Origin of the sequence: Pseudobutyrivibrio sp. YE44, from assembly GCF_900104335.1 — a bacterium.
In the GTDB taxonomy this organism is placed as follows: Bacteria; Bacillota; Clostridia; order Lachnospirales; family Lachnospiraceae; genus Pseudobutyrivibrio.
The window spans coordinates 115,344-173,014 of the sequence record NZ_FMXT01000003.1 but is presented as its reverse complement, the minus strand read 5'-3'; the positions used below and the strand labels follow the sequence as shown (position 1 = coordinate 173,014).

Annotated in this window: 48 protein-coding genes (2 of these 48 cut by a window edge); 4 read left to right on the top strand and 44 right to left on the bottom strand. The window is 40.3% G+C overall.

The window, feature by feature from the left end:
* From BLR54_RS07330 to metK, 24 genes are all read right to left on the bottom strand, one after another.
* Positions 1 to 47, bottom strand: partial view of a glycosyltransferase family 39 protein gene (locus BLR54_RS07330; RefSeq protein WP_176761890.1) — the 5' end (the start) only. The gene continues 1,576 nt to the left of window position 1, outside the view; the window shows 47 of its 1,623 coding nt (coding positions 1-47); the start codon lies at positions 45 to 47; the stop codon falls past the left edge of the window.
* A gap of 69 nt (positions 48 to 116) precedes the next feature.
* On the bottom strand, positions 117 to 593 hold the full coding sequence (locus BLR54_RS07325; RefSeq protein WP_090418895.1) for a J domain-containing protein: 477 nt from the start codon (positions 591 to 593) through the stop codon (positions 117 to 119).
* A 216-nt stretch (positions 594 to 809) separates the two neighbouring features.
* Entirely contained in the window at positions 810 to 1,262 is a 453-nt protein-coding gene (locus tag BLR54_RS07320) for a J domain-containing protein (RefSeq protein ID WP_090418893.1), read from the bottom strand.
* 23 nt (positions 1,263 to 1,285) lie between these two features.
* Positions 1,286 to 3,319 (bottom strand): glycoside hydrolase family 13 protein, encoded by a 2,034-nt coding sequence (locus BLR54_RS07315; RefSeq protein ID WP_090418890.1) that lies wholly within the window; start codon positions 3,317 to 3,319, stop codon positions 1,286 to 1,288.
* Between the two features lie 254 nt (positions 3,320 to 3,573).
* Positions 3,574 to 5,373 (bottom strand): ATP-dependent zinc metalloprotease FtsH, encoded by a 1,800-nt coding sequence (gene ftsH / locus BLR54_RS07310; protein ID WP_090419173.1) that lies wholly within the window; start codon positions 5,371 to 5,373, stop codon positions 3,574 to 3,576.
* 33 nt (positions 5,374 to 5,406) lie between these two features.
* The gene (gene hpt / locus BLR54_RS07305) at positions 5,407 to 5,931 is read right to left on the bottom strand and encodes a hypoxanthine phosphoribosyltransferase (protein ID WP_090418887.1); all 525 of its coding nucleotides are present in this window, start codon (positions 5,929 to 5,931) and stop codon (positions 5,407 to 5,409) included.
* A complete protein-coding gene (tilS, locus tag BLR54_RS07300; RefSeq protein ID WP_090418884.1) occupies positions 5,924 to 7,294 on the bottom strand; it encodes a tRNA lysidine(34) synthetase TilS in 1,371 nt (456 codons plus the stop codon). Before tilS ends, hpt begins: the two co-directional genes overlap by 8 nt.
* A complete protein-coding gene (locus BLR54_RS07295) occupies positions 7,257 to 7,574 on the bottom strand; it encodes a septum formation initiator family protein (RefSeq protein ID WP_090418882.1) in 318 nt (105 codons plus the stop codon). Before BLR54_RS07295 ends, tilS begins: the two co-directional genes overlap by 38 nt.
* Positions 7,575 to 7,576: 2 nt before the next feature.
* Positions 7,577 to 7,816, bottom strand: a complete 240-nt coding sequence (locus tag BLR54_RS07290; RefSeq protein ID WP_090418878.1) for an RNA-binding S4 domain-containing protein — start codon at positions 7,814 to 7,816, stop codon at positions 7,577 to 7,579.
* Positions 7,817 to 8,060: 244 nt separating this feature from the next.
* Positions 8,061 to 8,333: an HU family DNA-binding protein gene (locus BLR54_RS07285; RefSeq protein ID WP_028234604.1), complete on the bottom strand. Its 273-nt coding sequence runs from the start codon at positions 8,331 to 8,333 to the stop codon at positions 8,061 to 8,063.
* Positions 8,334 to 8,562: 229 nt separating this feature from the next.
* Positions 8,563 to 9,846, bottom strand: a complete 1,284-nt coding sequence (locus BLR54_RS07280) for a hypothetical protein (RefSeq protein ID WP_143008410.1) — start codon at positions 9,844 to 9,846, stop codon at positions 8,563 to 8,565.
* A gap of 19 nt (positions 9,847 to 9,865) precedes the next feature.
* Complete coding sequence (locus BLR54_RS07275) at positions 9,866 to 10,063, bottom strand: hypothetical protein (protein ID WP_090418873.1); 198 nt, start codon at positions 10,061 to 10,063, stop codon at positions 9,866 to 9,868.
* A gap of 29 nt (positions 10,064 to 10,092) precedes the next feature.
* Complete coding sequence (locus BLR54_RS07270) at positions 10,093 to 10,413, bottom strand: RHS repeat domain-containing protein (protein ID WP_090418870.1); 321 nt, start codon at positions 10,411 to 10,413, stop codon at positions 10,093 to 10,095.
* A gap of 14 nt (positions 10,414 to 10,427) precedes the next feature.
* Positions 10,428 to 10,955, bottom strand: coding sequence for a hypothetical protein (locus BLR54_RS07265; RefSeq protein ID WP_090418866.1), 528 nt, complete (start codon positions 10,953 to 10,955; stop codon positions 10,428 to 10,430).
* Positions 10,948 to 11,943, bottom strand: a complete 996-nt coding sequence (locus BLR54_RS07260; protein WP_090418864.1) for an RHS repeat-associated core domain-containing protein — start codon at positions 11,941 to 11,943, stop codon at positions 10,948 to 10,950. The genes BLR54_RS07265 and BLR54_RS07260 overlap by 8 nt, the downstream gene beginning before the upstream one ends.
* A gap of 68 nt (positions 11,944 to 12,011) precedes the next feature.
* Entirely contained in the window at positions 12,012 to 12,773 is a 762-nt protein-coding gene (locus BLR54_RS07255) for a hypothetical protein (RefSeq protein WP_090418861.1), read from the bottom strand.
* Between the two features lie 46 nt (positions 12,774 to 12,819).
* Positions 12,820 to 17,676: a DUF6531 domain-containing protein gene (locus BLR54_RS07250; RefSeq protein ID WP_090418858.1), complete on the bottom strand. Its 4,857-nt coding sequence runs from the start codon at positions 17,674 to 17,676 to the stop codon at positions 12,820 to 12,822.
* 55 nt (positions 17,677 to 17,731) lie between these two features.
* On the bottom strand, positions 17,732 to 19,063 hold the full coding sequence (locus tag BLR54_RS07245) for a CCA tRNA nucleotidyltransferase (protein ID WP_090418855.1): 1,332 nt from the start codon (positions 19,061 to 19,063) through the stop codon (positions 17,732 to 17,734).
* A complete protein-coding gene (gene proS / locus BLR54_RS07240; protein WP_090418852.1) occupies positions 19,059 to 20,498 on the bottom strand; it encodes a proline--tRNA ligase in 1,440 nt (479 codons plus the stop codon). The genes BLR54_RS07245 and proS overlap by 5 nt, the downstream gene beginning before the upstream one ends.
* A 118-nt stretch (positions 20,499 to 20,616) precedes the next feature.
* Complete coding sequence (locus BLR54_RS07235) at positions 20,617 to 22,899, bottom strand: GGDEF domain-containing protein (RefSeq protein ID WP_090418849.1); 2,283 nt, start codon at positions 22,897 to 22,899, stop codon at positions 20,617 to 20,619.
* A 20-nt stretch (positions 22,900 to 22,919) separates the two neighbouring features.
* A complete protein-coding gene (locus tag BLR54_RS07230; protein WP_090418846.1) occupies positions 22,920 to 23,579 on the bottom strand; it encodes an RluA family pseudouridine synthase in 660 nt (219 codons plus the stop codon).
* A gap of 110 nt (positions 23,580 to 23,689) precedes the next feature.
* On the bottom strand, positions 23,690 to 24,379 hold the full coding sequence (locus tag BLR54_RS07225) for a response regulator transcription factor (RefSeq protein ID WP_090418842.1): 690 nt from the start codon (positions 24,377 to 24,379) through the stop codon (positions 23,690 to 23,692).
* Positions 24,372 to 25,514 (bottom strand): sensor histidine kinase, encoded by a 1,143-nt coding sequence (locus BLR54_RS07220; protein ID WP_090418839.1) that lies wholly within the window; start codon positions 25,512 to 25,514, stop codon positions 24,372 to 24,374. Before BLR54_RS07220 ends, BLR54_RS07225 begins: the two co-directional genes overlap by 8 nt.
* A 65-nt stretch (positions 25,515 to 25,579) precedes the next feature.
* Positions 25,580 to 26,761, bottom strand: a complete 1,182-nt coding sequence (gene metK, locus BLR54_RS07215; protein ID WP_090418836.1) for a methionine adenosyltransferase — start codon at positions 26,759 to 26,761, stop codon at positions 25,580 to 25,582.
* A gap of 187 nt (positions 26,762 to 26,948) precedes the next feature.
* Here metK and BLR54_RS07210 point away from each other — a divergent pair, with 187 nt between their 5' ends.
* Positions 26,949 to 28,058, top strand: a complete 1,110-nt coding sequence (locus tag BLR54_RS07210) for an HD-GYP domain-containing protein (RefSeq protein WP_090418833.1) — start codon at positions 26,949 to 26,951, stop codon at positions 28,056 to 28,058.
* On the opposite strand, the gene recD2 is transcribed toward BLR54_RS07210, so the two are convergent.
* The 9 genes from recD2 to BLR54_RS07165 form a co-directional block, all read right to left on the bottom strand.
* Positions 28,042 to 30,279 carry an SF1B family DNA helicase RecD2 gene (gene recD2, locus BLR54_RS07205; RefSeq protein ID WP_176761889.1) on the bottom strand — a complete coding sequence of 746 codons (2,238 nt, stop codon included), beginning with the start codon at positions 30,277 to 30,279 and terminating at the stop codon, positions 28,042 to 28,044. The two genes, BLR54_RS07210 and recD2, sit on opposite strands and share 17 nt — an antisense overlap.
* Positions 30,280 to 30,406: 127 nt before the next feature.
* Positions 30,407 to 30,865 carry a hypothetical protein gene (locus tag BLR54_RS07200; RefSeq protein WP_090418830.1) on the bottom strand — a complete coding sequence of 153 codons (459 nt, stop codon included), beginning with the start codon at positions 30,863 to 30,865 and terminating at the stop codon, positions 30,407 to 30,409.
* Between the two features lie 236 nt (positions 30,866 to 31,101).
* Positions 31,102 to 31,920 (bottom strand): flagellar hook-basal body protein, encoded by an 819-nt coding sequence (locus BLR54_RS07195; RefSeq protein WP_090418828.1) that lies wholly within the window; start codon positions 31,918 to 31,920, stop codon positions 31,102 to 31,104.
* 22 nt (positions 31,921 to 31,942) lie between these two features.
* Entirely contained in the window at positions 31,943 to 32,746 is an 804-nt protein-coding gene (locus tag BLR54_RS07190; protein WP_090418825.1) for a flagellar hook-basal body protein, read from the bottom strand.
* A 259-nt stretch (positions 32,747 to 33,005) separates the two neighbouring features.
* Positions 33,006 to 33,986 (bottom strand): rod shape-determining protein, encoded by a 981-nt coding sequence (locus BLR54_RS07185; RefSeq protein ID WP_090418822.1) that lies wholly within the window; start codon positions 33,984 to 33,986, stop codon positions 33,006 to 33,008.
* Between the two features lie 149 nt (positions 33,987 to 34,135).
* Positions 34,136 to 36,958, bottom strand: coding sequence for an excinuclease ABC subunit UvrA (gene uvrA / locus BLR54_RS07180; RefSeq protein ID WP_090418819.1), 2,823 nt, complete (start codon positions 36,956 to 36,958; stop codon positions 34,136 to 34,138).
* A 54-nt stretch (positions 36,959 to 37,012) separates the two neighbouring features.
* Positions 37,013 to 38,992 carry an excinuclease ABC subunit UvrB gene (gene uvrB / locus BLR54_RS07175; RefSeq protein ID WP_090418813.1) on the bottom strand — a complete coding sequence of 660 codons (1,980 nt, stop codon included), beginning with the start codon at positions 38,990 to 38,992 and terminating at the stop codon, positions 37,013 to 37,015.
* A 74-nt stretch (positions 38,993 to 39,066) separates the two neighbouring features.
* Positions 39,067 to 39,813: an alpha/beta fold hydrolase gene (locus BLR54_RS07170; RefSeq protein ID WP_176761888.1), complete on the bottom strand. Its 747-nt coding sequence runs from the start codon at positions 39,811 to 39,813 to the stop codon at positions 39,067 to 39,069.
* A 104-nt stretch (positions 39,814 to 39,917) separates the two neighbouring features.
* Positions 39,918 to 40,178: a DUF1292 domain-containing protein gene (locus BLR54_RS07165; RefSeq protein WP_090418808.1), complete on the bottom strand. Its 261-nt coding sequence runs from the start codon at positions 40,176 to 40,178 to the stop codon at positions 39,918 to 39,920.
* Positions 40,179 to 40,469: 291 nt separating this feature from the next.
* On the opposite strand from BLR54_RS07165, the gene BLR54_RS07160 reads away from it, so the two are divergent.
* A complete protein-coding gene (locus BLR54_RS07160) occupies positions 40,470 to 41,969 on the top strand; it encodes a glycosyltransferase family 39 protein (protein ID WP_090418803.1) in 1,500 nt (499 codons plus the stop codon).
* On the opposite strand, the gene BLR54_RS07155 is transcribed toward BLR54_RS07160, so the two are convergent.
* The 9 genes from BLR54_RS07155 to BLR54_RS07115 form a co-directional block, all read right to left on the bottom strand.
* On the bottom strand, positions 41,940 to 43,562 hold the full coding sequence (locus BLR54_RS07155) for a glycoside hydrolase family 13 protein (protein WP_090418799.1): 1,623 nt from the start codon (positions 43,560 to 43,562) through the stop codon (positions 41,940 to 41,942). The two genes, BLR54_RS07160 and BLR54_RS07155, sit on opposite strands and share 30 nt — an antisense overlap.
* Positions 43,562 to 44,404 carry a sugar ABC transporter permease gene (locus BLR54_RS07150; protein WP_176761887.1) on the bottom strand — a complete coding sequence of 281 codons (843 nt, stop codon included), beginning with the start codon at positions 44,402 to 44,404 and terminating at the stop codon, positions 43,562 to 43,564. Before BLR54_RS07150 ends, BLR54_RS07155 begins: the two co-directional genes overlap by 1 nt.
* Positions 44,404 to 45,828 carry a carbohydrate ABC transporter permease gene (locus BLR54_RS07145; RefSeq protein ID WP_090418793.1) on the bottom strand — a complete coding sequence of 475 codons (1,425 nt, stop codon included), beginning with the start codon at positions 45,826 to 45,828 and terminating at the stop codon, positions 44,404 to 44,406. The genes BLR54_RS07150 and BLR54_RS07145 overlap by 1 nt, the downstream gene beginning before the upstream one ends.
* Before the next feature lie 99 nt (positions 45,829 to 45,927).
* The gene (locus BLR54_RS07140; protein ID WP_090418790.1) at positions 45,928 to 47,214 is read right to left on the bottom strand and encodes an extracellular solute-binding protein; all 1,287 of its coding nucleotides are present in this window, start codon (positions 47,212 to 47,214) and stop codon (positions 45,928 to 45,930) included.
* Positions 47,215 to 47,369: 155 nt separating this feature from the next.
* Entirely contained in the window at positions 47,370 to 48,374 is a 1,005-nt protein-coding gene (locus BLR54_RS07135) for a LacI family DNA-binding transcriptional regulator (RefSeq protein WP_090418787.1), read from the bottom strand.
* A gap of 146 nt (positions 48,375 to 48,520) precedes the next feature.
* A complete protein-coding gene (locus tag BLR54_RS07130) occupies positions 48,521 to 50,011 on the bottom strand; it encodes a methyl-accepting chemotaxis protein (protein ID WP_176761885.1) in 1,491 nt (496 codons plus the stop codon).
* A 79-nt stretch (positions 50,012 to 50,090) separates the two neighbouring features.
* Positions 50,091 to 50,783 carry a class I SAM-dependent methyltransferase gene (locus BLR54_RS07125; RefSeq protein ID WP_255396686.1) on the bottom strand — a complete coding sequence of 231 codons (693 nt, stop codon included), beginning with the start codon at positions 50,781 to 50,783 and terminating at the stop codon, positions 50,091 to 50,093.
* A gap of 2 nt (positions 50,784 to 50,785) precedes the next feature.
* On the bottom strand, positions 50,786 to 52,288 hold the full coding sequence (locus tag BLR54_RS07120; protein WP_090418779.1) for a nicotinate phosphoribosyltransferase: 1,503 nt from the start codon (positions 52,286 to 52,288) through the stop codon (positions 50,786 to 50,788).
* A gap of 55 nt (positions 52,289 to 52,343) precedes the next feature.
* Complete coding sequence (locus BLR54_RS07115; RefSeq protein ID WP_090418777.1) at positions 52,344 to 53,483, bottom strand: cation diffusion facilitator family transporter; 1,140 nt, start codon at positions 53,481 to 53,483, stop codon at positions 52,344 to 52,346.
* 281 nt (positions 53,484 to 53,764) lie between these two features.
* Here BLR54_RS07115 and BLR54_RS07110 point away from each other — a divergent pair, with 281 nt between their 5' ends.
* Together BLR54_RS07110 and BLR54_RS07105 are read left to right on the top strand one after the other, a co-directional pair.
* Entirely contained in the window at positions 53,765 to 54,475 is a 711-nt protein-coding gene (locus BLR54_RS07110; RefSeq protein ID WP_090418774.1) for a response regulator transcription factor, read from the top strand.
* On the top strand, positions 54,472 to 55,833 hold the full coding sequence (locus BLR54_RS07105) for a HAMP domain-containing sensor histidine kinase (protein WP_090418771.1): 1,362 nt from the start codon (positions 54,472 to 54,474) through the stop codon (positions 55,831 to 55,833). Before BLR54_RS07110 ends, BLR54_RS07105 begins: the two co-directional genes overlap by 4 nt.
* Positions 55,834 to 55,945: 112 nt before the next feature.
* Here BLR54_RS07105 and BLR54_RS15250 read toward each other — a convergent pair whose 3' ends face one another.
* Together BLR54_RS15250 and BLR54_RS07095 are read right to left on the bottom strand one after the other, a co-directional pair.
* On the bottom strand, positions 55,946 to 56,206 hold the full coding sequence (locus BLR54_RS15250) for a cysteine-rich small domain-containing protein (RefSeq protein WP_090418769.1): 261 nt from the start codon (positions 56,204 to 56,206) through the stop codon (positions 55,946 to 55,948).
* Between the two features lie 18 nt (positions 56,207 to 56,224).
* Positions 56,225 to 57,671, bottom strand: the 3' portion of a protein-coding gene (locus tag BLR54_RS07095; RefSeq protein ID WP_090418766.1) for a J domain-containing protein. Its footprint extends 95 nt past the window's final position; the window shows 1,447 of its 1,542 coding nt (coding positions 96-1,542); the start codon falls outside the window, past its right edge; the stop codon is at positions 56,225 to 56,227.

Below are 57,671 nucleotides of genomic sequence, written 5' to 3'. Positions count from 1 at the left end.
AGAATCTTTGGCAAGATTTCTTTCGTATTCAAATTATTCATACTCATTCCCCGGGAAATCCCATTAAATAAAAACACACCAGCATCCCCTATGGAAATGCTGGATAGTAACCTAAATTAATACATCTGTGCTTTAAGATTCTCATACTCACGATTAATCTCAGCAACTGTTTCAGTGTCGCCTGCTGCCCCATCTGGATGATAAATCTTAATAAGATCTCTATAACGCTTTCTAAGCTCGCTTCTGGTGGTAACACCTGAGAAAAACATTTCCCCACGAACTATTTTTTTCTCTTTAACTTCTTGTTCGTAGGTGTCTTCGTATTTTGAATCGTAAGCGTTTGAATTAACATATTCATAAAACTTTTTCTTACGCTCAAACTTGTTTTTGTCAACAGCAAGCTGTCTAGTTTCGCGAACCAGCATATCCCATTTCATGGCAAATACTGTTTCTTCCTTTTCAAGATAATATCTGCGCGCTTCAACATCGCGCTTTTCCATCAACAAATCATTCCATGCTTTTTCTAAGTCTCTCTGTCTCTGGTTGAATGTCCGCATGTCTGATGTTTCCTGACATGTGTAGTTGAATGACATTATTATTCTCCCTCTAATACTTCAATTCAATTCTATGATTGCATTAAATCACAACTTTAATGATTATACAACAGGCTTTCTAATTTTGTAAATTAGAAGAATATAGTATAAATACACATCTCTTTTGTGAACTATGCTTTTTAATACACAGTTTTAGTCGCAAAAAGCTCCAGCATGTAGCTGGAGCCTAAAACAATATTCTATTTTCATTATCCATTAGCTCATATTAGCCTTCAGATCCTCGTACTCGCGGTTAATCTCCGCAATGGTAGCTGTATCGCCAGATTCACTGTCAGGATGATAAATCTTAATCAAATCCTTGTAGCGCTTCTTGAGAGCCTTTTGAGTAGAAACTCCAGAGAAGAACAGCTCGCCAGCAGCAGGTTTTTCCTCTTCGCGATATGTTTCAATTGAGCAGAATTCAACCTGCTCATAGAATTTCTTCTTACGCTCAAACTGCTTTTTTTCATCTGCAAGCTTCTGAGTTTCACGAATCAGCATATCCCACTTCATGCTGAAGGTTTTTTCCTGCTGTTCAAGAGTATGTGCTCTAGCCTCTACTTCTCTTTTTTCTTTTAACAAATCGTTCCATGCCTTTTCCAACTCTTTGTGTCGGTTTTCTAATTCCTGCATGTCGATTTCAGTATGCTTCTTTAAATCCTTCGCCATAATATCTCTCCCCATACATAACCCTAGATTCTTTTGTATACTATGCCCGAATATGAGGTGAGGGCAACATGTAAATTTCCACCCTCAATAGTTATATCGGTCGGCATGATTGAATACCCAACCTCATTACTCAAAATCAATCTCTCAAGTTGACAATTTAAAGGTACACCAGCAATCCAAACAGGCACATCAGCCTCAATATCATGGCTGTTGGAGTTGATAACGACGATAATTTGCTCATTATTTGTGAAGCGACCATAGCTTATGAACCCCTGTCCGCAATTCAGAAATCTAAAGGAGCCTTCCTTAATAGCATGGCTCTGCTTGTGAATCATAATCATATCTCTAGTGTAGTCTATCAAATCATAATTAGCCTTACCCCAAGGATAAGTACGTCGGCTGTCAGGATCTGTAAAACCGCAGACTCCAGCCTCATCACCATAATACAAGGTAGGTGCGCCAGGCCAGGTAAGCTGAATCATTTCAGCAAGCTTCATTACAGGAATAGATACACCTTCCTCTGCAGCGCTAGCACCCTTTGTAGCTATTCTTCCTACCGTATGGTTAGTTCTGGTAAGGAATCGTGAATGGTCGTGATTTGACAGCTGATTCATGGCACAATACAGGGATGGGGTTTTTAGTCTTGCCATAAAGTGAAGCATTGTATTCTTGAAACGATCTCCATCACCTAAAGCGCTTGGCTGGAACTCATCTGAATGCTTTTCCATACCAGTCAAGAAGTATGTCAAAGGCTCCATGAAAGCATCATAATTCATGACAGTATCCCATTGGTCACCCTGAAGCCATGCTGTCGGATTCCCATAATGCTCCGCCAAAATAATTGCATGAGGATTAGCAGACTTTACAGCATCTCTAAAGTCGTGCCAAAACTTATGGTTAAACTCCTCTGAATGACCTAAATCTGCAGCCACATCCAGACGCCAACCATCACAATTATATGGCTCGCTAACCCATTTCTTACCAATATTAAGGATATATTCACAAAGCTCTGGTGAATCCTCGTAATTCAGCTTTGGAAGGGTGTCATGGCTCCACCAGCCGTCATAGCTCTTGTTGTCTGGCCAAGTGTCCTCATAAAACTTAAAGAAGCTATTATAAGGACTATCCTTGCTTTCATAAGCACCAGGAGCATAGCCTTCCTCTTTTGAATATATCTTTTCTCTATTAAGCCATTTGTTGAAGGAGCCACAGTGATTAAATACTCCATCAATAATGACTCTTATACCCTTTTGATGAGCCTCATTAACAAAATCCGCAAAGAACTTGTTGCTAGCCTCAAGATTTGCCTTGTTGGTAACCCTGAGCTTGTACTTTGTGGCATGAGAGTTGTCATAATCTCCTGGATCAAGACAGTCTCCACCATCCTTCTTAATGACTGTGAAATGAGGATCTATATAATCATAGTCTGATGTATCGTACTTATGATTTGAAGGCGACACGAACAACGGATTGAAATAGATTACCTCTACTCCAAGGCTCTTTAGGTAATGCAGTCTTTGTCTGACGCCCTCTAAATCGCCACCATAAAATCTACCTATATCGAGATTTGCAGGCTTAGACTCCCAGTCAGTAACCTGTTGAACAGGCGCACCTACATAGTGATATTCATTTGTTAAAACATCGTTGGATGAATCGCCATTACAGAATCTATCCACAAGGATTTGGTACATAACCGCACCCTTAGCCCATGCTGGTGTGGAAAAACCTGGCATAATAGAAAACTCGTAATGCTCGCGATAATCACGCCACAAACCAACCCTGTCATAATAATAATGATCAAGGCCTGATACGAGCTCAAAATAATATCGAAATTCAGTTTCATGCAATTGAACTGCGCAGGAATAGAAATCAAATTCGCCGCGGGTTCTATCTAAGTGCATTTTTACACTAAGATTATCCGTTTTTGACATCAGAAATACTTCTATATCCTCCTGATGATAGGTTCTGATGCTAATTGTAACCAGAGAGTTCTCCTCTGGTTCCACCGGATATCTATATTCAGCTGTTCCGTCCGAGTAAATAGCGTGAATGTTCATGTTAATTCCCCTTACGTAACCTAATGTAAATAATAAATAAATTTACATAGTAAAAAAGACAGCAACGAACGCTGTCTTTTTAGGAGAAGGTATTTTTACTATGGGGTTAGTAAAAATTATATAATGTATTGGGGGGTTTTTACGATGTTTATTATATGGCCCCGCAACACTCAAGTGTGCACAAACATAACAAAACCCCTACTCATTTTTTGTGCATATTGCACTAACTCCCCATTAGTAACCTTCGGCAGCGCTTATTCTTCGCATGTTTCGAATAGTTCCTCGAATTCTGTCCTGTTAATCTTTTCTTTCTCTATTAATAGATTAGCACATTTATGTAGTATTGTTTCATTCTGTCGCAGAATATTCACAGCTTTTTCATAACATTCATCAATAATCTGCTTAACTTCGTCATCTATAGCCTTAGCTGTAGAGTCTGAATAGCCCTTTGTATGGGCAAGATCACGTCCAATAAAGACTTCCTCTTCCTCGTCACCATAGTGAATCATACCAATGGTCTTTGAGAAGCCATATTTTGTAACCATATTTCTAGCCATCTGAGTAGCCTGCTTAATATCGTTTGATGCACCAGTGGTAACATCGTCAAAAATAAGCTCTTCTGCCACTCGTCCACCTAAAGACACGATAATATCCTGTGTCATCTTGCCTTTGGTGTTGAACATATCGTCATTTTCATTAAGAGGCATGGTGTAACCAGCTGCGCTGGCGCCTGTAGGAATGATAGACACCGAATATACAGGGCCCACATCTGGAAGAACATGGAACAGAATTGCATGTCCAGCCTCATGATAAGCTGTAATCTTCTTTTCCTTCTCTGACACAACTTTACTATGCTTCTCTTTACCGATTCCTACCTTTACAAAGGATTTTTTTATATCGTCTAAAATGATAAACTTGCGATTCTCGCCTGCCGCAAGAATAGCTGCTTCGTTTAGAAGATTCTCAAGGTCTGCACCTGTAAAGCCAACTGTAGTCTGGGCGATTTGATGTAAGTCTACATCCTCCCCAAGAGCTTTATTTGTAGCATGTACTCTAAGAATTTCCTCACGCCCCTTAACATCAGGCTTGCCAACGTAAACCTTTCTGTCGAAACGGCCAGGTCTCATAATAGCCTGATCCAAAATATCTACACGGTTTGTGGCAGCCATAACGATAATGCCTTCGTTTACGCCAAAACCGTCCATCTCAACAAGTAGCTGGTTTAGGGTCTGCTCACGCTCGTCGTGGCCGCCGCCCATACCAGTGCCTCGTCTACGGGCAACGGCATCAATCTCGTCGATGAAAACGATACATGGTGAATTCTGCTTTGCCTCTGCAAAAAGGTCTCGAACACGAGAAGCACCAACACCAACAAACATCTCTACAAAGTCTGAACCTGAGATAGAGAAGAATGGCACCCCAGCCTCACCTGCGATTGCCTTTGCAAGAAGGGTCTTTCCTGTACCAGGAGGGCCCACAAGAATAACACCCTTAGGAATACGAGCACCAAGCTCAGTATATTTCTTAGGATCCTTAAGGAAATCAACAAGCTCTTCAACCTCTTCCTTTTCCTCTTGAAGACCTGCAACATCCTTAAAGCGAGTGTTTATATCCTCTTTATTGGTCATCTTGGCGCGGCTCTTGCCGAAATTCATCATTTTGGCATTAGCGCCTCCGCCACCTGCGCCTTGTGCGTTCATCATTATCATGAAAAGGATGAACACTGCTCCAAGAACAATAAGCATTGGAAGAAGCTCTGAAATCCAGCTATCTCTTGGCACATCATTAAGTGTGTACACTATATTGTTTTCATCCAATATATCCTGAAGATTGTTTACATCTGAAACATATAGAGTGGCAGAATCCTTGCCTTTAAGGGTGATTGTAGCGCTACCTGTTGGCACCTGCTCATTCTGATTGATAGTAACTGATGTAACCTCTTCCTTAGCAATTGCTTTTTTGAATTGTTTCATGGAATAGGTTGTTGTTCTGTTGCCCATGCTTGTGTAAAGAATTGCAAGAACTACCATCACAAACAGAGCATAAATAATCATTCCCGAAGCTCTATTTTTCTTCAACTCGACCTCCTAGTCTAGCTCAACTACACCGATGTATGGAAGATTGCGATATTTCTGATCATAGTCCAAACCGTAACCAACTACGAACTGATCTGGAATTGTAAAGCCTGTATAATCAACATGTACGTCAACCTCACGACGGTCTGGCTTATCTAACATTGTGACCATACGCACTGATTTTGCACCACGTTCCTTGAAAAGCTGTCCAAGGAAATTAAGAGTATTTCCGCTGTCGATGATATCCTCGACGATGATAACATTCTGTCCTGTTGGATCTAAATCAAGGTCCTTTTTAATCTTTACCACACCTGATGAAACTGTTCCTCCGTCGTAGCTGGATGTGGCCATAAAATCGATAATAACTGGCACTGTAATACGCTTAGCAAGCTCACAAGCAAAGAAGGATGCTCCCTTAAGAATACATACCAAAAATACTGTCTCACCCTCGTAATCTTTGCTAATTTGCTCTCCCAACTCCGCAATACGGGCAGCTAACTCATCCTCTGGTAAAAGGACTCTGATGTTCTCACTCATGTTCTGTTCCTCCGTAAGTTATCTCTAATACTCGAGTGGTATTATTAGAAATTTTATAATATTCGCTGATTCTGTATCCGACCACCCACATGACGTGGTTTCCGTCACATACAAGAGGAATTTCATCCCTCAGGTGACGAGGTATTTTTTCATCTACAAAATAGTCCTGAATGGACTTGTGATTACCTGCAGAATCTATAGTCAGATAGTCCCCCTCAGCGCGGGTTCTTATTACAACATTATCCGTTATTCTATCACAATCAAACCATTTCGTATAGGTTTCTACGGGGTATTTCATACCTTGTTCATAGTTGAATTCCCGGTAAGAAAAGTCACTAAATGGTTCACTCTTTTCAGAGGATTTTTCATCCTCATCTATTACATATAATTTCTCGTAGGAAATAATTAAAGTCTTCTTATATGGAAGATGCACCTGACGCTCTCCATCCTCATTTAATAGACCAAGGATAGCCTCGATATGAGATGCGCTAACATCCTTCTGTTCAGGCATAAAACGGCTTAAATATTCCTTTAAGGCCTGTGTAGCTATAACTCTTGGAGCTGTCATTAAAGCTCGTTTTCTAAGAGCATCCCCCTCTTCCTTGGCAATCTCAAGCAGACCTCGAGCCTCCAGGGATATATACTCTGCCACCTCTGTTAATCTAGCAGTCATATCAGAGATATGCTCCAAAGTCTTTGGATTTATTTGTTCTAGCTCTGGAAGGATATTATGTCTGATTCTGTTTCGATCGTATTCCACCTGGGAATTGGTCTCGTCCACACAGTAGGCCAGCTGATTATCATTGATAAAGTCCATAATCTCAGCCTTTGGAACCTGAAGAAGGGGACGGATGATTCGCCCACGCTTAGCGGCTATACCGCACATACCATCAAGGCCTGTGCCCCTTGCCATGTGAAAGAGCACTGTCTCTGCATTGTCATCTGCGTTATGAGCAATGGCAATCTTAGCGGTATGACCTTCTGTATCAAGCTCTGCTGCATATTCTTCGAAGGCCGCATATCTTGCCATACGAGCCTCTTCCTCAAGACCTCTGCCGGATTCCTTTGATAAGGCAGGAATATCCACCTTCACCACCTTAAGAGGAACCTCGTATTCCTTGCATAGACTCTCCACATATTCCTGATCTTCATCAGCATCCTTACCTCGGATGCAATGATTCACATGAAGAGCGTGAACTTCCAATTCATATTCCTGTGCCAATGCCAGCAAAACAAAAAAAAGGCAGACAGAATCAGGTCCTCCGGATAAACCTAAGACCACCCTGTCGCCTTTAAGTATCATATTATTTTTTTCAAGGAACTCGTTAATCTTGTTTTTCTTTAAAAATGATCCAATTGTCATGCGTCAACCCAAGCTTCTGTGAAGCCTCATTTTCTATATATTCGTCGGTACCGACGTAGTCTTCTTGTTCTTTAAGCTGCTGACTCTTTTCATTCGCCTCATCAAGCTCTGTGGTAAGGCTTTCTTCCTTTTTCTTAAGCTCCTCATTCTTGTCGTAGAGGCGCACAATCTGCACTGTCATTACGCCAATCATGAAAAGCATAATAACCGCAACGTATATTCTACCTGTAGAGGTTTTCTTTCGTCTTCTAACTGGTTTTCTTCTTTTGTATCTTGCCATAACTAAATATACTTAAAGAGCTCTGCCGCTGCATCCTTTTTGGTAGTTTCCTGAATATCAAGAACCTCAACCTTCACATTTTTGTTTCCAAATGCTATCTCTATTATATCACCAATCTTTACATCGGTGGAAGCTTTCGCAATTTTTCCATTAATTTGCACACGCCCGCTGTCACAAGCCTCATTTGCCACAGTCCTGCGTTTTATCAAACGCGATACTTTTAAGTATTTATCTAATCTCATTTTTCAACCTCATTATTTCTCAGTCTAAGCTGGTAGGAATCAATTAATATGCCCTATTTTTATAAGTATAGCGAAACTGTGACATTAAAAGCTGACTAAAAGGAAGCTTGTTAATGTCAGGAGGCTATGCCGACGATAAGCGATACTCAAAATAGTATATAGAAATTGTGAGTGTAACCAGCGTCGGTCTTAGAATAATTAAAGGGGTTCGGAAAATCCGAACCCCAGATGATTCTAAAAGTTATTAGTTGATAGAATCCTTAAGAGCCTTACCAGCCTTAAACTTAGGAGCCTTAGATGCAGGAATCTTCATCTCTGCGCCTGTCTGTGGATTTCTACCTGTACGAGCTGCTCTCTCAGATACTTCGAATGTACCGAAACCAACGAGCTGGATCTTCTCCCCCTTCTTAAGCTCTTCAGCTACAACCTCTGTGAAAGCCTTTACAGAAGCCTCAGCGTCCTTCTTAGAAATGTTAGCCTTGCTAGCGATAGCTGCTACTAATTCTGTCTTGTTCATTACTTATTCCTCCTCGAGAATTTAATTTATTATTATTGGACCGAAATCCTTAATAACTACAATATCCTTTATAATTGTTTTAATTTACAGTGTCAACACATTATCCCCAAAAAAGCCCGATTTTATAAGGTTTTTATGGATTATTACAAATTTTTGACACAAAATTTAAACATAATTACCATTTACAAACCCTTGATTTTCTAGGAGGTTCACCATTTTTTCACACATTTTAGTCCATTAAGTTACTTATAAGGTCAGAAATGGTTGATAAATAGTCAACTTCATAGTCGTAATCATTCTTAATTGCGCTGCCTGCTGTCTCCTCCTCAGGGCCATTTGTCGTTGTGTCAGAGTTATTTTCTCCACCTTCGGTTGCAGCTGCTGACTCTTCATTTTCTTCCGAAGATGACTCATTTGACGCACTTGCATTATCAATATCCGATTCCATAGCCAAAGTGATTTCAGCAGAAGATGAATTTACAATTAAAGTTTTATTCCATGGCTTGTAGCCGCTGCACCTAACCACCAGCTTGTGAGCTCCATACTGCACATTCTGAGGTTCGTTTGTATCAATTATCTTTCCATCTATATATACGTAGGTTTCTGGAACTGTCACAAGGAAGGTAATCAAACAGTAGGATGGTCCATCTCCTTTCATCTCATCCAGATTCACCATTACATTCTCATCTCTATTGACGGTAATATCCTGAGAACCACCCCAGCCATTATTAGCCACAGTCACTTTATAGGTTCCCTCAGGCACCTCAATAGTCTCATTGCCGTTCACCATAGAAACAATCTTGTTGCCGATGAAAATCATACTGCCATCAAATACGGAAGTGTTTACAAGACTAATATAGCCATGGCCTGTGTTTACAGATATAGAGATTACTTCCTTATCACGTCCAACAACAGTAATCTTATCCTTCTTACTTATATTAGAAACAAGAATCTTTTCCGAATCTGAATATACCTTGGTCTTATCCGTCAGCTTATAGTTTCTGCCATCAATCTTTATAAGGCCATGCTCTTCATCAATCTTGTATTTAGTTATGTCTTCAAAATACCAGACATCCTTGGATTTCTGCACTTGACTAAGTGCGCCAGAAGATGGCAGCAGTTCCCCTATTGTCACAACTGTGCCTGTTGGAAACTCAGCCCAGGTGCTGTTGCCGCCGTATTTATCTATGAATTTGGTAGTCATGTTGTAGTTGTAGCGAAGCTGCTGGTCTGCTTCCACAGAATAAAGCGCAATGGTCTCCTCTGTCATATCAAGAGCTTCTACAATAAAAAGCTTCTCGCTTTCGGAAACCTCTTCACTGGTGACAGTCTCATCAATACCCTGCTCACTTCCTTCTTCCCCAGCGTCTTTTCCTGCGCCAGAGATAGCAGAACCTGTATAATTCACAACAGTAGCATTATTAGGATGGGTGCCACACCCTATCAGCAAAGCCGCCACAGCAGAATAAACCGCTATTAACTTCCCCCATTTTTTAACCCCATTTTTTTCCATATGAATATTTTAACATATTTTATCGTATAGAAATACACATTCCATCATATAGCCCCATCTCTTCAACAGTTTTATTACAATTAGAAGTAACATCAATGCTATTAGCGTACACCTTATAAGAATTAGCAATCTCTTCACTAATACCTAAGCCTAGGCCTTCGTTCAGCGCATGCTCTAATTCATATCCAGTTATATACATAGGCACTTCAATGTCCATGCTATTATTGTCCCACCTAAACTCAATAACTATGACTTTACTATAGCCTGGCTGTTATTTAATTCTTTTACTTCTACAAGTCTATCAAGGACATCATACTTGTAAGAAGTCTTTACCTCTTTTTCTAAGAGACTTGTTCTGTTTCCAAAGGCATCATATTCATAAGCTGCCTTTTTCTGTCCGTTAAGACTAGATTCTGTGAGTCGACCAATAGCATCATAGTTATATTTATACTGTCCCGATACTGCATCAAGGCCTCTTCTATTTCTATTAATTCCATTGATAAGTCCAGCATTATCATATGAATAGAAATACTTATCAAGCTGACCATTGGTGTCATAGCTTGTCATTTAAACATAATATTTTAAACAATATCTCCATCAACTATTTCAAGAATATGATCAATTGCTTTTTTTGCAGTAGAATAATAAGATTTTTGTATAATGATATATATAACTAACCCAACAAAAAATCTAACTGGATCTCTATATATAATTCCTATCATTTCTATCAATATTGGAAATATCCATAGTAGTGGGTGAAGCGGAGATGCACTCATCTTTAAATATAATATATACGTTGAATTATGTTTTTTTAACGAACCATATATATGAGGCGTTAAAATATTGCCAGATATATTATCAAGGTTACTATAATCATTCAAAATATTTCGATACTCTACTCTATGCATTGGATATAAATCAAACTTATAATTTGCAAAAGTGCCCCAAAAAAATTTTGTACTATTTTTTCTTTTTCGCATAATACCAATATCTTTACGATCACAAACACAGTCTAAAAATTTAGTAACGATATCATTTAAATCACTCTTACACCTTATTTTCAAAGACAACCATGGGATGAAAAACATTCTTATATGTATATTATTCATTATTACAATTTCCCCCTTTGTTAAATCCTTTTTCATCAAACTGCCATATATTCATCAGATACGATTCCCCAACATGGGCTTCAATTCCTTCACCTAAACCTATCGAAAAAGTTATTCCCATAAAATCATCATCACAGAATAGAAAATCAGCACCAAATAAATAGCCAAAGCCAATCGATCCTCCAATACTATAGCCAAATTTTTCTGTATCATGAATATCTTTAATTCCAGGAAAGAATGAAGCTGTAGCAACTAGTCCAGCTTTTTCTCCAGTTCCTATATTAAATCCACCACCTGCTTGTATCTCGTGAACCCCATTTCCATAACCATACTGTACACTTCCTACTCCAAAGTAATTTGCTCCAAGAGTAGCTGAGGCACCCACCGCAAAAGAGGAATTTGTAATATCAGCAACAGTTCTTGTAGCGATATAAGAAAACGCCATCGGACACACCGAAATAGCTTCAAGACATGCAACACTATATACTGTATTGCATATTACATCTTTGTTATCATTAATAGTCTTTTTAATTATTGTAGTATTTTCAGCAGCGCTTTTTTTTATTTCATTTATCCCATTTTGTACAGTACTTATTATTTTATTAGTACCTTTAACGCCAATATCTAGCGCTTTTTCTCCATAATTTAGTATTTTACTTTCTTTAGATGAAATACTAGGGATAGATGGAACAGTTGGAAATTTTCCATTCATATCATAATAAGAAAATGGCGAATTCCAACAGTATTCATAACTGTTTTGTGTTTCAGGTGTTTCAATAAATCCCCTAACCTGATCTTCGCCTACAAATCTTCCGTTCTCAGCACTATAAAATCTTGCCTGTGCAAACTTAAGGCCAGAGACCTCATCCTCCTGGTAGCCTGTGAAGGCAAATGGCTGGATGATGTTGCCATCTGTTCCTGTAAGGTACATACCAGTACCAAGCTCATCAAGCATATAGAAATAATCATTTCCTGCTTTTGACCACATATGTGCCTCTTTACGAGTTTATTACATTCTAATTTTTTCGTAATGGGCTCTGGCTCTAAAATTCTTTATTAATCTAGATTGTCATCGCTTACATATTCTATATTTAATAATTCTATTAATTTACGATATGTACATTTACCATTAATTTCACTTAATTTTTCACGAATATCGGGTCCATCATATATCCACATATAATACACTTTCCCATCATCATATGAAATATCAATTATATCAGTGAATGGAACGTTATCTATTGTCGTTGACTCGAGTTCTTTCCCATTCGACCAGAAGCCTATGTATACGATATTCCCCTCTGTATTAATGAATGGAATAGATAAATTATTATATAACATTAATGATTGAATAACTGAATCAGCACAATCATACTTATATCCATCCTGCTCATACATATTAACAACCTTACTATCAAAATTTACAATTTGAGAATACATATTATCTTTCTTTAAATAATCCATAGTAATTATTCTGTATCCCTCTTTTGGCTTTTTGGGCACAGAATAAAATTTTCTTACCATAGAGCTGTTCTCCAAAGAGTAAAAAAGATTTAATTCATCAAAATTATCAATACCATAAAAATCATGTATTATACTTTTGTCCTTTTGGGCTTCATCTAACGTCTTATACCAATTGTAATTTCCATTATTTGTGTATTTTTCATTACCACTAGTCTCATATGTATAATTAAATGAAAACTCAACGTCCTTAATGCTTATATCTTCGGTAATAATCGACACTGTAAGCATTGTGAAAAAAAGAACTATAAGTATCCCAAATACAACTAGTACTGTTATTAATATTTTTTTCTGCATATAAGGTTCTCCTAAAGATGTACTAATTTAGTAGTTACTTTTTTAATTAGTATGTACAAGTTCCAAACAACACATTGTAACAATTTTCCATATATTTTAATGCTGCAGCAGCAAGACCATCGTCAAGCGCTCCTATGCCCGTTGAGTCATCTAAACATAAAAATATAAAAGCAACTAAACTAGCAACCAATCCAACCGTTGCTTCCGCTTTTTTTAATTTCTTTGAGCTAACAATATTTTGACTGTAAATAATCTTATGCGCATAAGTAAACTCCGGAAATAGTGTTAATCCAGATTTTTCTAATTCATCTATCGTTGCCTCTCCTCCCAGTTCAGATTTATAATCTGTTCCCTTACTTTGACTCAGTTCAAGTGAATTTTTCCATGTTCCTGAAACACCTTGATTTTCGAATTCAATCGTAGAATATAGTTCGGCAGATACCTCGCTACCCAAATTTATATCTATTCCAGCTGTAAAACCAAATGCACTTATTTTAAAATCAAGGTCATATGAAGTTGTTGCACCTGTTTTGATATCAATATTTCTTACAATAATATCTCCACCACCATGTCCTTCAACAACGTATGAGCCATTATTTGGAAGTGTTTCTTCTCTATAATATGTTTTTCCATATATATGATTTACCACACCATTCCATACATCTTTTATACTATTTGCATTTTCCATCCAATCCGGCCAATTACCATCATTATCAACCAGTCCAACCGGATTGCCCCAACAGTAGCCATAATGATTCAATGTAAATGGGCTATCTACAAATCCCTTTACATTATCCTCACTCTGAAATCTACCTGTATTAGCATCATAGAATCTCGCCTGTGCAAACTTAAGGTCTGATACCTCATCCTCCTGGTAGCCTGTGAAGGCAAATGGCTGGATGATGTTGCCTTCTGTTGTGTAGGCGTGCTTGTGGCTTGTCTCTTTGATTTTACCTGTGAATGGGTCGATGTTGCGACCGAAATCATCAAAGGCATATGAGGATACAGTTACACCGTCAGTACCTGTCATGTACATAGGAGAACCAAGTTCATCCTGAAGGTAATAGTAGTTATTACCTAACTTGCTCATGCTGACTACGATGTTGTCATAGATAAAGCTTTCTGTCTCGCCATTTACTGTGCGCTCAAGAAGGTTATAGTAATCCCTTGAAAGGTCACATAAATATTCAATTTTCTCTTCTGGTCTTGTTGAAGCTACACGGAAGCCTAAACCATTGTATTGGTTCTCAACTTCACCTTTACTTGAGTCTACCACTTTTGCAAGCATGTTTGTTGCATCAAAAGTAAAGGTCTTTTGTAAGAGACCATCCACAAATTCTTTTGTCTGGTTACCACGCTTATCATAGTCGTATGTTTTAACAATAGCCTGGCTGTTGTTTAATTCCTTAGCTTCTACGAGTCTATCAAGGACATCATAGGTGTATGCTGTTCTTGTTTCGTTTTCAGCAAGTAATGTTCTGTTACCAAAAGCGTCATACTCATAGGCTGATTTAACCATGCCATCATGAGTAGTCTGGGTTAATCGTCCTATTGCATCATAGCTATATTTATACTGTCCTGATACTGCATCAAAGTCTCTTCGATTTCTATTGATTCCGCTGATAAGGCCAGTATTATCGTAGGAATAGAAATACTTATCAAGTTGACCATTGGTGTCAAAGCTAGTCATACTCTCAAGATTTCCGCCTGGAAGGTATGAGTATTCTGTAGATACACCATTTGGAAGAAGCTTAAGTGCAAGTCTTCCAAGCTCGTCATAAGAGTAAGTAGTCTCTTCGCCATTTCCTGTAATGCCAGAGAGTCTGCCTTCCTCGTCGTAACTATAAAGTGCTTCTCTTCCATCAGGGTAAACAAGCTTAGTCTTCTCACCAAGTGAGTTATACTCATAGCCTACAGTCCTATTCTGGTAGTCAGTTACCTTTGTAAGTCTGCCTAAGATATCATTTTCAAGAGTAGTTTTACCAAGCCAGTCATTTATCTGATTAAGCTGATTTAATTCGTTATAAGCGAACTCAACACTTCTGCCATCACCATAGCCAACTCTAGTGACTGCACCAAGATTGTTGTAATCATAGCTTGTTACATAGTTATCCCTATCAGTCTTTGTTACAAGGCGTCCATACTGGTCATAAGAATAGTGCTCTTCCTGACCAAGGGCATCTGTTATCTTTGTAAGCTGCCCTGAAAGGTTGTAAGAATAGATTGTTACGTGACCATCTTCTCCTATTGTAGGGAAATAGTCATTCTCTGAATCTAAACTTTCAATTCTTCCTTCTGCTCTATGAACACTCTGAAGGTTATCAAGAGTATCATAGGTGTACGCAGTCTCATTTCCAAGAGCATCTACAACACTCTTAAGTCGTCCTGTTGCAGTGTAATTATAAAGTGTTGTACTTCTGCCATCCTCTACCTTTGTGGCTCTGCCCATGGCATCATACTCGTATGAAACTGTACGACCATCTGAGCCTTCCACCTTTGATACACGACTAAGAGCATCATAGCTATAAGAAATCTTATAACCGTCTGCGAATCTTCTTTCAGATACACGGCCCACATTGTCATAAGACATTTCCTGCTCTAATCTGCCGCAGAAATAAACCGCTTTAAGCTTTCCAGCATTTGTATATTCGTATTTACGAACTCTTCCTGCTGGGTCTGTAATAGTTTCAACTGCTCCAAGCTTTGTGTAGGTGTAGCTTGTTGCATTTCCAAGTGGGTCTGTTTCACTTACTACTCTGCCAAGAAGGTCATACTCTCTTGTATATTTATTTCCTAAGGTATCTGTAACCTCAATTACATTTCCATTTTCGTCATACTCATACGTCTTTTCATAATCAAGAGCATCAATCTCTTTTGTAATACGATTCAGCTTATCATATTCAAGACTACGAACTTTGATATCACCAAGATATTCTGCAGTTACATTTCCATTAGAGTCATACTCATACCCTGAGGTTCTTCCTTCCGGGTCTGTAACCTTTGTAAGTCTCATAAGTGGGTCGTACTCATAAAGAATGATACCACCATTAGGCAAGCAAACTTTTTCTTGCTTACCCATAACATTGTATGTTATCTCAGTAACTCGACCTGCTTCATCAATAACCTTTGAAACACGGCCCATTACATTCATTTCAAAATTCTTTACAGTACCATCTGCTTCCTTTACAGAGGTAACCTTTCCCATAGCATCATAGGTATACTCTCTAGTGTTACCTAATGCATCTATGGTCTTTTTTATTCTATCAGCAGAGTCGTACTCGTAAGTAGTTTTTGTACCATCTGCTGTGACAGTAGCTGTTATTCTATTAAGGGCATCATATTCGTAAGAAACCTTTACACCATCAGGGTCAGTTACTGTATTCACATTCCCCTTAGAATCATGAGTGTATAAAGTCTCTGCACCAAGAGCATTTCTAGTTCTATAAAGGTTACCATCTTTGTAATAGAACCTATCATGCTCCCCAAGAGGATTCTTAAGTTCAAATAATCTTCCCTCAAGGTCATAAGAATATTTATATTCCTCGCCCTTTGGTCCCTTTACGGCCAATGGCTTTCCATCAGCTCTATATGTGATGGAAGTCTTGTTTCCTAAAGCATCAATAATCTTTGTAAGATGACCTCTGTTATCATAAGCAAAACGAGTGATACTTCCCTTTTTGTCTATAAAGCTGGTCTTTTGATGACGAGCATTATATGTATATCGTTCTGTTCCGTCATAATATTTTGTAGCTATATGACGCTGTAAGTCATCATGTGTATAGACAACCTTATTTCCATTTTGCTCTGTAGATGTGGTGGTCTTTCTGACATCATCATACTCATATGTCATGACAGAATCATCTGGGAATGATTGCTTGATAGTTCTTCCCTGATTGTCATACTCATTTGTGATGGCTGTGATTCCCTTAGGATTGATTACATCCTGTATCTTTCCATCAGCTGTGTATGTGAAACGACGTATAGCTCCGTCTAATTCTTTTATTTCTACAAGACGTCTATTTTCATAAGCATAGCAAACAGACCTACCTGCCTGGTCGGTTATACTCTTTATAAGATTCTTGTTTTCTTCGTCTTCAAAGTAAGTAAATTCAAGAGTATTCTCACTCTTAGTAATTACCTTTTTGATTCTCTTAGTGGCTCTATCTTCGAGACGTTCATACCATACAGATGTATGCCCGCCATCAACATCTCCAAGTTCTACAAGGCAACCTTCATCATCAAACTTTTCATAGGAACCATTATCCTGAGAAATCTGGTATCCGCCATTTTCAAGTTTGGTAAGAATTCCAGGCTCACCATGTTCCTCAACATAATAATCCTTCTCTTTATTGAAGATTCCTTCGCTACCATCTCCATAAAGAATCTTAATTCTTCCAGATTCCCTGTCTTCAAAAATATGTGTTTCAAGGCTATGTGTCCAACCAAGACCAAGTGTGCCATATATGTTTGAAATAGCATTATAGAATCTCTTAAATTCAATAGGATATCTTCCGCCTAAGGTAACATCCACATGCTCATTAATGTAGTTACCATTACACATATTTACAGGGTCATATCTATAGACCTCGCAGCGTTCCTTCTTTCCCATAAGGTACGCATGCATGTCATTTATATACTGTAAATATTTCTCAAGAGCTTCACCTGTAAGTACATCCCTTGGGTCTTTCCAGCCTATATCATTTTTGCTTCCATCATAGGTTGTGATGTCATAATATCTTCCATCACCAATACCATTAATAAAAGCATTTATGTTAGACATGATAGTCTCATAGAGAGTCTGATAAGAGCTTAGGCTAACATCATTAGCATGCTCATCATCAAAGTCCATTAGCTTTTGCTTGGTCTTTAAAACTACGCCCTTATCACTATCAGTTCCAACCAAATCATCAATGGAAGAAAGATACGGATTGTTATCAGGTCTACGATAGCTTCCAACCTCATAGCATTCTCTGTTTTGCTCTGCTTAATAAGTATTCCCTCTCATTCAGCTGTGGATTCTCCACCACCTCATCGAAGAGAGTCTTAAGGATTTCGCCGATTTTCTGGCCCTGAGGCACGCCCATAGCAAGCAAATCCTTGCCGTTAATTTTCAAATCTTTAATCTTAAGGCAATCACCTGCTGCAACAACTTCGTTGAAAACACGCTCAAGGTCTGCGATATAGGAAAGCTTTTCCTCGCGGTGATACATGCTTTGTGCCAGGCAGTCTGCTCGTTTTACAGCCAATAAATCCTGGAAATTTTCCTGTTTCACACGGATAATCATGCGGCGCACATTGCGCTCATTTATCTCCGGTCTGTCGTCATGATTTCTCACAAGATTGCACACCTTGTCAGTGGTGTCATTATCAAACTTCAGACGACGCAAGACAGCTCTGGCCATCTTCTCACCCTCTACAGGATGCATCTTGAAATGATTCTGGCCCTTATCATCAGTGGTTTTACACACTGGCTTTGCAATATCATGAAGCATCATGGCCAAGCGTATAACCTTGTCCGCAGGGGCAAGACCCATGGAAACTATGGTGTGCTCGCCTACAGTATACATATGATGCTTGTTCACCTGGTCGCATTCCATCATGGCATCAAACTCTGGGAAAAATATCTTTGTAAGCCCGGTCTCGTACACATCTCTGATTCGCTCTGGATGGTCTGAGGTTACAAGCTTTACCATCTCCACCTGGATTCGCTCTGCGCTGATTTTCTCAAGGGTAGGTGCTAAGTCGCAGATAGCCTGATAGGTGGCAGCTTCGATTTCAAAACCAAGCTGGGCTGAAAAACGAAGAGCACGCAACATACGAAGGGCATCTTCTGTAAAGCGTTCTGTAGGATTTCCAACGGCACGAATTATTCCTGCCTCCAAGTCCTCTTTGCCACCAAACAAATCCACAAGGCCTTTGCTGTCGTTATAAGCCATGGCGTTTATGGTGAAATCACGGCGCTTCAAATCTTCCTCCAAAGAAGCTGTAAAAGTAACCTCCTTTGGATGACGGCCATCTTCATACTTTCCATCCACACGGTAGGTGGTGACCTCATAGCCAATGCCACTCATAAGAACTGTGACGGTACCATGCTCAATTCCAGTGTCAAAAGTGCGCTGAAAAAGAGCCTTGACCTGTTCAGGCAAAGCTGAGGTGGTAATGTCCCAATCGTGAGGAACTTTCCCTAGAATGCAGTCACGGACACAGCCGCCTACTGCATAGGCTTCGTGTCCGTTAGATTCTAATACATTTATAATGTTTTGAACGTCTGCTGGTAAATTCATATTAATAAGCTTTACCCCAATATACTAACTTCTTAGCTGGCTTGCCACAGCATGCGCATACATCAGAAATCTGCTCTTGATCGTTGAATGGCATACAACGTGAAGTAACAGCTAAATCTTCTTTTATCTTGTTCTCACAAGCCTCGTCCTCGCACCACATAGCACGAATGAAGCCTGGCTTGTTGTTTGCAATCTCTGTAAACTCAGCATAGTTGTGAGCATCCCAGATGTGGCTGTCTCTGTGAGCCTTTGCACGCTCGAACATATCCTTCTGGATAACCTCGAGAAGCTCTGCAACCTTTGCCTCTACCTGATCAAGTGGGCACTCAATCTTTTCACGTGTATCACGACGAACGAGAACGCACTTGCCAGCCTCGATATCCTTTGGTCCAAGCTCTACACGAACAGGGATACCGCGCATCTCTGCCTCGTTGAACTTCCAACCTGGGCTCTTATCAGAATCGTCAAGCTTAGCACGCACCAACTTGCCAAGACGCTCTGTGACCTCTGCTGCCTTTTCAAGGACGCCTTCCTTCTTCTGCTGAATAGGAATAACGATAACCTGTGTAGGTGCGATACGTGGTGGAAGTACAAGACCTGAGTCATCACCATGTACCATAATGATAGCACCGATAAGACGAGTTGTCATACCCCATGATGTCTGGTGAACATACTGAAGCTGATTGTTCTTATCTGAGTACTGAATATTGAAAGGCTTTGAGAAGTTCTGGCCAAAGTTGTGTGATGTACCAGACTGTAAAGCCTTACCGTCGTGCATAAGTGCCTCGATAGTGTAAGTAGCCTCTGCTCCTGCGAACTTTTCCTTTTCAGTCTTCTGTCCGCGAACTACAGGCATTGCAAGAACTTCCTCACAGAAGTCTGCATAAAGGTTAAGCATCTGTACTGTACGTTCCTCTGCTTCCTCTGCTGTAGCGTGAGCTGTGTGGCCCTCCTGCCATAAGAACTCTCTAGAACGAAGGAATGGACGTGTCTCCTTTTCCCAACGAACTACTGAGCACCACTGATTGTAAACCTTTGGTAAATCTCTGTGAGAGTGGATAATATCCTTATAGAAATCACAGAAAAGAGTCTCAGATGTAGGACGAACGCAAAGACGTTCCTGAAGCGGGTTAAGACCACCATGTGTAACCCAAGCTACCTCTGGTGCAAAGCCCTCGACATGATCCTTCTCTACCTGAAGAAGACTCTCAGGGATGAACATCGGCATGTACACATTCTGTACTCCTGTCTCTTTGAATCTTCTGTCTAACTCGTGCTGGATGTTTTCCCAAATAGCATACCCATCGGGCTTGATAATCATGCATCCTTTTACTGATGAATATGCAATCAAATCAGCCTTAACAACAACATCGGTATACCATTGTGCGAAATCCTCTGACATGGAGGTAATCGCTTCTACCAGCTTTTTTTCCTGTGCCATTTTTTTCTCCTTTGTATTATTTATTAAATATTTATAAGCTTTCCCATTTTATACCAAAAACCAAAACAAGTCCACCCCTGACAAGAGGTGGACTTGGCAATTCTTCTATTATTTTAAATTATAAGTAAATCTCTTCGAACTTTCTCACAGGAAGTGGCTTGTTAAAGTAGTAGCCCTGAAGATAGTCAGCACCAGTTCCCTTTAGGTAATTGAGCTGGTCTTCCGTCTCCACGCCCTCAATGATAACCATCATTCCAAGAGCCTTGGCTAAGGTGATGATTGTGTTTACAATCTTGCGGCCCCTAGGTGCATTCTTATCCATTGTAAGGAAGGCCATATCCATCTTCAGGATATCTGCTGGCACCTCTTTCAACATGTTAAGAGATGAGTATCCGCTTCCGAAATCGTCGATTTCAACCAAGAAACCATATTCCTTCAGAGAGCTGATAATATCAATCTGACGCTCCTTCTCAGTCATAAACACTGTCTCTGTGATTTCCAGCTTCAGTCTGTCAGGCTCGATATTGTATTTCTCTACTAGAGATACCAAGGTTTCGTAAATATCCATGTAATAGAAATCTTTCACTGAGATATTTACGGAAATGGATAATTCATCATGCCCTAAAGAACTCCAGTAAGCCAAACGCTTTGCAGCCTGTTCCCACATATACAAATCAAGCTTGTAGATATATCCTGTTCGTTCCAAAAGTGGAATGAAGGATGCTGGGGCAATAATGCCTCGCTCTGGATGAATCCAGCGAACTAACGCCTCACAGATGGTCATTCTTCCATCTGTTGTAACTACTGGCTGAAGGAACATTGCAAACTGTCCCATCTGAAGGGCATCCTCAAACTCGCCGATAATCTTTTGCTCGCTCATGTATTCATGACGAAGCATATCGCCATAGTAAGCTATGGTGTTTTTGAAACTATCCTTTATAGAATCTATGGCAAGGAAGGCTCCATCACACATTGAAACCACCGGTGCGTGTCTATCATAGATATCATATACACCCAGCAAAATAACCATTCTGTACTGAGCATTGTTCAGGAAATTACTAACCTGATTCATACCGGTCATGAAAAGCTCTTCACTGTAATGATTCTTTGGCATCAGCACAGCAAATCGGTCTGCCTCAAGCCTTGCAAAGGCTGCGGATGGTGTAAGCTTTTCTCTGATAAGATCTGCCGCTCTAATAAGAAGCCTATCAGCTTCCTCAACACCGAACATGTCGTTAATAAGCTTGAAGCCCTTGATGTTGCTACAAACCATCACATATTCAATTTCGGAATTCTCTTCCAACAAGCGCTGAACCTCTTCATAGAAACTTTCCCTATTTAAGGCTCCAGTGAGACTATCATGACTACTTCGATATTTCTCCTCCTCATAGGCGATAAAATCGCCAGTAACATCATAGAAGGATAAATAGCAACCACAGTAATAGCCCTTTTTATCGTATATCTTGTTGAAATGAACATCGAAGCGATATTCATCTCCATTGAGATTGTAAACATCATTCCAGCTGGTGTTGGAAATAGAATTAGTTTCCTTTCCAGCTCGCCACATTTTAAAGCGCTGCTCTAAAAGCTTTTTGTCTCCACTTGGGCAAAACATTCGATTTGCCAGCTGATTTGAATAAATACAAAAATCATTTTCATCGAAGGATATTAGCGCACACTCCATACGCTCGGTGATGGTACTGAGCATATACTCAACAAAGGTTTTTGGATTATACAAAAGTGTGTAATATCCAACAAAAATAGACGCAATCGCGTATAAACAAATTGAAACATCCACAGGATAATCAAAGAACACATAAAGGATGTTCAATAGAATAATGCCTGTAAACATAATCAAAATCGAAAGATATCGATTTCGATGAAAACCACTGGTCGCAACGGTTTTCTTTGTAAGTATCAGCAGAATCAAAATAACAAGGATGTAGCAGAAAACTAAATGAACCACATAATAATCGTGGATTTTGAAATCGTAAAACCACTCATCCCCCAAATATCTTTTTTCAAGATAATAGGCGTGATGCCATTTGTAATTGAAGAATAAGCTGATATTGTCTAAGACTGCAATACTTGTAGTTATAAGGGGTGCAGCATAGTTTTCAAGCCAAACTCTAGTATACTGCCTAGCATAGAATAAAAAGGTAATCAATATCCAATCTATTCCAGCAAAATACAGGGCATATCCCCATTCTGCTGCCAACTCATTAGGCACAGAAATAGCGTGAGAATAGGCCAAACAAGTAATAATACCTACTGACAGCAATTGTATTATCGAAATATTCAGCTTGTTTTGTCTAATAGCATGCTTGGTGGATATATATACTGTGCAAACCAGCATAATAAACGCCGTAAGCATAAATGTTAATACATAAAACTTTATCAAGCTTAACCCCCTATCTTCTGTTATTTAAAAATAACCTTGCTGTCTTTAAAATCTTCCCCCTTAGGTGTGCAATTAAAGGTCACTGCCTCTCCTGTTGTAGGATGTGTAAAGCTTATAACCCATGAACACAATGCAAGATTTCGACCAGTTGATACTCCGCCATATTTAACATCTCCAAGTATTGGAGCTGTTCTGCTGGCAAGTTGAATTCTAATTTGATGATGTCTTCCTGTGAAAAGCTCGATATCGAGGAGCTTTCTATCATCCCAGGCATCCACTGTATGATACTTAAGCTCTGCCTTTTTTGCTCTTGGGTCTGTTTCCTTTACCACCTTTGAAAGATTGGTTCGGTTATCCTTTACAAGGTAATCCACCAAATGTCCCTCTTCTGGAAAGGATTCTCTGGTGATGATTGCATAATAATGCTTTTTAAAAGTGTGGTCTGTCAGCTGCTTGGTAAGGTTTGTGGCTGCTTCCTTTGTCTTGGCAAACACCATAACACCTTCTACCGGCTGATCCAATCTGTGAACCACGTGTATTTCTGGACTTTCGCCCTTATCCTTTAGATAGTTGGAAAGCTCGCTTTCCATGTCCTTTTCGCCAATCTTTTTAGTCTGTGTTGCAAGCCCCGCTGGCTTGTAGCAAACTACAATACTGGCATCCTCATAAATTATCTCCATAGCATATTCCCCCAATTGTTGTGATATGTATATTTTATCACTTTATAGCCACTCTTTGCTAGACTTAAACCTTAAAGGAATACCTCAACACTATATGTGATGTTTTCACTTTAAACTTTAAATCTGTATCCAACGCCCCAAATAGTCTCAATGTACTGAGGTTTTGAGGTGTTAAGCTCGATTTTCTCTCGAATCTTGTTTACATGTACAGTAACTGTGGAAATATCGCCAATGGATTCCTCTCCCCAAAGAGTCTCGAAAAGTTGCTCCTTAGAGTAGATTACATTAGGATTCTCAGCCAAGAAGGTTAACAAATCAAACTCTTTTGCTGTGAAAACCTTTTCCTCGCCGTTTATCCAAACACGTCTGCTGGCCTTGTCGATTCTAAGGCCACGAATACTGATTTCATTTTTCTTTATAGCAGGAGACTGAACCAATCTCTCGTATCTGGCAAGATGAGCCTTTACTCTGGCCACAAGCTCACTTGGAGAAAATGGTTTTGTAATATAATCATCTGCACCAAGGCCAAGACCACGAATCTTGTCGATTTCTTCTTTTTTAGCTGTAACCATAAGGATTGGCACATTCTTCACCTCACGGATTCTCTTGCAAAGTTCGAAGCCATCCACACCTGGAAGCATCAAATCCAGTATGTACATATCATAGTTTCCTGCCAAGGCCTTCTGTAAGCCTTTCTCGCCATCACCTTCTATATCAACCTCAAAGTTTGAAAGCTCCAGGTAATCCTTTTCAAGCTCTGCAATTGCTTCCTCATCTTCGATTATAAGTATCCTACTCATAGACAACCTCCGTATATTTTCTGATCACAAAGTACATAGTAGTTCCTTCGTTTTCCTTGCTGGTAACCCAAATCTTGCCGCCGTGGTCTTCTACGATTTTCTTTACAATAGAAAGACCTATACCACTACCGCCGGCAGCAGAATTTCTTGAGGCATCAGCTCTATAAAATCTATCAAAGACATATGGCAAATCCTTTGTGGCAATGCCCTTGCCATTGTCAGCGATCTCAATCTGAACAAAATCACCAACATCCTTTATGGTGATTGCAATCCTTGATGGCACGTCAGCACGCATATATTTAACAGAATTGCTGACGATATTATGGATTATTCTTCCTAGCTGCTCCGCGTCTGCAATAATCAAAACATCTGGGTCTACAAAGTTGGCATAGTCCAATCTAATGTGCTGATTATCAAGATCCATTCCCAGCTCCTCAATACAATCTGAGAAATAAGCATGAAGATTTAGCTTCTGGAAATTGTATGGAATCTTGTTGGTATCGATATTTGAATAAAGGGTAAGCTCGTTAATGAGAGTGTTCATCTCGTTTGCTTTGTTGTAGATGGTGCGGATGTATTTTTCCTGCTTTTCAGGAGTGTCCGCAACACCATCAAGCATACCCTCTGCATAGCCCTTTATGGCTGTAATTGGAGTTTTCAGATCGTGGGCAATATTTGAAATAAGTGCACGCTGCTCAGCCTCATCCTCCAGTCGGTCCTTAGCATTGTTCTTCAAACGAACTCGCATATCCTCAAAGGCATTGCAAAGCTCGGACATTTCATCCTTGCCAGTGCTTGCCACGCTGAAATCAAGGTTTCCTTCCTTTACGTTGTTTGCTGCAAGCTTAAGAGTTTTAAGCTGTGGAGCGATTCCTCGATAAATCCAAACCACCATAATTACAGCGGTTAAAAAAAGGATAACAAGCTCAGCCACGCAAAAGCTGATTACAAGCTCGTCAAAACGTCCGCTGTCGTCCATGTAGTTTTTCACTGAATGGATGAACTCGTTAGTAAGCTGATTTTCAGTAGCTTCCTGAACAAAGCCCTTCAGGCCCATCATCAGGGTGGTGAAAATAAGGACTGGGACTAGGGTTATTATTAAAAAGCTTATGATTAATCTGTTTTTTAGTTTCATGGACACCTCATCAAAAAATAAAAGCAGTCCCGAAGGACTGCTTTTATTATATCATATTGATATTTTTAAAGATATTTCTTTAAAGCTTCAGCTTTGTCTGTCTGCTCCCATGGAAGCTTAACATCTGTACGGCCGAAGTGACCATAAGCAGCTGTTGGACGGTAGATTGGACGACGAAGGTCGAGCATCTTGATGATTCCTGCTGGACGAAGATCGAAGTTCTCGCGAACGATTTCGATAATCTTTTCATCTGAAAGCTTTCCTGTGCCGAAGGTGTCTACCATAACGGATGTTGGCTCTGCAACGCCGATAGCGTATGAAAGCTGAATCTCGCACTTGTCAGCAAGGCCTGCTGCAACAATGTTCTTTGCAACGTAACGAGCTGCATAAGCACCTGAGCGGTCAACCTTTGTGCAATCCTTTCCTGAGAAAGCACCGCCGCCGTGACGAGCGTATCCGCCGTATGTATCAACGATGATCTTGCGGCCTGTAAGACCAGCATCACCGTGTGGGCCACCAATAACAAAGCGGCCTGTAGGATTGATGTAGAACTTTGTCTTATCATCAATCATGTCCTTTGGAAGGACTGGGTCGAAGACATATTTCTTAATGTCTGAGTGAATCTGTTCCTGAGTAACATCTTCATCATGCTGAGTAGATAAAACTACAGCTTCAAGTCTAACTGGCTTGCCAGCTTCGTCATACTCTACAGAAACCTGAGTCTTTCCATCAGGTCTAAGGTACGAAAGTGTACCGTCTTTGCGGACTGTTGCAAGCTGTAGAGCAAGTCTATGAGCAAGAGAAATAGGATAAGGCATAAGCTCTTCTGTTTCGTTAGTTGCGAAACCGAACATCATACCTTGATCACCGGCGCCTGTATCCAGGTCGTCTGTAAGTGAGCCTTCCTTTGCCTCAAGAGCCTTGTCAACACCCATTGCAATGTCTGCGGATTGTTGATCAAGAGCGACCATAACAGCGCAAGAGTTTCCATCAATGCCTTTCTTTCCATCGTCATAACCGATTTCAAGAAGAGTCTTGCGAACAATAGCTGGAACATCGAGCTGAGCCTTTGTGGTAATCTCTCCAGTAACAAGTACGAAACCTGTACATGAAGCAGTCTCACAAGCTACTCTACTCATTGGATCTTCAGCTAAGCAAGCATCGAGGATGGCATCAGATACGGCATCACACACCTTATCTGGATGGCCTTCTGTTACTGACTCTGAAGTAAAAAGTAACTTTTCCATTTTTTGACTCTCTTTCTTTATGAAATTTTACTTAATCTAGGGTTATTCCTAGACACTATAGTATAACCCCAATTACCATTAACTTCAATATACATTATTTTTTTGTAACTACTGTGAACTATATTGTATTATAAAAATTCTCTTATTATAATTAAATTGTATAGACAATATCCATAAGAGGACTAATATGATTACACTTACAGTTGATAAACTTGAACCGAATATGAAGGTTGCTGAGCCTATTGTAACAAAACGAGGACAGACTATTGTTAAGGCTGGCGAAACCCTTACTGCCCAGCTAATTGCCAAATTATCTTTTTATAAGATAGATTCCGCAACTGTAGAAGGTGAGGAGGATGAGCCTGAGCCAGAGCCTATTCCTGAACCATCCTCAAATGATTCCTTCATTAGCGACCAAATCACTTATTCTCAGCGACTGAAAGCTTCTCCAAAATTCCAGAAGTTCCAGTCAGATTATGCTTTGAATATTTCTTATCTAAAGGAAAACTTTGAAGCTATTATCGCTGGAGGCGGTTCAGAATGCTCAGATTTAATGCTAGAAAACTGTGAGATGCTTTTCAAATCAAAAACAACTATAGAGCTTCTTGATATGCTTAGAAATATGCGCAACCTTGAAGATCCTCTTTATTCACATTCCTTGAATGTGGCTCTTATTGCCCGTTCCATTGGAAAATGGTTGCAGCTTCCTAAGGAAGAACTTGATGTTTTAACTTTATCAGGATTGCTTCACGATATAGGAAAAACCCAGATACCTGAAAGTATCCTTAATAAACCTGGAAAATATACAGACGAAGAATTTGAACTGATGAAGTCCCATCCTCTAGCAGGAAAACGAATCCTCAGCGACAAGGGCTTTGATGTTAGAATTCCTTTTGCAGCACTTCAACACCACGAGCGTAGTGACGGAAGCGGCTATCCAAGAGGCTTGGAAGAGGATGAGATTGAAGATTTTGCCAGCATCATCGCCATCGCAGATGTTTATGACGCCATGACCAGTGCCAGAGCTCACCGCGATCCGCTATGTTCCTTCCAGGTTATCAGCGAGTTTGAAAGAAATCTTCAGAAGTACAACACCAAGTACATTTTGATTTTCTTGGAGAGAATCGCAAACACCTATAGCAACAGCCGTATTATGCTCAGTAATGCAAAAACAGGCCGCGTGGTTTACCTAAACAAGTCAAACCTATCGCGACCTATGGTTGCTCTTGATAGTGGTGAAATCATTGACCTCACCGCTCCTGCAAATAGCGAAGTATATATTAAATCGATTCTCTAAAGGCTTCTTCAATGCGCGCCTGCAAACCGCTGTATCGCTTAGCCTGAGAAACATTATCAACCATTGAATAAAACACATCTGCGTCGCCAACCATGGTGACGCATTTTTTTGCTCTGGTAATGGCTGTGTAAAGGATGTTTCTGTTCATAAGCATCCTTGGGCCATCCATAATAGGCATAACCACCGCCGGATACTCAGAACCCTGAGATTTGTGAATGGTAATGGCATAAGCAAGCTCCAGCTCATCCAGGTTCGCAAAAGGATAAACCACCTGTCTGCCTTCTTCAAACTCCACTGTAACAGACTTTGCCCAGTCGTTAATCTCTTTTATGATTCCCACATCACCATTGAAAACACCAAGACCTTTCTCCAAGGTGATGTTGTAATTTCCCTTCACTTCCCACTCTAGCTGATAGTCATTACGAATCTGCATGACCTTATCACCCTCGCGGAAGATACGGGTATCTCCAGTCCATTCGTTTTTGCCTTTGGCTGGAGGATTAAGATATTGCTGAAGGATTCCGTTTAATCTCTCAACACCAATCAAGCCTTTTCTTGTTGGTGTCAACACTTGAATATCACTGATGCCAGCATCCACGTACTTAGGCATCTTTTCCTTTACCAGAGTCAGCATCACATTGATGATTGTGTCTGCATTGTCCCTCTTCAGGAAGAAGAAATCCTTGGATTTATTATCAAGGGTAACATGCTCGCCCTTGTGAATCTTGTGGGCGTTCATGACAATATCGCTCTCCTGTGCCTGACGGAAAATCTTTTCCAAAGTAACTGAGCAAAACTGCTGTGATGCCAGAATATCTCTCAACACATTACCTGGACCAACACTAGGAAGCTGATGAACATCACCAACAAGAATAAGGCGTGTGCCCGGTGATATTGCCTTTAACAGCGCATACATCAAAGAAACATCCACCATGGACATCTCATCGATTATGATCACATCACACTCTAAAGGATTGTCTTCGTTTCGCTCGAACTTAGCAAAGCTTGCAGCATCCTCATCATCGCTTGGTCGACCTGATACCTCCAGCATTCTATGAATGGTGCGAGCCTCATAGCCTGTGGCCTCGCTCATACGCTTTGCGGCACGGCCTGTTGGCGCCCCAAGGAAGATATTGTAGCCTTCCTCCTCAAAGATGTGAATCATGGTCGTGATGGTGGTTGTCTTTCCTGTACCAGGACCACCAGTCAATACAAAAAGTCCTCGCTCAGCTGCTGCAATAACCGCATCCTTCTGAAGCTCATCCAGCTCAAAGCTTTCATCCTTTTCAATTCGGCGGATAACCTTTTCAAGGTCTTCCTTGTCAACCTTGTATTTCACATCCAGCTCTTTAAGCATTCCTGCTATAGATTCCTCCATGCGATAAAAAGGTCTGGAATAAACTTGCCTTACACCTTCGGAGTCACGCTTGATAATCACTCTCTTGTCCATGGCAAGGTTCATAACCTGAGCTTCCACAGAATCTGCATCTACCTTAAGCAAATCCACTGCTGCATCCACAAGCTTTTCTATAGGAAGATATGTGTGGCCATAGCCTGCTGCCTGACTTAGCACATACTGGATACCGCCTTTGATTCTAAACTCAGAATCTACCTTTATACCAACCTGACTCGCGATTTCATCAGCTGTCTTAAAACCAATTCCTGAAACCTCGTCAGCAATTCTGTAAGGGTTGCTCTGAATAACATTGAAAACCTGATTTCCAAAACGATTGTAAATCTTAATAGCCACATTGCCGTGAAGGCCATATTTATCCAAGAAAATCATGGCATTTCTAACATCCTTGGCACTTACAATCTGGTCAGAAATCTCCATGGCCTTATTAAGAGAGATACCCTTTACCTCCGCCAAGCGCTCTGGCTCTTCCTCAATAATTCTAAAGGTATCTTCACCAAACTTCTTTACAATTCTTGCTGCAAGCTTTGGACCAATCCCTCGGATAGCACCTGAGCCAAGATACCTTTCCATGGAAGCCTCATCTGTAGGTGCCACCGCCTCATGACTTGCCACCTTAAACTGCTTACCATAGGTAGGATGCTCTGTCCAGTCACCTCTCAACAGCAGGTTTTCCCCTTCACCAAGAGTTGGAAACAAACCTGTACATGTGACCAGTATCTCATCCGCCACAAAATCCAAAACCGTATATCCGTTATCGGAATTTCTATATATTATGTTTTCTACGTAACCTGTTAACTCTTCCATAGGGTATATAATACCATAGTTTTCCTTGCCACAATACACAAAAAGCCCTGGGCTTACGCCCAGAGCTGCTATCTTTTTATATCTTGTTTTTACTGAAACACAGAGTTATTACTACTTATTACTACTTTTAGCTTTGTACTGCCTGGACTGTGGAACCGTTGGCATTGGCGATATTTTCAGATACATCGTCATTGTTGAGACCATCGTTTTCAGCAACCTGGTTGGTGTTTCCTGTGATTCCATAGTTTCGCATTATCTGCTCTACGAAGTCGTCGGTGATATTGCCGCCTAGGTCGTCCACAAGCTGTGAAGCGATTTGGGTGATTGCAGAATCCAGATAAAGGTCTTTGTACATACTCATGGAATCATTGCTTTTTTCTTCCATGGTGATGGTTTCCTTCATCTGCTTGATAACCTTTTCCATCATGTAGGTTTCGAAGTCCTTCACTGCTTTGGTGATTTCTTCTTTAGAAGAATCTTTTGAAATTCCTCCGATGGATTTTGAGGTTGCCTCTGCAGCTGCCGCCCTTGTTTGGTTGGCGTATTGTGTTTGTAAGTAAGTGTTCATTCCTGTTGAATCGATCATTTTCCTATCCCCCTGTTTTAATAATAGAACCATTTTTCCCTTTTGTTACTATTCACAGTAACTACCACTTCATTCATAATTGAACTCTTACAGAGTTCTATCAAGTGCTTTGCACTTGTAATTATTCATGAAGTGTTAGTCACTTATTCCAGTATACAAATATTCAAGAATTATTCTTTTACAAGCAAGCTTGACAAGAATTAATTCTTAAATATTTATTACTGTGAATAGTAACATTATCTCTTCAGGTTATTCGCCTGCTCCAGCATAGTATCTGAAGTTGTGATAGCCTTTGAGTTCATTTCGTATGCACGCTGTGCAATGATAAGATTTACCATTTCATCAGCTACATTTACATTAGATCCCTCCAAGTAGCCCTGTGCAATCTGGCTGGTTATTACACCCGCTGTACTCCATTCAGGAATTGGCTCCCCAGATGCTGCTGACTGGTCATATAAATTCTCGCCAATCTTGTCTAAGCCTACTCTGTTTGTAAACTGATATCTTGCAATAGACTGTCCTGTTTGAATAATATTTCCGGCTGCATCCTTATAAGAAATGGAGCCATCATCAATATTAACTCCAAATCCAAGCTCACCTGCTGTTGCTGGCAATCTGATTGGATTTCCTGTGGTATCTAAAACTCTATAGCCTTCAGCTGTTGTAAGAATCTTTGAGCCATCAGTATCAATAGCCCAAGTGAAGTTACCGTTTCTTGTATAGTGAGTTTCTTCACCATCCTGTACAGCAAAGAAGCCTTCACCAATCATACATAATGCTGTTTTGCTGTCGCTTGCAAGCTGAGCACCTTGTGTAAAGTTTGCATTCAAGGATGCAACTCTTGTTCCCAAACCTACCTGAGCACTTGTTGGCTTTGTCTCTCCCTGAGCATTTGTACTCTGAGCCTGAAGTGTTTGATACAACAATGTCTTAAACTGTGCTGTCTGAGCTTTAAAACCTGTTGTGTTTACGTTTGCTAAGTTGTTTGCAATTGTATCAACCTGAATCTGCTGACCCTTCATTCCTGAAGCACCAGACCATAAACTTCTTACCATACACGTCCTCCTAGTTGCTCATTTATACTCTACCGATTTGGTTTGCTGTCTTTTCTAAGGTGGAATCCTCAGCTTGAATCATCTTTTGTCCTGCCTCATAAGCACGGGCAATTTGAATCATGTTTACCATCTCATCCACTACATTTACATTTGAGGTTTCAAGCATTCCCTGCTGAACGGTTGCCTCACTTTCAATTATGGTTCCACCTTCAATCAAATCGTAAAGGTTCTCACCATATTTATTAATGTAATCGTAGTCTTGAATATCGATGACTCCGATGGTTGTAACTGGTTCGTTATTCTGGCTTATAGTTCCGTCTGGGGCAATGGCATATTTTAAATTCGGATCAATCTGAACTCTGAAGCCATCTCCTGACTGTGAGCCTAGAGCTCCATCTGCAGTGAGAACATAATCTCCGTCAACAGTTCTTAGATAGCCTTCGTTATCTACTACGAAGTTTCCATCCCTTGTATATTTGATGGAGGTTTCTCCTGCCTTATTTGTGAACTCAATTGCGAAGAAGCCTTTTCCGGCTAAGGCCACATCAGAATCCTTATCTGTAATCTGGAAAGGTCCCTGTTCCCAATTGGTGTAGGTTTCACCAATCTTGGCCCCCATAGAAATGTATCCTATTCCTGTAGGTCGATTTGCCCATTCCGAGGTATCCTTAATTTTGATTGCCAGTCTCTCGTCGAAGGCTTGGGCAATCATTGCCTCTTTTTTGTATCCTGTGGTTGCAGAGTTTGCAAGATTGTTAGTCATAACATCCATTCGACGCTGCTCGTTTACCATTCCTGTATAGGCTGTGTAGAGTCCTTTTACCATAGGGTTCTCCTCTTAAGATGTGGGCTTTTCATCCTTAAGCCACCCACAGAATGACATACGTTACAATATTCTACATATGTTTTATCGGATACCGAAATGAATACTTAACCCTTTTTTCGTCATTTTTTTAGAAAAAGCTCATAAACTAAATAAAGCACTTGATATATATATAGTATTTTCAATGAATATAGTGAAAACGATATTGAAAATACTTAGATATATACAAGTGCTTTTGTTAATCTAGGATGCTTTTTCTATATTAATCTGCTAAAAGCTCTACGTAGCGTCCAGTTCCGATGGCTACACAAGTCATTGCTTCATCAGCAGTCATTGTGTTGATGCCTGTGCGGTCTTCGATGAGTTCCTCAAGACCACGAAGAAGTGCGCCACCACCTGTAAGAACTATACCTCTGTCGGCAACGTCAGCTGCAAGCTCTGGTGGAGTCTTCTCAAGAACTGAGTGGATAGCTTCAACAATCTGCATTGTAGATTCCTTGAGAGCTTCCTCTGTTTCCTCAGAAGATACTGTGATTGTCTTTGGAAGACCTGAAACAAGGTTACGTCCTCTGACATCCATAGTCTCTGCCTCGCCAAGTGGGAAGCAACGACCAATCTTAATCTTGATATCCTCGGCTGTACGTTCACCGATAAGAAGATTGTGCTTCTTTCTCATGTAACGAACGATAGCCTCGTCGAAATCATCACCAGCAACCTTGATAGATGTGCTGACAACTGAGCTACCAAGTGAAATAACAGCGATATCTGCTGTACCACCACCGATATCTACAATCATGTTACCCATTGGAAGGGAAATATCGATACCTGCACCGATAGCTGCTGCGATAGGCTCTTCAATGATAGAAACCTCACGAGCACCTGCTGCGAAAGCAGCATCCTCAACGGCACGCTTCTCTACCTCTGTAGCACCAGAAGGAACGCAAACTGCAATACGAGGCTTACGATAGCTCTTCTTGCCCATTGCCTTCTGAACGAAGTACTTAATCATCTTCTCTGTAACTGTGTAGTCAGAGATAACACCCTGACGAAGTGGACGAACTGCCACAATATTTCCAGGAGTACGTCCAATCATGAGACGTGCTTCCTCACCGATTTCCTTAATCTTGTTTGTATCTCTATCAAAAGCCACTACTGAAGGCTCTTTTAAAACAACGCCCTTGCCCTTAACATATACAAGAACGCTCGCTGTACCTAAATCAATTCCGATATCTGATCCTGCCATTATCTTTGTCCTTTCTTTTTGTTATATATGGTCATGCCTTTCGGCAAATTTGCATAATTTCACGCTTCTATTATATACGAAAAATCCCAACTTTCAAGTCAAAAAAAGCACCAACAGATGGCTGTTGGCGCTTAATCAGGCTTTTTAAATTATAAATATTCCTTAAGATACTGACCGGTGTAGCTCTTTTTTACCTTTACAATCTCTTCTGGTGTTCCCTTGGCAATAACTGTACCACCACGATCACCACCGTCAGGACCCATGTCGATGATATAATCTGCACATTTGATAACATCAAGGTTGTGTTCGATTACCACAACTGTGTTTCCTGAATCTGAAAGCTTTCGCATAATCTCAACTAATTTATTTACATCGTCAAAATGAAGACCCGTGGTTGGCTCGTCAAGGATGTAAATTGTCTTTCCAGTGGCACGACGTGAAAGCTCTGTAGCAAGCTTGATTCGCTGAGCCTCACCACCTGAAAGTGTGGTAGATGGCTGACCAAGCTTGATGTAGCCTAAACCAACATCATAAAGACACTGAATCTTGTTGAGGATGCTAGGAACATTCTTGAAGAATTCCACTGCCTCTTCAACAGTCATATTCAGCACATCGTAGATGGTCTTTCCTTTATAGTGAACCTCAAGAGTCTCGCGATTGTAACGCTTTCCTCCGCAAACCTCGCAAGGCACATACACATCTGGCAAGAAGTGCATCTCGATTTTGATGATACCATCACCTGAGCAGGCCTCGCAGCGTCCGCCCTTTACGTTGAAGGAGAAGCGTCCCTTGTTGTAGCCTCGCTCCTTTGCCTCGGTGGTACCTGCAAACAAATCACGAATCAAATCAAAGACACCTGTGTAGGTAGCAGGATTTGAACGAGGTGTACGACCGATTGGTGACTGGTCAATATCGATAACCTTATCAAGGGCCTCTACACCAATAATGTCATCATGCTTTCCAGAAATCTTTCTGGCACGATTCAGGCGCTTTGCCAAATCCTTGTAAAGAATCTCGTTGATAAGTGAGCTCTTTCCAGAGCCTGACACACCTGTAACAACAGTCATTATGCCAAGTGGAATATCCACATCAATGTTCTTTAGGTTGTGCTCTCTGGCACCCTTAATTGTGAGCCATCCCTTTGGCTCTCTTCTTTCTGAAGGAACAGGGATGCACAGCTTTCCCGAAAGATATTGGCCTGTAATGGAATTTGGGTTTGCCATGATTTCTGCTGGTGTTCCAGCAGCAACCACTTCTCCACCATCCTTACCTGCGCGAGGGCCGATATCCACAAGATAATCTGCAGCCTTCATAGTATCTGCATCATGCTCCACGACAATCAAAGTGTTTCCAAGATCTCGTAAGCCCTTTAGGGATGCCAACAGCTTGTCATTGTCCTTTTGATGAAGACCGATGGAAGGCTCGTCCAAAATATAGGCAACGCCAACCAAGCCTGAACCAATCTGGGTAGCAAGACGAATTCGCTGAGCCTCACCACCTGAAAGAGAGGCTGTTGCTCTGGCCAGGGTAAGATAATCCAAGCCAACATCCACCATAAACTTAAGACGATTTCTAATTTCCTTTAAGACAACGGCACCAATCTTTTTCTGCTGCTCTGTAAGCTGAAGATTCTCAATCAAATCGTAAAGCTCATGAACAGGATACTGGGTCATCTCAAAGATGTTTTTATCTGCAATTGTTACAGCAAGACTTTCCTTTTTCAAACGCTGACCATGGCAGCAAGGACACTCACTGTAAAACATGAACTCTTCGTATTCACGTTTTTGATTTTCCGAGAAGGTCTCTTTATATCGACGATTAACATTCTCTATTAATCCTTCAAAAACTGTAGGATAAACTCCGCGGCCACGCTGGCCCTCGTAGTGAACATCCACAGAGTGGTCAAAGCCATGAAGGAACATGTGACGAATTTTCTCAGGCAATTCCTTGTAAGGAGTATCCAGTGAGAAATCATATTCTGAAGCCAAGGCCTCAAGCAATGCATGAGCGAAGCTTCCTTTTTTATTAGAAGACTGCCAGCCCATTACCTGAACACAGCCCTCGTTAAAGGAAAGGCTCTTGTCTGGAATCATAAGATCCTCGTCGAATTCCATCTTGTAGCCAAGACCAAAGCACTCTGGGCAGGCACCGAAAGGATTGTTGAAGGAGAAGCTTCGTGGCTCCACCTCATCAATGCTGATGCCGCAGTCAGGACATGAAAAGCCCTCTGAAAATCTGATAGGCTCACCATCAATAACGTCCACAATCATAAGACCTTCGGCAAGCTTAAGCACTGCCTCGATAGAATCTGTAAGACGCTTTTCAATTCCTTCTTTTATAACAAGTCTATCAACTACGATTTCGATGTTGTGCTTTATGTTTTTATCCAGCTTTATTTCTTCTGAAAGGTCGTAGACACTTCCATCCACGTTTACACGAACATATCCAGACTTCTTTGCCTTTTCAAAAAGCTTTTCGTGAGTACCCTTTCGGCCTCTGACCACTGGAGCAAGAAGCTGAATCTTGGTACGCTCTGGAAGGGCCATAATAGCATCCACCATCTGATCTACGGTCTGCTTGCTAATAGGCTTGCCACAGTTTGGACAATGTGGAATTCCACAGCGAGCATACAAAAGACGCATGTAGTCATATATCTCTGTGACGGTTCCTACTGTGGAACGTGGGTTGTGGTTGGTACTTTTCTGGTCAATAGAAATGGCAGGTGGCATACCTTCCATGTGCTCCACGTTTGGCTTTTCCATCTGACCTAAGAACTGGCGGGCATAGCTGGAAAGAGATTCCATGTAACGACGCTGGCCCTCAGCAAAGATTGTGTCGAAGGCTAAGGATGATTTTCCTGAGCCAGAAAGGCCTGTAAGGACTACGAATTCGTCACGGGGAATGTCTATACTAATGTTCTTAAGGTTGTGCTCGTTGGCACCTTTTATTTTTATAAATTTCTTCTCTTTCAAATTAACACCTCATCAGTCACCTTCGGTGACAGCTTCTCCTCAAGGAGAAGCCTCTTATAATTCAAGCAGCATATTTTTTAACTCAACCATCTTGTCGCGGTATTCGGCAGCAGCCTCGAAGTTCAGTTCAGAAGCAGCCTTTTGCATCTTCTTCTGGATGTCGGCGATGAGCTTTTCAAGCTCTTGCTTATCCATTTCCTCAGGACCCTTCTTAAACTGCATTTCCTTCTTTGCAATATCCTTGGAAATGGAAATAAGCTCTCGCACAGACTTTTGAATAGTCTTTGGAGTGATGCCGTGGGCCTCATTATAGGCCTTTTGGATTTCGCGACGACGCTCTGTTTCTGAGATAGCCTTTTCCATGGATTCTGTCATGGTGTCGGCATACATGATTACGTGGCCCTCAGAATTTCGAGCAGCACGACCGATGGTCTGTATCAAAGAGCGCTCGCTTCGCAGGAAGCCTTCCTTATCCGCATCCAAAATAGCAACCAACGTGATTTCTGGGATATCCAAACCTTCACGAAGAAGATTGATTCCTACCAAAACGTCAAACACATCCAAACGCAGGTCTCGAATGATTTCCGCACGTTCCATAGTGTCGATGTCGGAGTGCATATATTTAACTCTAACTCCAAGCTCTGCCAGATAATCTGTTAAATCCTCTGCCATACGCTTGGTGAGGGTGGTAATCATGACCTTATGTCCCTCAGCAGTTTCCTTTTTGATTTCTCCAAACAAGTCGTCAATCTGACCTTCTACAGGACGGACCTCAATCTCAGGATCAAGAAGACCTGTTGGACGAATAACCTGTTCGGTGCGAAGCATCTCGTGCTCCTCTTCGTAGTCGCCTGGTGTGGCAGATACGAACATAATCTGATCCAGCTTTGATTCGAACTCGCCAAAATTTAGAGGTCTGTTATCCAGTGCCGATGGAAGACGGAAGCCATATTCCACAAGGGTTCGCTTTCTGGCTTGGTCACCAGCAAACATACCTCGCACCTGAGGAAGAGTGATATGACTCTCATCCACGATGATAAGAAAATCATCACCAAAATAATCAATCAAACACTTTGGTGGCTCACCTGGCTGCTGATTAGTCATATGACGGCTGTAGTTTTCGATGCCGGAGCAGAAGCCTGTCTCTCGAAGCATCTCTATATCGAAATTGGTACGCTCTGCAATACGCTGAGCCTCGATTAATTTATCCTCTGACTTGAAATATTTAACACGCTCTGTAAGCTCTGCCTCAATGCTGGCACAGGCTTCGTTTATCTTGTCTTGTGGGATAACGTAGTGGCTGGCTGGAAAGATGGCCACGTGTTCCAAGGACCTTTTCACCTGTCCTGTCATAATATCTGTTTCGCATATACGGTCTATCTCGTCGCCAAAAAACTCGATTCTGATACCATAGTCGCTGGTGTTGGCAGGGATTACCTCGAGAGTATCGCCGCGAACTCTAAAAGTGCCTCGGGCAAAATCCATGTCATTTCGCATGTATTGGATATTAATAAGCTCGTGGATTACATCATCCCTATCCTTAAAATCACCAGGACGTAGGGATACCATCATGTTTTGGAAATCGTCTGGCTCACCAATGCCATAGATACAAGAAACTGAAGATACAATAATGACATCCCGTCTTTCTGAGAGGGATGCCGTGGCAGAGAGCCTCAGCTTATCAATCTCATCATTAATGGAAGAATCCTTGGCGATGTAGGTATCAGTGCTAGGCACATAAGCCTCTGGCTGATAATAATCATAGTAGGACACAAAGTATTCTACGGCGTTTTCAGGAAAGAACTCCTTAAACTCCGAATACAGCTGGCCTGCCAAAGTTTTGTTGTGAGCTATAATAAGTGTAGGCTTATTTAATTGTTCAATAACATTGGCCATGGTGAAGGTCTTTCCAGAACCTGTAACTCCAAGAAGAGTCTGCATCTGATTGCCTTCCTTGAAGCCCCTGACCAAGTCTTCTATTGCCTGTGGCTGATCGCCAGTAGGCTTGTATTGTGAATGAAGTTTAAAATCCATATACGTCACCTAAAATCTGCTTTAAACAACTTAATGGAAGTATAACATATTTTCACTCAAAATCAAACATTTGTTCACTCTATAAATTTTACAATTTCATCTACTACAATGTCAGTCTGTTCCTCACAGGTGATTGTTGGATTACCATCGCCATCCTGGATGCCATAGTCGCCAAAATAGCTGTGACAACCGCCTTGGATTACAACCTCCTTGTAGTCCTTTGGAAGATTCTTGAGATTCTCTTCATACTTATCCATTTTTAAAACTCCGTCCTCGGAACCTCTTAAGGAAAGAGCCTTCAAATCCGTGTCAGAAAAATCGTTTATAGAAAAGGACGCCATAAGAATTATACCCTTAAAATCTTCAACGTGTACCTTAGCATACATGTTAGCCATGGCTCCGCCAAGGCTGTGGCCTCCAATGTACCAATCTTCTATTTCCGGATAATCATCTATAATACCTCTTGCACCATTAGCCTTAAAAATTGCAATGTAATGTGGCATTCCAATCTCTATTACTTCAATGCCATTTTCAGCAATCTTCTCCAAAACCGGTGCATAGGCTTCTGTTTGCACCAAGGCTCCTGGATAGAAAATGAATCCAGCCCTTGGATTTTCTGGTTCGTAAATTATATTCCTTCCATCATGCCTAACTGTAACACCCTCTGCAGGATGCTCGATATAGTTTTTGGCATGGTCTGTAGCTTCATAATAATTGTTTACATATGTAAAAAATCTGATGATAGAAGCAATAACCACCACATGAATTATCGCTATAATGATTATTCTTTTTCTTGTAAATTTATCTCTAATTCTTTTCAAGTTATTCTCCAACTTCCTTTATTGCTTAGACTAGAGTATACCACAAATATCCTAGTAAGATTAGACATAAAATGAGCTCCCTTTCAGGGAGCTCGTAAGTTATTTTAAATCATATCCATATATGCTTCAGCGATTCGATTGTAATCAATTTGGTTGGTAATTTTTTCTACCTTGAAATCATCTTCCCCAACCTTAACTCTGTAAATGAAACAACCTTCATCACTAACTGTATCACCTTCTACAAGTGCTGCGGCAACATAACCTTTGTTCTCAAATTCAAATTGATCAATTACCGCCATCTCTACTTCGTCACCATCCTTAGTATTGACCACAAATGTAATATACTCTTTAAATTCATTGCTCATCGCGGGTTCCTCCTTAGTACTGCTTTCCCCCGTTTCTACACTTATTTTATGAAAATTATATTACATTATAATTGTGTAAAGATTAAGCACAAAATATGAACTATTAGAGAATAGTAATGTTCCGTGGGGCGCAATTCACAGTTTCATCAAAGTATATACATATTTCTCTGTGTTTTCAATGTTTTTCGAGTGTTTTTTCCTTTGAAATCATTGCCACAATCAACCAAGAAGGGTATAATTTCCTCCGGATTATGTTTTTTTATTTACTATCTTTGTAGGGAGAAATGAGATATGAAAACAAAGCTATCTAGTAGCGAAATAATCAAGCTATTTTCTGTAATTTTATTCTTAAGCGTTCTTGTTGTTTTCTTCGGATTGAGGAAACAAGACTTCCATGTAGACGAAGTATGGAACTATGGTTTATCAAACAATATTAGCTCCATATATCCACATATTGAATATGGAAAAGAATATAAAGGATTAGGACCTTTTAAGGATTTTGTTGAAGTATCAAAAGGCGAAGGCTTCAATTATACTAATGTATGGGCTAATCAAGCTAACGATGTTCATCCTCCACTCTACTATTGTCTTTTCCACACTATATGCTCTCTTTTTCCAAACACATTTAGTATTTGGTACGGCATAGGTTTAAACATGGTTTTTATGGCTTTATCAATAATCGTTCTTTATAAGCTATCAAAGCTGATTTTCAAAGACGATTTTTCTGCATTTGCAGTTATTCTTGCCTTTGGTACTACCGTTTCCTTTTTGGATACCATCATCTTCATTAGGATGTATGCTCAATTCACATTATTGGCTATCCTATTTGCATATCTTATAAAAATCTACTGGGACAAACCACTAACAAAGAGGTTTTATCTTTTAGCAGGATTAAATCTTATTGTAGGTGTGTTTACTCACTATTATTTCCTGATTTATGGATTTTTCCTTTGCGCAGTTTTCTGCGTTAATTTAATCATTAAAAAGAGCTACATCGAACTTAGAAATAGCATCCTTACTTTTGTGGGCTCGGGTATTTTATATATTCTTATGTGGTACCACATATTAAGCCATATATTTAGAGGTTCCAGAGGACAGGATGCACTTAGTAAAGCTGCTTCTATCTCCGGACTAAAAGGCATTTTTATAATGTTTAGTATTGTAAACTTCTATGTTTTTAGCGGTACCTTTCTTCTCATTTTGATTTGTATCGCAGTCATTTTCTTTAGAAGAAAGAAAGCAAATCAGACTATCTGGTGCTATGAAACTGCCTTATTTATCGTAGGTCTTCTTTATATCTGTGTTGTTGGTAAGGTTGCACCTTTTGAAAGCAGCAGATATATCGCAGCAGTTGGATTCATATTTATGATTATTGCTGTTCTTGCTGTACAAAAATTCTTAAGTCCAAAATATAAAAAAGCGACTATTACAAAAGGCCTATTAATTGCCTTCCTTGTTTTAAATTTGTTGAATTTTGGCTATAGAGGTTTTTATCTACCAAATGATAACTACTCTCCTAACAGAGCAGAATTGCAGGAAGCAATTAAGGATTACAAGCTTGTAGAATATTGTGATTCTGATTGGGAAATGTTAAGTGCCTTTACAAATCTGACAAATGCAAAAAGCTACGCTTTTATTAATAAGAATGATGCTGATGAGTATATCAGTAATCAAAAAAAAGATTTTGTACTCCTTCTTTATGACAAAGAAGCACAAAATCTTTTCCCTGATTTAGATTGTCATTTAATTATGAATTTCGGTTCAGGAAATTACTATCTCGTAAGTCGCTAAATTCATTGTGACCTTAACAGTCTCTTGGCCATAGGTTCTGCTGAAACAGTATAATTTGTTGTTTTCATCAACAAGCTCTGTTCGATATGAGCCTTGGCTGAGAGCCTTTGAATTTCTTCTAATATGTATCCACTTGCGATAAAATTCTTCAATCTCTGTTGTTTTATCCCATGGCATTGGCTTTCTGTATTCACACTCTTTCAAGCCTTCCATACCCTTTTCATCTCCATAGAAAACAGATGGAATACCTGGTGCACACATCATAAATGCAAGCGCAAGCTTCAGCTTTCTTTCATCACCCTTACAAAAACTTAAAAATCTTCCCACATCATGAGTATCTAAAAAATTCATTTGCGCAAGTGTTACCTGATTAGGATACCTATGAAGCATATGCTGGATTCTTTCATCAAATTCCTTAATTCCTATTTTTTCTTCAGCAAAGAAATCTCTGCATATATTTGTGAAGGTATAGTTCATAGTGGAATCGAACTGATCTCCCTGAAGCCAAACAGTAGAATCCTCCCAGATTTCTCCTATTAAGAAGCTTTCAGGATTCTCTTCCCTTATAGCTCTCTTGAAAGCTCTAAAGAATTCATGATTGATTTCGTTGGCCACATCCATTCTCCAACCATCAATACCGCATTCACGAATCCAGAAGCGACCAACTTCACAACAATATTCCTGCACCTTTGGATTGCCAGTGTTGAGCTTTGGCATATTTGAAACATAGGCAAAAGCCTCATAGTTTGGATATGGATTTCTTTGGATAGGAAATCTCAGCTTGTAGAACCAATCTACATATTCTGATTTTTCACCCTTTTCAAGCACATCCTTGAAAGCGAAAAAGTCTGGTCCGCAATGATTGAAAACTCCATCCAAAATTACCTTAATATCTCTGGCATGACACTGCTTTACCAGCTCCTTAAAATCTTCTAGGGTACCGAAGCATGGATCAATATCCATATAGTCTACGGTGTCATATTTATGGTAGGAATTTGCTTTGAAAATAGGATTGATATAGATGCAGTTTGTACCAAGCTCTGAAATATAATCCAGGTTTTCCACAATTCCCTTAAGGTTTCCACCAAGATTAGAACGATATTCCACATCCCCTTCAGTTAAAGTCTTACCCTGGCAAGAAATACTTCTCTTACCGTCTGCAAAGCTATCTGGGAAGATGTGGTACATAACCATATTCTTGGTCCAATCAGGCATGGTTATCATATCTTCTCTTCGTAAATACGGAAATTGGAAATACTGAGTTCTGTTCTCTCTTACTTCTTCAGCAAAGCCATATTCATCGTAATAAAGCTTAATTCCATAATTATCTTCAAGGTAAAAGTAATAGCATACTCTGGTGTGATTAGTCTTTACCTCTGCTTCAAAATAATCGAAAATTTCATCTGTTGCCACAAGCTCCATTTCAACCTTTGTGACACGCATTTTCTTTTCTAAATCTACTCTATCCCCAAAGAAAAGGGAGGCCTTTTTCAGGTCTCCCTTTGCACTCTTTAGGGAAATCACCAATCTGTCTTCGGCTGTCATATAAGCCTGTTCACTAAGTGGTCTATGTGTGATTCCTGCTAAATTCATTATCCTTTTACTGCGCCTCCTGTTACGCCCTCAACATAGAACTTCTGCATTATGATGAAAAGGATTGAAATAGGTACTGCAATCATCAATCCGCCGCAACAGAAGTATGCGAAATACTGGTTAACAAGTGCTCTCTGAAGCAATTGGAAAAGTCCTAAGGCCATTGTCCAATCCTTTGGATCCTTTGACTTAATCATAAGTCTTACCATTACGAAGTCCATCCATGGATTCAGGAAGGAATTAATAACGGTGTAAACGATCATTGGCTTTGAAAGAGGAACTACAATCTTCGCAAAAATTGTTGCCTCTGATGCACCTTCCAATCTAGCCGCCTCATGAAGGGAAACTGGAACAGTATCGAAGAAACCCTTTAAAATCAAATAGCCAAGTCCTGATGCTCCTGAGTATAAAATTATAAGTCCAACTACACTATCAGTAAGTCCAAGCATCTTTAAAATGAAGTACATTGCAATCATTGAAAGAACACCTGGGAACATACCAAGGATGAGCGAGAAGCTCATAAGTCCCTTTCTTCCCTTGAAATCAATGAATGAGAAGGCATAAGCTGTCATGATTACGAAGCAAGATGAAATCAAGCAGCTAAACACACCGATTATCATTGAATTCTTGAACCAAGCAGGGAAATTTGCAGCTGAATCAGGCTCAAAGAAAAGCTGATGATAGTTTGCAAGTGTCCAATGCTCTGGGAAGAAATGGTTTGTGTTAATACCCTTTTGTGCACTGAAGGTTGTTACGATTAACCAAAAGATTGGTATCAGCCAAACAAACGCTAAAAATGCTAAGAATAAATGTCTACCGATAATTTTCCATGTCTTTTTCATTATCTATACACCCCCTCTTTATCTCCACCTATCATTCTTGAGAAGGTAAGGAGTGATAATGCAGCACAGATAACAAAGGTTACGATACCGATAACTGATGCCATCTTGAAGTTACTGTACTCGTTTGTAAGTGTGAACAACCATGTAATAAGCAAGTCACATTCCTTTGCGTGTGAGTTTGCCATATACATATTTCCAGTTGCGTAATTGTTTGTAAGAAGGTAAATAACGTTGAAGTTATTAATGTTTGCAATTACTGACTGAATAAGTGATGGGCCTGTGATGAACATTACGTATGGCATTGTAATCTTCCAGAAAATCTGGAACTTGTTGGCACCATCAATCTTTGCTGACTCAATCTGGTCAGATGGGATATTCATAAGGATACCTGTTGCAACAAGCATCTGATATGGAATACCAATCCAAATATTTACAAGGATGATTGAAACATGAACCCAACCTGGTCTAGAAAGGAATGGGATGCAAGCATCACCTGGAGATAACAATCCAATATGCTTGAAGAAATCTAAGATTCCAACATTTGCACACATTGTATTTACGATACCGTTGTCACCAAACATCTTACTGATAAGAAGAAGTGTAACGAACTGTGGAATACCGATTGTGATTACGAAAAGTGTTCTCCACATTCCCTTTAAGTGTGTATCCTCATGGTTAATAAACTGAGCAAGAAGAATACCACCAAGGAAAGTTGTTGCTGTTGCAAGAACTGCCCAGATAAGGGTCCAAGCAAGAACTCTAACAAATGCGTATCCAAAAGTGATTGTCTGGCTTGTTGTGAAAAGATTTACGAAGTTTTTGATACCAACCCAAGTGAAGAGGTAAGTTGGTGGCTGATGGTTCTCATCATAATTCGTAAATGCGATACAAACCATGAATAAAATTGGAATAACATTGATTAGAATTACACCTAAACTTGGAAGGGTTAAAAGTGTAATGTGGAATCTTTCGTTTTTGAAAGATGCTATATCATCCTTAAAGCTGTTAATGTGCTCACCTTCCTCAGCCATTTTCTGAATACGGTAAACAGCATTAACATTTGCGATATATAATGCGATAAATGCAAGGATTACAAGAATTCCAATAATTCCATAAAGAAGAATCAAAAGGGAGTTATCGTAATCGTTTACAGTTTTTTTCATTGTTACAATGTCAAAAATCTCTTCTCTTTGAACTGTACCAAGAGTATTAAGCTTTGACATATATGGCATAAATACACCCACAATAGAGGAGATAACACCAACCTCTAGGAGGGTCATAAGAATTCCGCGCATGATCTGTTTTCTACCGAAATAACCAGCGCCCATGATGATAAGGGAAAGCTTAACCCAGATATCACCTGACACTACTGAGTGTCCAAAAGCTTTTAAGCTGCTTCCTAGTTTGTTTAATAGATTTTTCATAGACACCTCTTATAAAGAGCTTTTAAAAAGGCTCATGAGCTTGAACTTGATTCAAGCCCATGGGCCAATATTAATTTTGGGGTTTAAATAAAAATTTGCTTATTCAACCGGTTGAGTAATACCAGCTACAGCATCATCAAGTACCTTCTGAGATACCTTTCCGTCAAGGATGTTCTTTCCAAGTGACTCTGCTGGGCTCCAGTAGTTGCCACCAACTCTCTGAAGCTGTGCAAACTCTGACTGAGCTGCAAGAGCGTCAAGTGCTGGAGAAGAAGCCTTTGCAAGTGCCTCTGTGTTTGAAGGACCCTCGCCTGTTGCCTCGTAAACAGCTTCCTGTGAAGTTGCGTTTGTGAGGTACTCAGCAAGAAGCATTGACCAACCTGTGTTCTCTGCGTATGCGTTAACACCTACAAACTTGTAACCTGAGTAAGAAGCCATCTGCTTGTCCTCACCGTTTACCTTGAATGTAGGAAGCTTTGTTGCTGCATATCCATCGCCATAAGCCTCTGAGAATGCGTTAACATTCCATGTACCAGAAACATAAGCTACAACCTTGCCATCGTTAAGGTTTGCAAGAAGGTCATCGTTTCCGTAGCTCTTGTATGCCTTAGAAGAAGCGATTGACTGAAGTGACTCAGCTGCTGCAAGACCTGTCTCGTTGTTCCAGTCACAGTTGTTTGACTGATCTTCGTTCTCTGTAAGCGTACATCCAGCGCCCTGGAAGAAACCGTATAAGTACCAGCCGTTTGCTGTCTCACAACCAACTTCCTTACCAAGCTCCTCAGCCTTAGCTGTAAGTGCCTCCCAAGAAGCTACATCTTCCTCTGATAACTGGTTCTTATCATAATATAAGAAATATCCGTTTGAAGCTGTGAATGGATAGCCATACTGCTTTCCGTCATACTGAGCAGCCTCAACTGTTGCTGGTGTATCAGTCTCGTTCATATCGTATGTGTACTGAGCTGCTACTTCGTTAAGAGCGCCTGCCTTAACAAGTGCCTCAAGCTGATCATCTGGGAATACGAATACATCAGCTGCTGCCTCAACATCCTCAAGAACTCTATCCTTCATATCAGCTTCTGAAACAGCACCAAGTGTGATGTTGAAATCTACATCTGGATACTGAGCTGCGAAATCATCGCAAAGCTTCTTCATTACTGTCTGATACTGCTCTGTCTCTGAGCACCAAAGGTCAATGTTTACTGTTCCCTCTGTTGCTGCAATAAGGTTTGCGATTGCATCCTCTGATGAAGCACCCTCTGATGCATCTCCTGAATTTGCAGTAGCTGTAGACTCTGATGTCTCTTCAGCTTTTGAACCACATCCTACAAAAGCTGTTACTGCCATTGTAGAAACAAGAAGTGCTGATACTAACTTTCTCTTCATGATAATTCCTCCATTTTTCTCATAAATGATATTTATACTCCCAGGCTGCAGTTAGTGCAACCGGTTGTTCTTTAATTATAATCCTATATCTAAGACCGTTTTTCGTCAACTGAGCAATTTTCACGACTATTTTGTGAAATCTTTATGAATTTTTACTAAGTTGTACTGTCTCGCATTTGAATATTAAAATCTTTAACAATTACATTTGTGATACTTTCGCCTTCTAAGTTGCGCATTAGTATTTCAATACACTGTGCTCCAAGCTTCTTTGCATCGAAATATAAGCTTGTAATTGAAGGCTTTGATGTTGATAACAAATTAGAATCATAAAATGAGCAAAGCTTAACATCCTCTGGCACTAAAATACCATCATTATGAAGACAGTTAAGCACTGAGTTACAAAGCATATCATCCATACAAACAATACATTCTGCACCTTCGGACAAAGCACCCTTAAGCACTGAATCCAAGCGTTCACTTTTATGCATATTTAAGAAAATCAGACTTTCATCTGCTTTTAGACCTTTATTTATAAAACCATTTCTAAAGCCCTGAAGTCGGCTGTGAGTAACATTGATATTCTCTCCACCGCCAATAAGAGCCATGCGAGTAACCCCAGCATCTATAAGGGTTTCAATCATTCTGGCAGCTGCACCAGCATTGTCATGATCCACATATGGAACAACTGGATCCATAGGATTTCCCACAACAATATAAGGAATTGCAGACTCTTTAAGGAAGTTAATTACCTTAGAGTCACGCTCACAACGGCTGACAATAACAGCATCAATCTTGCGATTTTGAACAGCATGCTTAAGGGCTGTGATTCCCTCATTATCAGCTAAAATGATAAGGACATCATAGTCATAATCCATTGCGCGATCACATACACCGGTCATAAGTGTCTGGAAGTATGGCATCTCTCCAAGAGCTGAATCCGCTGGCACTACAAGGCCCACGTTGAAAGTGCGGTTTGCTGCAAGAGAGCGCGCAACAGCGCTAGGTCTATAATTAATCTCCTTGATATAATCATTGACCTTCTTTCTTGTTTCCTCTGAAATTCTGCCTTTGCCAGAAATTGCGCGGCTTACAGTTGTTTTACTTAAACCTAATTCCTTTGCAATTGAATCTAATGTATGTCCCATTTTTATACACCTCATCCGAGCCACTTCTATACAAGAGGGCTCTTGTCAATTAGAACAGTATCACAACCAAAAATCCTTTGCAATCGGTTGCGCTATTTTTGTGCAAACATAATAAAAGGAGCCCTCACTTTTTGTGAAGACTCCTTAAAAATCATTTTACTTTAGAAATCATCTCTATAATCAAACACGCTTCCAGAGGTTGTTTCCTCATCTTCTGGAATATCATCTACATCATTTTCATATCCGTCCAGATTTGAAGCCTCATATGTAGGAGCAGGTGGAAGACTTGTATTAAATCGAGCAGTCTTTTCCATAAGGGCATTTGCCTCTGCAGATAGCTCTTCAAATACCATTCTCATATCTTCCAAATCACTAGTTTCATTTATACCCATTGCGAAGCTTTGAAGGTTGATTGCTGAGAACTGAATGTCTGAAATAATGTCATTAAAGCTTTCCTTGATAGAGTTTACAGAGGTTGAAATTTCGTTCAAATCACCAGGGAACTCATCAATATCCTCAACCATCAAATTACCCTTTTCCATTTCACCAAGGACATACTTTTGCTTTGTAATAATATCTGATAGTCGCGTCATCATGAGACTGGACTTCTGCTGAAGCATTCCAAGCTCATCCTCTTCCGTTGTAATTTCAGGCTTGGTAGAGAAATCTCCTTCCAAAATCCTATCCATCATTGGATTAATCTTTCCAATAGGTCTAAGAATCTTACTGATTGCTGCTGTTATATCTGCTATTGCAAGAGCCAAACAAATCACTGCCATAAAAAGACTGATTCGTATACCTCTATCAAGAATCTTAGTAACATTACGACTTGGATTTGCCACTCCAATAATCCAATCACAACCAGACAACTTTTTAGTGTTATATACCACAGTTTTTCCTGTGTAATCCTTACCCTTAACCACTTGGCTACCTGGATTTTTAATAATTGGGTCAAGCTCAGGCATTACATCAACTGCCTTAATTACATCATCTACACCTGCGCAATAATCTTCATTAGGATGGGTAACTATATTTCCATTTGAATCTATCAGAAAACCATAGGCTCCATCCTTAAAATTCAAGGATCCTACCTCTTCTTTGATTGTGGCAATATCTGCATCAACACCTACAACGCCCACCATTGTTGTACCAATATAGATAGGAGTTGCAACTGTTGCCAGCATTACATCTGGTCTTGAAGCACTTACATAAGGGTCCGTTATTATAGTGTGCCCTGCTGCCTTTGCCATTTTGTACCAGGTCCTCTCTCTAACATCCATTCCCGCAGAGAACTTTGCACCTCGGCCCATGTACATGTAGCCTTCCTCTGTTCCCACGTAGGCAAAGAACAAATCTGGTCTCCTGGTTGCCACCTTATCCACCAACGGCCTTATAGACGCCTCATCTAAGGATTGTTGAACACTTAAAGCATCTGCCATTCCTTGGGTTATCTCCCCCAAATCATCCTTCCAGGCATTTATTTTAGCAGCACTCATAAGGGCAACCAAATCAAGCTCAGTCATCTGCTCCTTCATAATCTGCCTACTCATATAGACAAGGTTTACAGACGACAAAGCCAGTATAGTTACAAGAAGAGCAATGATTACACGGTCTGTAACCTTGCATATAATCGAATTTCTCGACCTCTTCATGAAAAAATCCTCCAATTTATCTATGTTATTACGTAATAACATACTAATACATAAATTGGAGAATTCTGTGAAAAAATATTTAATTTCTAGCGAAAATAAAGCAATCGTATCTGATAGCCTTTCCTTCTAGGCTGTAGCTTGGCTTCTTTCCTGCCAAATATGGCCCCTTCAAGGGACGTTTAATTACAATTCGCTTTGGATCTGCCACCTGGGCAGCCTCTAAAAGCTCCTCTTCTGTGGAGCATGGACTTTCCAATCTTTGAATCAACTGAAACTTTTTCTTAATCAAAGCACTCTTTTGTCTGGCTGGAAACATAGGGTCCAAAAGGACAATATCTGGCTTATAATCTAGCTGCTTCATTCCTTGGACACTGTCGCCACAAATCAGGTCCATTCGGCTAACTGCATCAGCAAGCTCTGGTATCTGTCTTGCCCTTTCCATGCAATCCTGAAGCAATGCAGCGATAATCTCATCGAATTCGTAAAGACGAACCTGAAAACCTGCTGCTGCTAAGATCAGGGAATCCTCACCAAAGCCAGCTGTGGCATCCACCAAGGTCTGTGGCATTTCCTGTCCTTTTATACGAGCTGCCTTCACAAGCATTTCCCGCTGAAGATTGCTTTGCTTTAGTCTTGGAAGCATCTCCCTGAAATCTGCCATTATAGAAAGCTCGCCATCCGTAAGGCACAGACCCTCCTCAGTGTTTTGGAGAGCCAGGCCTATGCTGGCGAGCCTGTTATTGTATTCCGTAATCTGTGATTCTGATATCAATCTTATTTATCCTCTTTGCGTAAGAGTTCCATCTTCATGTTGTAATATTCTGGAGTCATATCCAAGTAGTGCTTATGAGGATTTTCAAAACGCTGCTCCTCAAGCCATACGCTGGTTTCAAGCTGTTCCTTAACTCTGGCTCTGATTGTTTGCATATCCTCATCTGGAGTAGCTGCCTTGCCATCTCTGATAAGAGGCTTCTGAAGAAGCTCTGCTGTGCAGTTTTCAAAAATATGTGTGCTCTTCCATGGCTGTTCTGGATCAATGAACTTGTAGCCTCCCGCTACGTTCATATCCACCTTCTCACCCTTTATTGCAAGCATATCAGCAACTGCTCTACCTTTTTTATCCTTGATTCTGTATACATCCTTGAGACCAGGATTTGTAATCTTTTCTACAGCCTCAGAAATTTTAATCTTTGGAATTGTCTCACCGGTCTTGGCATCTGTAACGGCACAAAGCTTATAAACTGCACCAAATACAGGCTCAGACTTTGCTGTAATGAGACGCTCACCAACGCCGAAGGAACTAACCTGTCCACCCTGCTGAAGAATAGAAGTGATGGTGTATTCATCAAGTGAGTTGCTTACGATAATTTTGGCATCTGTAAAGCCTGCTGCATCAAGCATCTGACGAGACTTCTTTGTAAGGTATGCCAAGTCACCAGAGTCGATTCTGATACCGAAGCTCTTTGACTCAATACCTGCATCCTTCATCTCCTGGAACACCTTGATGGCATTAGGAACACCACATTTAAGAACATTATAGGTATCTACCAAAAGAATACAGTTGTTAGGATAGCTCTTGGCAAAGCTTCTGAAAGCCTGAAGCTCCGACTTGCTATAGTCGTTGTTCTCATCTGTGAAATACATTACATAGCTGTGAGCCATGGTTCCACCAATAGGGATATTGAAATACTGACCTGCAGAAACTGTAGCTGTACCAGCCGCGCCACCGATGTAAGCAGCTCTTGCACCGTAAATGGCAGCATCGTTGTTGTGTGCACGTCTAGCACCAAAATCTGATACTGGACGACCTGCAGCTGCCCTAACAATTCGGCTTGCCTTTGTGGCAATAAGTGACTGGTGATTTACCTGAGCAAGAATCTCTGTCTCCACCAACTGAGCCTCAATAATAGGCGCTGTTACTGTAATGATAGGCTCGTTTGGATACATAATTGTTCCCTCTGGGAAAGCATCCACGTCACCTGTGAATTTGAAGTTCTTAAGATACTCCAAAAAATCCTCTGTAAAGTGTCCAACACTTCTGAGATATGCAATGTCCTCATCTGTGAAGTGCATGTTTAAAAGATAATCCTTTATCTGCTGAAGGCCTGCAAAAATTGCAAAACCACCTTCATCAGGATTCTTTCTGTAGAATACATCAAAGCTTACCTTTGTCTTTGGGTCGATGGTTGGATCATTAAAATAAGCATTTGCCATGGTTAGCTCATACTCATCCATCATCATAGTAAGATTTCGTTCTTTATCTTGTGTCTGTTTCATGTTAACCTCAACTCCAGTCCGCCTGTTAAACTATCAAGCCTCAGGCTCACTTTTTTTAATCTGTGACGTCCACATCTGCTGCGATTTGTACGTCGTAGTCTGGGTATTCTGACTGTACCTCTTTATTAATAATTTCTACGCCCTCTGCGTGATCAATTTCAAAGCTAAAAACTACGTCGAAGCGCATCTCTTTGGAATCCGTATTTACGTAGAAGCCGTGAAGCTGAAGAGCCCAATCATGCTGCTTTACAATCTCAAGTACACGATTTCGAATGCGAGCTGCTTCATTGTCTTTTGTATTGTAAGAGTAGACGCCAACACCTGTAAGAATAACGCCTGTCTCCTTGTAAACCTTTTCCTGAATGTGACGAGTAAGCTCATCCACCTGCTCTACTGTCATTGTGTCTGGAAGCTCCACATGAACCGAACCAAAATATTTGTTAGGACCATAGTTGTTAAGCACCAGGTCATAAGCACCACGAACCTCTGGCTCCTCGCTAATCAGACGCTTGATTCCAACGGTAAGGTCCTTATCAGGACGCTGTCCAAGGATATCATCGATGGTTTCTGTCATCATTTCCCAACCAGCTTTGATGATAACAATTGAGATAGCAATACCAACCCAAGCCTCTAAGGAAATGTTCCAGAAAATATAAATAATAGCTGTTGCCAAAACTGATGTTGAGATAATGGCATCAAAGCTAGCATCTGCTCCGGATGCAATAAGGGCACCTGAGTTTACCTTCTCACCGGTGGCCTTAACGTATCTTCCAAGGAAGAATTTAACCACAATAGCCACCACAAGCATAACCAAAGTGACAGTGGTGTACTCAGCCTGCTCTGGATGAATTATCTTCTCGACAGATTCCCATAGAGAAGTGAGACCTGCATAGATAATAATGGCCGCCACCAGCATGGCACTCAAATACTCAATTCGACCATATCCCATAGGATGCTTTTTATCAGGCATCTTTCCAGCAAGCTTTGTTCCTACAATAGTGATTACTGAGGAAAGTGCATCTGACAGGTTGTTTACTGCATCCAAAATGATGGCGATGGAACCTGACATAATGCCAAACAAGGCCTTAAAGCTGGCCAAGAATATATTTGCAATAATTCCAATAACACTAGTTCTGACGATGACACGTTTTCTATTATCCACTGCTTCAGCCACGTTCATGTTTGTATTCTTCATAGATGTTCACCCCTTAGCTATATTCAAATTATCATATTTATAGTATCTGTTTCTTAACTGCCTATGGTAAAGTATACCATTCTTTACGCTGTTTTACATTGTTTTATTCAATCCTAAAGAAAACCTTAATGGGATTCTAAAAAAAACTAAAAAACCCCATAATTCAAGGATTAATCAAATTTTTTATGTTACTATACAAGCAGATAAAGTTTTTACATGGCTGAATGCCCCTACCTTTTTCCTCAGGTGGGTGGGATTTTGATTTTCGGAAGGAACTATTTATGGGAAAACAAAAGATTCTTACTGTAGATGACAACGAAGAGATTCGCAATATTATAAGAATCCTGCTGGAAAGTGAAGGGTATGAGGTTTTGGAAGCAAGCGATGGAGATTCTGCTCTCTCTCTTATTGATGAGTCTGTAGATTTAGTCATCCTTGACATTATGATGCCTGGCAAATCTGGACTGGACGTGTGCAAGATTATCCGTGAAAAATATCAGATGCCTATTCTTTTCCTAACTGCAAAGGGTACTGATTCAGACAAGTCACTTGGCCTTCTTATCGGCGGCGATGACTACTTGGCAAAGCCATTTTCACATGCAGAATTAACAGCAAGAGTGAAATCTCTTCTGCGTCGATACTATGTATACAAGGGCAAGGAAGCTACCCCAGACGACAACTATCTCACCCACGACATCTTCAAAGTGGCAAAGGATAGAAACGAAGTTTTCACTACCAACTCTGAGGGTCGTGAGGTTCAGTTAGATTTATCAGAATTAGAGTATCAAATTTTCAAGCTTTTAATTGAAAGCCCTGGACGAGTTTTTGCTGCTCAAGTTATATACGAAACCATTTGGAATGAGCCATATCTTTACAGCTCAAACGCCACAATTATGGTTCATATCAGAAACCTTCGAACCAAAATCGAAGAGGATCCTTCAAATCCAAGGCATCTACTTACCGTATGGGGAAAGGGTTATAAGTTACAGTGAAAAAGTTCTTTCGATTCTTTAGAAAATCTCTATATATAGAGCTAACCTGGGCTGTGCTACTTTCATTTATAGTTGGTACTTTTTGCTATTTTACACTTATTTTTTTCAGTGATACTATAGCAAATTCAAAGTGGGCTAGTGAAAAATACGCCCCTCGAAAAGTATCAACTCTCATTGACGGCTTACAGACCTACATCTACACCAACGAGATATCCTCAAAGGATAGCGCAAAGCTGACAGATTGGTACGCAAGGCATCAGTCAGCTTTCTTCTATATTCGCAAGGATGACTATATCGTCTACAACACCTTTATCACCCCAAAGAATGATGGGACTACAGATCCTATTCCCGCCAGCGACGAGGATTTCAAGGATTTGGCCGACGAATATCAATCCTTCTACGATGTAACAAAGGCACCTATTAAGCTTGCAGATGGCAATGCTGTGCTTGTGCTTTGCACTGATGTTCAGTACAACCTATTCCTTAAGTTGCAGCGTATAGATATTGCTTGTTCTGCCCTGCTTATCATCTTCGTTCTCATTCACTTTGTTAGAAGAAAAATCCATTATATAAAGGATGTTACTACAGGAATCAATATCCTTGAGGGCGGAGATTTAGATTATCAAATTCCTGTAAGGGGACACGATGAAATCTCGCAGATGGCAGTAAGCCTTAATTCCATGAGAGTTTCACTGGCTCAGCAAATGAAAAATGAGAAGCAAGCTCTTCAGGCCAACAACAGCCTTGTTACTGCTCTTTCCCATGATTTGCGCACACCACTTACCACTCAGATGGGATATTTGGAAATCCTTAAAGGCCGCCACTATAGTTCACCAGAGGAAATGGAAAAATACGTGGATACGGCTCTTAAAACTTGTTATCAGATTAAGGAAATGTCCGACAGACTTTTTGAATATTTCCTAGCCTTCGATCCGCATCCAGAACGACCTGCAGAGGCTTTAGAGGAATTTGATGGAGTTGACCTATTTATGCAACTTATTGGAGAGCTTTCTCTCCCACTGGAATCCCAAGGCTTCAGCTTTGAAATTGAAGACCCTATGGAGACCTTCTTAATTAACGTAAATATGAGCGATATGCTTAGAGTGTTTAATAACGTATTTACGAATATTGATAAGTACGCTGATGAATCTGAACCAGTAAAGGTTCGAGTATTTCACGATGATAAACATGCAGTGCTTGAGTTTTCAAACAAAATCAGGCAGGTGCCTCGTAAAAACGAGAGTGCCAAGATTGGTCTCATAAGTATTTCCAGTCTTATGAAAAGACAAGGCGGTGACAGCAGGGCCCGCACCGCTAGAGACCATTTCATTATTGAACTCAAATTCCCAATACATTAAATAAGAGCTGGTGAATCATGAAGATTCTCGTTATCCAAGACCTTCATGTGACACCAGCTCTATTTTTGATATCTTTTTTATTCTGAGATATTACTGCCTGATATATTATCAGTTATTCATTTGTCTTCTTGCCAACTCCACTTTCCTTCAGGGTCCTTATAATCTCATCATAGTTCCCCCTTAAATGTGGGCGGGAACAACTCACGCAAGACTTCACTCCTGACTTAGTGTATTCAAAGTTGCCTCCACACTTATCCCCCAGGCAATAAAGCGGGCAATAGCAAAACAGGCAATTAAAATCCTCTGGCTTATCCACCTTGTGACAAGGAAAATATTCACATTCTTTGTTTTGAAAAAATTTATAGTGTTCCATACCTATAGGATACCAATCCTATTCTTCACTGTCGATAGCTATATTATTTTCTGAAAGGAACTTCTGCCTTTCGGCCTCCATTTCCTGTTTAGCTGCCTCTAGTTCCTGACTCGTAGCCTCTTCCTCTGGATAATTTGCAAAGAACTCTTCTTGATTTGGACCTTCTTCATAGGTAACCTTACCATCCAAATAGTCGTCGACAGAAACAATATGATATAAATTGTCTTCTTTGACAATAGCTGCATAATATTCTTGCTCACCAATAAAAAAGCCGTAAGAAGAGATGATATAATATCCCCTTTCCTTAGCCACCTTAGCAGCATAAGCATCATCCTCTTTCACTATTTGAGGATCTATATCATCAAGCAATTCCTGATTAGACAATTCAATGGCATTCTGAATAACTTCTTGTCTGTTTGTTTTTGTGGAAACATCATCATGGAAAGCTCTCATTCTAATAACAGTAGATATAGTTACTGCTATAACAACAATGACTATCCAAGCAATTCTTGAGGCATTTTTTGTCGCTCTATCACCTGTAGTCATGCCAGATGGTTTTGCACCAGCCCTTATAAACTGATACCCCTTTTGATTTGCTTTCTTTACAGGTCTCACAGGATTAATTCGGTTTGAGGTATCTGGTCGCTTTACGCAGAATCTGCTGTAAACCTCCTTCCACTCCTCATCCATCTTCTTAGGGAAAATGATACTAGCAATAGCGTCATATACATCCGATGTAAGAATTGGAAGCTCGAATATTTGATCCAAAATAAAGGCTGTAACCTTCACATCCGGAAAAAGTCTTTGAGAAAACTTGTCTTGATGAACGAATCTGTTGCGCCTATATTCATCATTTTGGCGCTTAAAAAGGTACTTCCAATATGCAGGATTATCTTTGTATTCATGCATTCTGGCAAGCCCTCTGGCCATTTCCATAGTTCTACTTGCCATTAGTCTTTGATAATCAGAGATTCCCTTGTAGTCAGCCTCTGTTTCTGTCTTAAATACAAGGGCCTCATCCTCACCCTCAAATTCTAAAGTGTTGTTCTCTTGGAATTTATCTAAACGCTGCTGCACTCTAAGGGCATAATATATGTCACGTTTTGGCTTTTCCTCAGTTCTTGACTTCTCTTCTGCTTTTGGCTGCTCCTCAGTTCCTTGCTGCTCTTCTGCTTTTGACTGATTCTCAGTTCTTGGCTGTTCTCCTACTTCTGGTTTCTCTTCAGCTTTTTGCTTTTCCTCTTCTTTAAACTGATTAACAATCCAGTGCTGTTCAGCCTTTATTTGCTCCTCATAATCTAGCTCTTCTTCATCTTCAGTCTCAGAAGTTTCCTGCTCCTCAAGTTCATCAGCGGACTCATAATAAAGATGGGAAGGTTTTTGACCTGATTTTGCTATCTCAATAGCCTTCTCATAGCTAGCCTTAAGTCTGGCAAATTCCTCCGGAAACTCCTCTGGATGATAT

Excerpts from the sequence above, each read along its gene's own strand:
- BLR54_RS07260 (WP_090418864.1), bottom strand. The coding sequence starts at position 11,943 with ATGTGGTCAAAAGCAGGAAATGATTATTTCTATATGCTTGATGAGCTT.
- BLR54_RS07160 (WP_090418803.1), top strand. The coding sequence starts at position 40,470 with ATGAAAACAAAGCTATCTAGTAGCGAAATAATCAAGCTATTTTCTGTA.
- ftsH (WP_090419173.1), bottom strand. The coding sequence starts at position 5,373 with ATGATTATTTATGCTCTGTTTGTGATGGTAGTTCTTGCAATTCTTTAC.
- BLR54_RS07135 (WP_090418787.1), bottom strand. The coding sequence starts at position 48,374 with ATGAGGTGTATAAAAATGGGACATACATTAGATTCAATTGCAAAGGAA.
- BLR54_RS07190 (WP_090418825.1), bottom strand. The coding sequence starts at position 32,746 with ATGGTAAAAGGACTCTACACAGCCTATACAGGAATGGTAAACGAGCAG.
- BLR54_RS07145 (WP_090418793.1), bottom strand. The coding sequence starts at position 45,828 with ATGAAAAATCTATTAAACAAACTAGGAAGCAGCTTAAAAGCTTTTGGA.
- BLR54_RS07275 (WP_090418873.1), bottom strand. The coding sequence starts at position 10,063 with ATGGACATTGAAGTGCCTATGTATATAACTGGATATGAATTAGAGCAT.
- BLR54_RS07195 (WP_090418828.1), bottom strand. The coding sequence starts at position 31,920 with ATGGTAAGAAGTTTATGGTCTGGTGCTTCAGGAATGAAGGGTCAGCAG.
- BLR54_RS07130 (WP_176761885.1), bottom strand. The coding sequence starts at position 50,011 with ATGAAGAGGTCGAGAAATTCGATTATATGCAAGGTTACAGACCGTGTA.
- BLR54_RS07290 (WP_090418878.1), bottom strand. The coding sequence starts at position 7,816 with ATGAGATTAGATAAATACTTAAAAGTATCGCGTTTGATAAAACGCAGG.
- BLR54_RS07150 (WP_176761887.1), bottom strand. The coding sequence starts at position 44,404 with ATGAAAAAGACATGGAAAATTATCGGTAGACATTTATTCTTAGCATTT.
- recD2 (WP_176761889.1), bottom strand. The coding sequence starts at position 30,279 with ATGGAAGAGTTAACAGGTTACGTAGAAAACATAATATATAGAAATTCC.
- BLR54_RS07320 (WP_090418893.1), bottom strand. The coding sequence starts at position 1,262 with ATGGCGAAGGATTTAAAGAAGCATACTGAAATCGACATGCAGGAATTA.
- BLR54_RS07115 (WP_090418777.1), bottom strand. The coding sequence starts at position 53,483 with ATGAAGAATACAAACATGAACGTGGCTGAAGCAGTGGATAATAGAAAA.
- hpt (WP_090418887.1), bottom strand. The coding sequence starts at position 5,931 with ATGAGTGAGAACATCAGAGTCCTTTTACCAGAGGATGAGTTAGCTGCC.
- BLR54_RS07185 (WP_090418822.1), bottom strand. The coding sequence starts at position 33,986 with ATGGCAGGATCAGATATCGGAATTGATTTAGGTACAGCGAGCGTTCTT.
- BLR54_RS07165 (WP_090418808.1), bottom strand. The coding sequence starts at position 40,178 with ATGAGCAATGAATTTAAAGAGTATATTACATTTGTGGTCAATACTAAG.
- BLR54_RS07230 (WP_090418846.1), bottom strand. The coding sequence starts at position 23,579 with ATGGAGATAATTTATGAGGATGCCAGTATTGTAGTTTGCTACAAGCCA.
- BLR54_RS07265 (WP_090418866.1), bottom strand. The coding sequence starts at position 10,955 with ATGAATAATATACATATAAGAATGTTTTTCATCCCATGGTTGTCTTTG.
- BLR54_RS07255 (WP_090418861.1), bottom strand. The coding sequence starts at position 12,773 with ATGCAGAAAAAAATATTAATAACAGTACTAGTTGTATTTGGGATACTT.
- tilS (WP_090418884.1), bottom strand. The coding sequence starts at position 7,294 with ATGACAATTGGATCATTTTTAAAGAAAAACAAGATTAACGAGTTCCTT.
- BLR54_RS07285 (WP_028234604.1), bottom strand. The coding sequence starts at position 8,333 with ATGAACAAGACAGAATTAGTAGCAGCTATCGCTAGCAAGGCTAACATT.
- BLR54_RS07210 (WP_090418833.1), top strand. The coding sequence starts at position 26,949 with ATGATTACACTTACAGTTGATAAACTTGAACCGAATATGAAGGTTGCT.
- BLR54_RS07295 (WP_090418882.1), bottom strand. The coding sequence starts at position 7,574 with ATGGCAAGATACAAAAGAAGAAAACCAGTTAGAAGACGAAAGAAAACC.
- uvrB (WP_090418813.1), bottom strand. The coding sequence starts at position 38,992 with ATGGATTTTAAACTTCATTCACAATACAAGCCTACTGGCGATCAGCCA.
- BLR54_RS07280 (WP_143008410.1), bottom strand. The coding sequence starts at position 9,846 with ATGGAAAAAAATGGGGTTAAAAAATGGGGGAAGTTAATAGCGGTTTAT.
- BLR54_RS15250 (WP_090418769.1), bottom strand. The coding sequence starts at position 56,206 with ATGGAACACTATAAATTTTTTCAAAACAAAGAATGTGAATATTTTCCT.
- BLR54_RS07120 (WP_090418779.1), bottom strand. The coding sequence starts at position 52,288 with ATGAAACAGACACAAGATAAAGAACGAAATCTTACTATGATGATGGAT.
- BLR54_RS07220 (WP_090418839.1), bottom strand. The coding sequence starts at position 25,514 with ATGAAACTAAAAAACAGATTAATCATAAGCTTTTTAATAATAACCCTA.
- proS (WP_090418852.1), bottom strand. The coding sequence starts at position 20,498 with ATGGCACAGGAAAAAAAGCTGGTAGAAGCGATTACCTCCATGTCAGAG.
- BLR54_RS07325 (WP_090418895.1), bottom strand. The coding sequence starts at position 593 with ATGTCATTCAACTACACATGTCAGGAAACATCAGACATGCGGACATTC.
- BLR54_RS07225 (WP_090418842.1), bottom strand. The coding sequence starts at position 24,379 with ATGAGTAGGATACTTATAATCGAAGATGAGGAAGCAATTGCAGAGCTT.
- BLR54_RS07315 (WP_090418890.1), bottom strand. The coding sequence starts at position 3,319 with ATGAACATTCACGCTATTTACTCGGACGGAACAGCTGAATATAGATAT.
- BLR54_RS07270 (WP_090418870.1), bottom strand. The coding sequence starts at position 10,413 with ATGACAAGCTATGACACCAATGGTCAGCTTGATAAGTATTTCTATTCA.
- BLR54_RS07155 (WP_090418799.1), bottom strand. The coding sequence starts at position 43,562 with ATGAATTTAGCAGGAATCACACATAGACCACTTAGTGAACAGGCTTAT.
- metK (WP_090418836.1), bottom strand. The coding sequence starts at position 26,761 with ATGGAAAAGTTACTTTTTACTTCAGAGTCAGTAACAGAAGGCCATCCA.
- BLR54_RS07110 (WP_090418774.1), top strand. The coding sequence starts at position 53,765 with ATGGGAAAACAAAAGATTCTTACTGTAGATGACAACGAAGAGATTCGC.
- BLR54_RS07140 (WP_090418790.1), bottom strand. The coding sequence starts at position 47,214 with ATGAAGAGAAAGTTAGTATCAGCACTTCTTGTTTCTACAATGGCAGTA.
- BLR54_RS07200 (WP_090418830.1), bottom strand. The coding sequence starts at position 30,865 with ATGATCGATTCAACAGGAATGAACACTTACTTACAAACACAATACGCC.